At 66.0% G+C, this 56509-nt stretch carries 55 protein-coding genes and 1 tRNA gene (1 of these 56 cut by a window edge); 24 read left to right on the top strand and 32 right to left on the bottom strand.

Annotated features, from left to right (window positions below):
- The 10 genes from JAO75_RS14895 to JAO75_RS14850 form a co-directional block, all read right to left on the bottom strand.
- On the bottom strand, positions 1-152 hold the 5' end (the start) of the coding sequence (locus JAO75_RS14895) for an NADH-quinone oxidoreductase subunit C (protein WP_199049924.1). Its footprint begins 451 nt before the window's first position; the window shows 152 of its 603 coding nt (coding positions 1-152); the start codon lies at positions 150-152; the stop codon falls past the left edge of the window.
- Positions 153-166: 14 nt separating this feature from the next.
- Positions 167-751 (bottom strand): NuoB/complex I 20 kDa subunit family protein, encoded by a 585-nt coding sequence (locus tag JAO75_RS14890; RefSeq protein WP_199049923.1) that lies wholly within the window; start codon positions 749-751, stop codon positions 167-169.
- Positions 742-1107, bottom strand: a complete 366-nt coding sequence (locus tag JAO75_RS14885; RefSeq protein WP_199049922.1) for an NADH-quinone oxidoreductase subunit A — start codon at positions 1105-1107, stop codon at positions 742-744. The genes JAO75_RS14890 and JAO75_RS14885 overlap by 10 nt, the downstream gene beginning before the upstream one ends.
- 580 nt (positions 1108-1687) lie before the next feature.
- Positions 1688-1764: transfer RNA gene (locus JAO75_RS14880), tRNA-Asp, on the bottom strand.
- Between the two features lie 156 nt (positions 1765-1920).
- Positions 1921-2421, bottom strand: a complete 501-nt coding sequence (locus JAO75_RS14875; protein ID WP_199049963.1) for a MerR family transcriptional regulator — start codon at positions 2419-2421, stop codon at positions 1921-1923.
- Between the two features lie 20 nt (positions 2422-2441).
- A complete protein-coding gene (locus tag JAO75_RS14870) occupies positions 2442-2753 on the bottom strand; it encodes an integration host factor subunit alpha (RefSeq protein WP_181052762.1) in 312 nt (103 codons plus the stop codon).
- A 126-nt stretch (positions 2754-2879) separates the two neighbouring features.
- Positions 2880-3857 (bottom strand): beta-ketoacyl-ACP synthase III, encoded by a 978-nt coding sequence (locus tag JAO75_RS14865; RefSeq protein WP_199049921.1) that lies wholly within the window; start codon positions 3855-3857, stop codon positions 2880-2882.
- 92 nt (positions 3858-3949) lie between these two features.
- Positions 3950-4984: a phosphate acyltransferase PlsX gene (gene plsX / locus JAO75_RS14860; RefSeq protein WP_199049920.1), complete on the bottom strand. Its 1035-nt coding sequence runs from the start codon at positions 4982-4984 to the stop codon at positions 3950-3952.
- 140 nt (positions 4985-5124) lie between these two features.
- A complete protein-coding gene (locus JAO75_RS14855; RefSeq protein ID WP_199049919.1) occupies positions 5125-5640 on the bottom strand; it encodes a YceD family protein in 516 nt (171 codons plus the stop codon).
- Positions 5641-5652: 12 nt separating this feature from the next.
- Positions 5653-6183 carry a ubiquinol-cytochrome C chaperone family protein gene (locus JAO75_RS14850; protein WP_199049918.1) on the bottom strand — a complete coding sequence of 177 codons (531 nt, stop codon included), beginning with the start codon at positions 6181-6183 and terminating at the stop codon, positions 5653-5655.
- 102 nt (positions 6184-6285) lie between these two features.
- Between JAO75_RS14850 and JAO75_RS14845 the strand changes: the two genes are divergently transcribed.
- Positions 6286-6741, top strand: coding sequence for an outer membrane protein assembly factor BamE (locus tag JAO75_RS14845; protein WP_199049917.1), 456 nt, complete (start codon positions 6286-6288; stop codon positions 6739-6741).
- Positions 6742-6859: 118 nt separating this feature from the next.
- On the opposite strand, the gene JAO75_RS14840 is transcribed toward JAO75_RS14845, so the two are convergent.
- From JAO75_RS14840 to JAO75_RS14785, 12 genes are all read right to left on the bottom strand, one after another.
- On the bottom strand, positions 6860-8986 hold the full coding sequence (locus JAO75_RS14840) for a sodium-translocating pyrophosphatase (RefSeq protein WP_199049916.1): 2127 nt from the start codon (positions 8984-8986) through the stop codon (positions 6860-6862).
- 156 nt (positions 8987-9142) lie between these two features.
- The gene (locus tag JAO75_RS14835; RefSeq protein ID WP_199049915.1) at positions 9143-10375 is read right to left on the bottom strand and encodes an MFS transporter; all 1233 of its coding nucleotides are present in this window, start codon (positions 10373-10375) and stop codon (positions 9143-9145) included.
- A complete protein-coding gene (gene thiL / locus JAO75_RS14830; protein WP_199049914.1) occupies positions 10350-11339 on the bottom strand; it encodes a thiamine-phosphate kinase in 990 nt (329 codons plus the stop codon). The genes JAO75_RS14835 and thiL overlap by 26 nt, the downstream gene beginning before the upstream one ends.
- Positions 11340-11364: 25 nt before the next feature.
- Positions 11365-11847, bottom strand: a complete 483-nt coding sequence (gene nusB, locus JAO75_RS14825; RefSeq protein ID WP_199049913.1) for a transcription antitermination factor NusB — start codon at positions 11845-11847, stop codon at positions 11365-11367.
- Between the two features lie 4 nt (positions 11848-11851).
- On the bottom strand, positions 11852-12340 hold the full coding sequence (gene ribH, locus JAO75_RS14820) for a 6,7-dimethyl-8-ribityllumazine synthase (RefSeq protein WP_199049912.1): 489 nt from the start codon (positions 12338-12340) through the stop codon (positions 11852-11854).
- A 166-nt stretch (positions 12341-12506) separates the two neighbouring features.
- Positions 12507-13142, bottom strand: a complete 636-nt coding sequence (locus JAO75_RS14815) for a riboflavin synthase (RefSeq protein ID WP_199049911.1) — start codon at positions 13140-13142, stop codon at positions 12507-12509.
- The gene (gene ribD / locus JAO75_RS14810) at positions 13142-14290 is read right to left on the bottom strand and encodes a bifunctional diaminohydroxyphosphoribosylaminopyrimidine deaminase/5-amino-6-(5-phosphoribosylamino)uracil reductase RibD (protein WP_199049910.1); all 1149 of its coding nucleotides are present in this window, start codon (positions 14288-14290) and stop codon (positions 13142-13144) included. Before ribD ends, JAO75_RS14815 begins: the two co-directional genes overlap by 1 nt.
- A complete protein-coding gene (gene nrdR / locus JAO75_RS14805; protein WP_199049909.1) occupies positions 14287-14796 on the bottom strand; it encodes a transcriptional regulator NrdR in 510 nt (169 codons plus the stop codon). Before nrdR ends, ribD begins: the two co-directional genes overlap by 4 nt.
- 15 nt (positions 14797-14811) lie before the next feature.
- Complete coding sequence (gene glyA, locus JAO75_RS14800; protein WP_199049908.1) at positions 14812-16116, bottom strand: serine hydroxymethyltransferase; 1305 nt, start codon at positions 16114-16116, stop codon at positions 14812-14814.
- A gap of 433 nt (positions 16117-16549) precedes the next feature.
- Positions 16550-17821: a L,D-transpeptidase family protein gene (locus JAO75_RS14795; RefSeq protein ID WP_199049907.1), complete on the bottom strand. Its 1272-nt coding sequence runs from the start codon at positions 17819-17821 to the stop codon at positions 16550-16552.
- A gap of 259 nt (positions 17822-18080) precedes the next feature.
- Positions 18081-18539 carry a DUF6163 family protein gene (locus JAO75_RS14790; protein WP_199049906.1) on the bottom strand — a complete coding sequence of 153 codons (459 nt, stop codon included), beginning with the start codon at positions 18537-18539 and terminating at the stop codon, positions 18081-18083.
- Positions 18539-19591: an enoyl-CoA hydratase/isomerase family protein gene (locus JAO75_RS14785; RefSeq protein ID WP_199049905.1), complete on the bottom strand. Its 1053-nt coding sequence runs from the start codon at positions 19589-19591 to the stop codon at positions 18539-18541. Before JAO75_RS14785 ends, JAO75_RS14790 begins: the two co-directional genes overlap by 1 nt.
- A gap of 188 nt (positions 19592-19779) precedes the next feature.
- On the opposite strand from JAO75_RS14785, the gene hemB reads away from it, so the two are divergent.
- The 5 genes from hemB to JAO75_RS14760 all read left to right on the top strand — a co-directional run bounded on the left by hemB (position 19780) and on the right by JAO75_RS14760 (position 24946).
- Positions 19780-20820, top strand: coding sequence for a porphobilinogen synthase (gene hemB / locus JAO75_RS14780; protein ID WP_199049904.1), 1041 nt, complete (start codon positions 19780-19782; stop codon positions 20818-20820).
- Positions 20821-20846: 26 nt separating this feature from the next.
- The gene (locus JAO75_RS14775; RefSeq protein ID WP_199049903.1) at positions 20847-22202 is read left to right on the top strand and encodes a branched-chain amino acid ABC transporter permease; all 1356 of its coding nucleotides are present in this window, start codon (positions 20847-20849) and stop codon (positions 22200-22202) included.
- 29 nt (positions 22203-22231) lie between these two features.
- Positions 22232-23473: a threonine ammonia-lyase gene (locus JAO75_RS14770; RefSeq protein WP_199049902.1), complete on the top strand. Its 1242-nt coding sequence runs from the start codon at positions 22232-22234 to the stop codon at positions 23471-23473.
- Positions 23474-23483: 10 nt separating this feature from the next.
- Positions 23484-23963: an RDD family protein gene (locus JAO75_RS14765; protein WP_199049901.1), complete on the top strand. Its 480-nt coding sequence runs from the start codon at positions 23484-23486 to the stop codon at positions 23961-23963.
- A gap of 236 nt (positions 23964-24199) precedes the next feature.
- The gene (locus tag JAO75_RS14760; RefSeq protein WP_199049900.1) at positions 24200-24946 is read left to right on the top strand and encodes an arginyltransferase; all 747 of its coding nucleotides are present in this window, start codon (positions 24200-24202) and stop codon (positions 24944-24946) included.
- A 275-nt stretch (positions 24947-25221) separates the two neighbouring features.
- On the opposite strand, the gene parC is transcribed toward JAO75_RS14760, so the two are convergent.
- Positions 25222-27468: a DNA topoisomerase IV subunit A gene (gene parC, locus JAO75_RS14755; protein WP_199049899.1), complete on the bottom strand. Its 2247-nt coding sequence runs from the start codon at positions 27466-27468 to the stop codon at positions 25222-25224.
- A gap of 66 nt (positions 27469-27534) precedes the next feature.
- Complete coding sequence (gene recO / locus JAO75_RS14750; protein ID WP_199049898.1) at positions 27535-28266, bottom strand: DNA repair protein RecO; 732 nt, start codon at positions 28264-28266, stop codon at positions 27535-27537.
- 199 nt (positions 28267-28465) lie between these two features.
- On the opposite strand from recO, the gene JAO75_RS24875 reads away from it, so the two are divergent.
- A complete protein-coding gene (locus JAO75_RS24875) occupies positions 28466-30421 on the top strand; it encodes an OmpA family protein (protein WP_246742515.1) in 1956 nt (651 codons plus the stop codon).
- A 50-nt stretch (positions 30422-30471) separates the two neighbouring features.
- On the opposite strand, the gene JAO75_RS14740 is transcribed toward JAO75_RS24875, so the two are convergent.
- Positions 30472-32247: an adenylate/guanylate cyclase domain-containing protein gene (locus tag JAO75_RS14740; RefSeq protein WP_199049897.1), complete on the bottom strand. Its 1776-nt coding sequence runs from the start codon at positions 32245-32247 to the stop codon at positions 30472-30474.
- A 312-nt stretch (positions 32248-32559) separates the two neighbouring features.
- Between JAO75_RS14740 and JAO75_RS14735 the strand changes: the two genes are divergently transcribed.
- Positions 32560-34308 (top strand): methyl-accepting chemotaxis protein, encoded by a 1749-nt coding sequence (locus JAO75_RS14735; protein ID WP_199049896.1) that lies wholly within the window; start codon positions 32560-32562, stop codon positions 34306-34308.
- 102 nt (positions 34309-34410) lie between these two features.
- Here the strand turns inward: JAO75_RS14735 and era are convergent, their stop codons facing one another.
- From era to JAO75_RS14710, 5 genes are all read right to left on the bottom strand, one after another.
- Entirely contained in the window at positions 34411-35328 is a 918-nt protein-coding gene (gene era, locus JAO75_RS14730; RefSeq protein ID WP_199049895.1) for a GTPase Era, read from the bottom strand.
- Complete coding sequence (rnc, locus tag JAO75_RS14725) at positions 35315-36025, bottom strand: ribonuclease III (RefSeq protein WP_199049894.1); 711 nt, start codon at positions 36023-36025, stop codon at positions 35315-35317. Before rnc ends, era begins: the two co-directional genes overlap by 14 nt.
- 3 nt (positions 36026-36028) lie before the next feature.
- Positions 36029-36805: a signal peptidase I gene (gene lepB / locus JAO75_RS14720; RefSeq protein ID WP_425523193.1), complete on the bottom strand. Its 777-nt coding sequence runs from the start codon at positions 36803-36805 to the stop codon at positions 36029-36031.
- Positions 36806-37004: 199 nt separating this feature from the next.
- Complete coding sequence (gene acpS, locus JAO75_RS14715) at positions 37005-37403, bottom strand: holo-ACP synthase (protein ID WP_036353529.1); 399 nt, start codon at positions 37401-37403, stop codon at positions 37005-37007.
- Entirely contained in the window at positions 37400-38158 is a 759-nt protein-coding gene (locus JAO75_RS14710) for a pyridoxine 5'-phosphate synthase (RefSeq protein ID WP_199049893.1), read from the bottom strand. The genes acpS and JAO75_RS14710 overlap by 4 nt, the downstream gene beginning before the upstream one ends.
- Positions 38159-38703: 545 nt before the next feature.
- On the opposite strand from JAO75_RS14710, the gene rpsF reads away from it, so the two are divergent.
- The 12 genes from rpsF (at position 38704) to JAO75_RS14650 (ending at position 51188) form a co-directional block, all read left to right on the top strand.
- Positions 38704-39108, top strand: coding sequence for a 30S ribosomal protein S6 (gene rpsF, locus JAO75_RS14705; RefSeq protein ID WP_199049892.1), 405 nt, complete (start codon positions 38704-38706; stop codon positions 39106-39108).
- A 2-nt stretch (positions 39109-39110) separates the two neighbouring features.
- The gene (rpsR, locus tag JAO75_RS14700; protein ID WP_036353512.1) at positions 39111-39371 is read left to right on the top strand and encodes a 30S ribosomal protein S18; all 261 of its coding nucleotides are present in this window, start codon (positions 39111-39113) and stop codon (positions 39369-39371) included.
- Between the two features lie 125 nt (positions 39372-39496).
- Entirely contained in the window at positions 39497-40456 is a 960-nt protein-coding gene (locus tag JAO75_RS14695; RefSeq protein WP_199049891.1) for a DUF2232 domain-containing protein, read from the top strand.
- A 23-nt stretch (positions 40457-40479) separates the two neighbouring features.
- Entirely contained in the window at positions 40480-41046 is a 567-nt protein-coding gene (gene rplI, locus JAO75_RS14690; protein ID WP_199049890.1) for a 50S ribosomal protein L9, read from the top strand.
- A gap of 257 nt (positions 41047-41303) precedes the next feature.
- A complete protein-coding gene (locus tag JAO75_RS14685) occupies positions 41304-42797 on the top strand; it encodes a replicative DNA helicase (RefSeq protein WP_199049889.1) in 1494 nt (497 codons plus the stop codon).
- On the top strand, positions 42794-43960 hold the full coding sequence (gene alr, locus JAO75_RS14680) for an alanine racemase (RefSeq protein ID WP_199049888.1): 1167 nt from the start codon (positions 42794-42796) through the stop codon (positions 43958-43960). Before JAO75_RS14685 ends, alr begins: the two co-directional genes overlap by 4 nt.
- The gene (gene radA / locus JAO75_RS14675; protein WP_199049887.1) at positions 43960-45372 is read left to right on the top strand and encodes a DNA repair protein RadA; all 1413 of its coding nucleotides are present in this window, start codon (positions 43960-43962) and stop codon (positions 45370-45372) included. Before alr ends, radA begins: the two co-directional genes overlap by 1 nt.
- A 147-nt stretch (positions 45373-45519) precedes the next feature.
- The gene (locus JAO75_RS14670; RefSeq protein ID WP_199049886.1) at positions 45520-46749 is read left to right on the top strand and encodes a hypothetical protein; all 1230 of its coding nucleotides are present in this window, start codon (positions 45520-45522) and stop codon (positions 46747-46749) included.
- A gap of 177 nt (positions 46750-46926) precedes the next feature.
- Positions 46927-47943 (top strand): NADP-dependent oxidoreductase, encoded by a 1017-nt coding sequence (locus JAO75_RS14665; protein ID WP_343234621.1) that lies wholly within the window; start codon positions 46927-46929, stop codon positions 47941-47943.
- Positions 47944-48169: 226 nt separating this feature from the next.
- Positions 48170-48775, top strand: coding sequence for a CvpA family protein (locus tag JAO75_RS14660; RefSeq protein WP_199049884.1), 606 nt, complete (start codon positions 48170-48172; stop codon positions 48773-48775).
- Between the two features lie 175 nt (positions 48776-48950).
- Positions 48951-50438 carry an amidophosphoribosyltransferase gene (gene purF / locus JAO75_RS14655; RefSeq protein WP_199049883.1) on the top strand — a complete coding sequence of 496 codons (1488 nt, stop codon included), beginning with the start codon at positions 48951-48953 and terminating at the stop codon, positions 50436-50438.
- 6 nt (positions 50439-50444) lie between these two features.
- A complete protein-coding gene (locus JAO75_RS14650; RefSeq protein ID WP_199049882.1) occupies positions 50445-51188 on the top strand; it encodes an SDR family NAD(P)-dependent oxidoreductase in 744 nt (247 codons plus the stop codon).
- A gap of 1 nt (position 51189) precedes the next feature.
- Here JAO75_RS14650 and JAO75_RS14645 read toward each other — a convergent pair whose 3' ends face one another.
- Positions 51190-52494, bottom strand: a complete 1305-nt coding sequence (locus tag JAO75_RS14645) for an NAD(P)H-dependent oxidoreductase (protein ID WP_199049881.1) — start codon at positions 52492-52494, stop codon at positions 51190-51192.
- Positions 52495-52681: 187 nt separating this feature from the next.
- Between JAO75_RS14645 and JAO75_RS14640 the strand changes: the two genes are divergently transcribed.
- A complete protein-coding gene (locus JAO75_RS14640) occupies positions 52682-53248 on the top strand; it encodes a calcium-binding protein (RefSeq protein ID WP_210340278.1) in 567 nt (188 codons plus the stop codon).
- Positions 53249-53469: 221 nt separating this feature from the next.
- Here the strand turns inward: JAO75_RS14640 and JAO75_RS14635 are convergent, their stop codons facing one another.
- Positions 53470-53730: a hypothetical protein gene (locus tag JAO75_RS14635; RefSeq protein ID WP_199049880.1), complete on the bottom strand. Its 261-nt coding sequence runs from the start codon at positions 53728-53730 to the stop codon at positions 53470-53472.
- Positions 53731-54051: 321 nt separating this feature from the next.
- Between JAO75_RS14635 and tnpA the strand changes: the two genes are divergently transcribed.
- From tnpA to tnpC, 3 genes are all read left to right on the top strand, one after another.
- Positions 54052-54447 carry an IS66-like element accessory protein TnpA gene (gene tnpA / locus JAO75_RS14630; protein WP_210340277.1) on the top strand — a complete coding sequence of 132 codons (396 nt, stop codon included), beginning with the start codon at positions 54052-54054 and terminating at the stop codon, positions 54445-54447.
- Entirely contained in the window at positions 54444-54800 is a 357-nt protein-coding gene (tnpB, locus tag JAO75_RS14625) for an IS66 family insertion sequence element accessory protein TnpB (RefSeq protein WP_199049878.1), read from the top strand. Before tnpA ends, tnpB begins: the two co-directional genes overlap by 4 nt.
- 113 nt (positions 54801-54913) lie before the next feature.
- Complete coding sequence (gene tnpC, locus JAO75_RS14620) at positions 54914-56392, top strand: IS66 family transposase (protein WP_199049959.1); 1479 nt, start codon at positions 54914-54916, stop codon at positions 56390-56392.
- Positions 56393-56509 lie beyond the last annotated feature (117 nt).

Raw genomic sequence — 56509 nt, 5'->3', positions numbered from 1 at the left:
TGTGAGTCGTCCCGCAGGAATGTCACCACCGGCACGATGTCCTCGCGACGAACTACGATGGTCAACTCGTCGAAGGCGATAGCCCGGTCCACGACCGCCGCGCCGAGGGAGGAGGCGATATGGTCGCTCAGGGCTTGGAGCTCAGCACTCATACAATGACCTTTGCTCAGCGCTCGATAGTACCGGTGCGGCGGATCTTCTTCTGGAGAAGCAGCACCCCGTAAAGAAGCGCCTCAGCCGTGGGCGGGCAGCCCGGAACGTAGATGTCGACCGGCACGATGCGGTCGCAGCCACGAACCACGGAATAGGAGAAATGATAGTAGCCGCCGCCATTGGCGCAGGAACCCATGGAGATGACATAGCGTGGCTCCGGCATCTGGTCATAGACCTTGCGGAGCGCGGGAGCCATCTTGTTGGTGAGCGTGCCGGCTACGATCATCACGTCCGACTGGCGCGGCGAGGCGCGGGGTGCGAACCCGAAGCGTTCGGCGTCGTAGCGCGGCATGGACATCTGCATCATCTCGACGGCGCAGCAGGCCAAGCCGAAGGTCATCCACATGAGCGAGCCTGTGCGCGCCCAGGTAATGAGATCCTCGGTCGAGGTGACGAGAAAGCCCTTGTCGGACAACTCCTCGTTGATGGAAACGAAGTACGGATCCGTCGAACCGACCGGATTGCCGGTATTCGGGTCGATAATGCCACGAGGGGCCGGAGCGACCAGGGTCGACTGGTTGTCGGAGATCAATCCCATTCGAGGGCTCCTTTTTTCCACTCGTAGATGAAGCCGACCGTCAGGACTCCAAGGAAGATCATCATGGAGATGAAGCCGAACCAGCCGAGATTCCCGAACGTAATGGCCCAGGGGAACAGGAACGCCACTTCGAGGTCGAAGATGATGAAAAGAATGGCCACGAGATAGAACCGCACGTCGAACTTCATGCGGGCATCGTCGAACGCATTGAAGCCGCACTCATAGGCGGACAGCTTCTCCTGGTCCGGGCGGCTGTAGGCGACGATGAACGGCGCCACGAGCAGCGCCACCCCGATCAGGAGCGAGACGCCGATAAAGATGACAAGAGGCAGGTAGTCGGCGAGGAGATTCGTCATACGACACCTAGAAGGACAGGAATCCGGCCCGGGGCCGGCAATCTGCAACGCATTTAAGCCTCAGAAAGGCCCAAAACACCCCCCTGCGACATCACGCTGATTGCGCCGGAGCCTTAGCCGAGATCCCCTTCCGTGACAAGTGTTTGCACTGCCGCAAAAAGAACCATTCCAAACTAGGTTGGGGCTTCTTTGCGGCTCTGGCGCCGCTCCCCTTGCCCCCTCCTCGTCCTCGCTCAACCCGAATCCCGTCGAGCGCCTCCCGGGTCATGTGTTCGGTACGCACAATTGGGTTTTGGGCGAAGCCAATCCGGATCGACCCGCCAAGCTTGACTGAATGGCCGTCCGACCCGTTGCCGGACAGACTGGATCGGGAGCGCCCCCAGGAAGGCGGCGGGCGAGTTTTCCTTCTCAATCAGATCCCACGCCGCCAGGACCTCGAGAAGAGAGCCTCTCAGAACCGAACCAGGGGCGGAAGTATGGGGACGTGCCGTTTGGCGACACTTGGATGAGCAGCCCGGTTCGATGGGCTCCCAGCTTGGGGGCCTAATCAATCTGACTCTCAATTTTCCTGTGAGGATAGTGGCGCGGGCGACGGGGCTCGAACCCGCGACCTCCGGCGTGACAGGCCGGCACTCTAACCGACTGAGCTACGCCCGCGCATTGGACCGCCGAGGCGGTGTGGGTGCGGTTTAAGAGCCCCCTATTCCCCTGTCAAGGGTGCAACGCGCTCATTTTGTCTCATCGGGTCAAAAGCTCTGCGACGGGAGAACCTCGGAACAGAAGGCTGGATGACGGCCGTCTTCGCGATGAGGGTTATTCCACAACCGCAACCTCTCCGGAGCTCCTCAGCGAAGCCAGTACCCGGTCGCACTCGTAAAGCTCCTGGAGAACCCCTTGCAGTTCTTGGAGCGCCTCCCGCGACAGCTCGCGGGGTGAGGCAAGGGCGAGACCGCCCTCTTCCGGCGATGAACTCCCGGGGGCCGACCTATCCTCATCGAGATGAACAACATCGCCTTCGGGATGAAGCTCGGCCAAGGTTTGCTCTCCCCGGCCGATCCCCTGGACGAAGCGAACCCCCTCCTCCTTCAGGATCCGCTGAACCCCCTTAATCGTATAGCCTTCTCCATAGAGGAGATGACGGATTCCCTTGAGGAGTTCGACGTCATCCGGCCGGTAGTAGCGGCGCCCGCCCCCGCGCTTGAGGGGCTTGATGTGGTTGAACCGGGTCTCCCAGAAGCGCAGCACATGCTGAGGCACGTCGAGATCGTCGGCGACCTCGCTGATGGTGCGGAATGCGTCGGGGCTCTTGTCCATGACGCCGCTCGTCATGTGGATCAATCCTCGCCTTCGAAGGTCTCACCGTTGATGTGCGCCTTCAAGACATTCGAAGGTTTGAAGACCATCACCCGGCGGGGGTCGATCGGAACCTCGACGCCGGTTTTGGGATTGCGGCCGACGCGCTCGCCCTTGCTGCGCACGATGAACGAGCCGAAGGAGGACAGCTTGACCGTCTCCCCGGAAGCCAGGGAGTCGCAGATCTCGGCCAGGACCCGCTCCACCAGTTCCGCCGATTCCGTCCGCGACAGGCCTACCTTCTGGTAAACCGCCTCGCTCAGATCCGCTCTCGTTATCGTTTTGCCAGCCATTGAGCTCCCCAGCGCACTTGAGTTCGTTGGTCCTGTCGCCGTGTGACGACGCTATGCAGATGGCTCCCTACGGTCAACCGCCAAGGTACGAATGACCGATACCACCAGAGTTCAATTGCCTCGATCCTACCAGCGGATCAAGGCGCTTCCCCAGGTGAAGCCACCGCCGATGGCCTCGATCATCACGAGGTCCCCGTCCTTGATCCGGCCGTCCTTCCGGGCAGCGTCCAGGGCCAGCGGGATGGAGGCGGCCGAGGTGTTCCCGTGCTTGTTCACGGTAATGACCACCTTCTCCTGCGCAATCCCGAGCTTGTCGGCGCCTGCCGTGATGATGCGCCGGTTGGCCTGGTGGGGCACGAACCAGTCCAGTTCGTCCGCGCTCGTGCCGGTCGCCTTGAAGGCGTCCTGCACCACGTCCGCTACCATCCCGACAGCAAATTTGAAGACTTCGCGCCCTTCCATCTTCAGGACGCCGGTCGTCTTCGTGGAGCCCGGGCCGCCATCCACGTAGAGCTTGTCCCGGTAACGCCCGTCGGAACGGAGATGGGACGTGAGTACTCCTCTGTCGGCGGAGGTGCCCTCCGCTTCCTGGGCCTCGAGCACGAGAGCACCCGCGCCGTCGCCGAAGAGCACGCAGGTGGTGCGGTCGTTCCAGTCGAGAATCCGCGAGAAGGTCTCAGCTCCAATCACCAGGGCACGTTTGTGCGAACCCGATTGCAGGAACTTGTCCGCGGTCGAGACGGCATAGACGAAGCCTGTGCACACCGCCTGCAGATCGAAGGCGGCGCCATGGGTCATGCCGATGCCGGTCTGGATCATGGTTGCGGTCGACGGGAAGGTGTAGTCGGGCGTCGAGGTGGCGCAGATGACCAGATCGATGTCGTTGGCCGTCAGCCCGGCATCCGCCAGAGCCGCCTCGGCCGCCTTGATCCCGAGGACCGAGGTGGTCTCGTCGTCTTCGGCGATGTGCCGTGCTTCAATGCCGGTGCGCTGCACGATCCAGTCGTGCGAGGTATCGACCAGCTTCTCGAGATCCTGGTTCGTCAGCTTGCGCCTCGGCAGATAGGAGCCGACGCCGCGTACGATGGAACGGGTGCGTTTCAAGATGCGCCTTCCTACAGCATGATCCGGACAAGTGAGAACCGGTTGCCCGAAAAGACCATGCTATTCCAAAAAGTTATGAGCATTTACATGCTCTAAGCAGTCTGCCCGACCGGATCATGATCGAGCATGCTCCGGATTGTGTTCATCAGTTCGAAGTGCGCCATGTCATAGGCGACATCGATGGCGCTGGCGAAGCCCAGATCGTCGGTTCCGCCGTGGCTTTTCACCACAACCCCTTCGAGACCCAGGAAAACGCCGCCATTGACCTTGCGGGGGTCCATCTTGTCCCGGAGAGCGTTAAAAGCCTGTTTCGCGAAGAGGTAGCCGATCTTGGCCATCAGGGTCCGGCTCATGGCCGAGCGCAGATATTGGCCGATCTGCTTGGCGGTGCCCTCGGCGGTCTTCAGGGCGATGTTGCCCGTGAAGCCCTCCGTCACGACCACATCGACGGTGCCCTTGCCGATGTCGTCCCCTTCGACGAAGCCGCGATAGTCCAGGTTCGGGAGGTTCGTCTCCTTGAGAATCCGACCGGCCTCTTTGACCGCCTCGATTCCCTTGATCTCCTCCGTGCCGACATTGAGAAGTCCGACCGTGGGTCGCTCCAGATCGAAGACGATCCGGGCCATGGCTGCGCCCATGATGGCCATGTCGACCAGATGCCCGGCATCGGCGCCGATGGTCGCGCCGACATCGAGCACGATGCTCTCGCCCCGCATCGTCGGCCACATGGCGGCGATGGCCGGGCGCTCGATATGCGCCATGGTCTTCAGGCAGACCTTGGCGGTGGCCATGAGGGCTCCGGTGTTGCCGGCAGAGACGGCGGCATCCGCCTCCCCATCCCGGACCGCCTGCACGGCGCGCCACATGGAGGACTTGCCGCGCCCCATCCGGATGGCCTGGCTGGGCTTCTCATCCATGGAGATCGCCATTTCGGTATGGCGCAGCTCCGTTGCTGCTTTCAGCTTGGGGTGGGAGTCCAGGAGAGGCGCGATCACCGTCTCGTTGCCGAACATCAGGAAGCGCAGGTCGGGGTGGCGCTCCAAGGCCAAGGCAGCGCCTGGGATCACAACGGATGGACCGTGATCGCCCCCCATCGCATCAAGCGAAATACGCACCGGCTTCGGCATGAACGGTTGTTCTTTCTTGTAAGTCATTCAACAGGGGGCGGAAAATAGCGGTTTGCGGGGGCTCCGCAACTGAATTCTGCGCTCGTTGGGCAGGCCCGAAAAAGCCTGTGAGGAGCCCCGATATGATCGCCGGCGGGCCTCTACTTGCCTTCCTTGAGCTTGTTCAGCGCCGCAAAGGGCGAGTCTTTCGCATCGGAAGGATCCTCGTAGTTGAAATCGACGCCAGGCTTCCTGGGGTAAGGGTCGAGCCCGAGGGCCAGGAACTCGGCCGTGAGGGCACCCAGGTCGATCTGCCCGTTCACGATCTCGTCCGGCGGTTCATACTCATTGATGTCGGTGGGCGGCTCGGCCGGCATACCGGCCGACTCGGCGAAATCCACCTCAACCTCTTCCTCGACCGTGGAATCGAAGGGATCGAGGGTCGAGACGCAGATCTGGGTGATCGACGCCTTCACGACTCCCGTCACGTGAATGCCCTTGGCCGATGCCTTCAAATGATAGTCGCCGCTGAGCGCCTGGATCCCGGGAAGCCCGAAATCCCGGGCCAATGCGGCGCATTCTTCGGCCGTGGCTTCCACATGCACGTCCTGCCCGCGCGGAGGGATCCTCATGACATCGACGAGCCGCGACAATGGCCCCACGGTTTCAGGTGTCATCACATTCCCTCCTTATGCGAAGGCTTCGGGCTTGGGGAAGACCGGTCCCGTCTCCAGGAGCGCCTCGAGGCTGACTGTCTTGAATCCCTGGTCGGCCGCCAGGGCATAACGCGCAAGGGGGTTAGCCGGTGCCTCGCTGCCATAGGCATTACGGCCAAGGGCCAGTGCGAGCCCCGCCTCGTCGGCCTCGTTGAGAGGCCCATCGTAGGCATGGGCACGCCCGTAGAAGGATTCGGCGATCTTCTTCATCCGCTTCGGAACGACGGTGTCGCCGGTGCCCATTTCCCTCAAGGAGGCGTCCATATCCCGGAAGAACGCGTCGGTCAGGTCCTTGGCCACCTCGTCGGCTGGCGGCGGCAACCCGCGCAGGGCGCGGAGCGCCAGGACCATGTGCAGCGACAGGGCCTCGAACCGCCCTTCCAGGGTGTCCGGGATCCCGAGTGACGCATAGAGCCCAGGCTCGCGCGAAGCCGTCGCGACTCTCTTGTAGAGAGCTGCGATGAGCGTGCGCCGGGGATCCTTGCGGAAGAGACTGAAGATCACAGCCGTGGCCTTCCAAGCTTGTCAAAATCGTAACCTCGGGTTACGCCATCAGCGTCCATAGGCGCAAGCTTATCCGCGCCGCATTTCTGGAAGAACCGTACGATGCGTCGATATCATCCTCTTTTGGTGCGCCTGGCTACAGCAACCTTTCTCGCTTCGTCCGTCGCCGCCTGCACAATGGGCGAGGAGTTTCAGCGCGGCTACGTCGTGGACGAGCGTGCCATCTCGCAGGTGAAGAAGGGAATGAGTGCCGAGCAGGTTCTGCAGACCCTTGGAACCCCCTCCACGGTCTCCACCGTCGGCAACCGGAACTGGTACTACATCAGCCAGAAGTCCCGCCGCAATCTTCAGTTCATGGGCGAGCAGGTGGTCGACCAGCAGGTGACGGCGGTCTATTTCGACAACAACCTCCGCGTCGAGCGCATCGCCCTTTACGGCCTGCAGGATGGCCGGGTCTTCGACTTCATCAGCCGCACCACCCCTGCAGGCGGCGAGGAGTCGAGCTTCCTCGGGCAGATCTTCCGCGGCGTGAACAGCTTCAACCCGTTCGGGACCTGAGCCGGAGCCGCTGGAAACCTCAATGGCCGGGCTCGTCCCGGCCATTTTCATATGGATCAGCACATGAAAAAACCCGCGGCTTTCACCGCGGGTTTTTGTGCCCTCAGGCCTCCCGTTCCTACGAATGGGCCAGGATGGCAAGGAGAAGCAAGGCGATGATGTTGGTGATCTTGATCGCCGGGTTCACGGCAGGGCCTGCCGTGTCCTTGTAGGGGTCGCCGACGGTATCGCCGGTCACGGAAGCCTTGTGGGCTTCCGAGCCCTTGTGGTGGGTGGTGCCGGAGGCGTCCGTGAACCCATCCTCGAAGGACTTCTTGGCATTGTCCCAGGCGCCGCCGCCCGAGGTCATCGAGATGGCGACGAACAGGCCCGTCACGATCACGCCCAGCAGCATGGCGCCCACGGCCGAGAAGGCCTCGGACTTGCCCGCCACCCAGTAGACCACGAAGTAGGTCACGATGGGTGCCAGCACCGGCAGGAGCGACGGCACGATCATTTCCTTGATCGCCGCCCTGGTCAGCATGTCGACGGCGCGCCCGTAATCGGGACGGTCCGTGCCGGCCATGATGCCCGGCCGCTCGCGGAACTGGCGCCGTACTTCTTCGACCACGGAACCGGCCGCCCGGCCCACCGCCGTCATGGCGATGCCACCGAAGAGGAACGGGATGAGGCCGCCGAACAGGAGTCCCACCACCACATAGGGGTTGGTGAGGGAGAAGTTCGGCACCACGCCCTGGAAGTACGGGTACTGCGCCGCGTTCTGGGTGAAGTAGTTCAGATCCGAGGTGTAGGCCGCAAAGAGCACCAGGGCGCCCAGGCCCGCGGAGCCAATGGCGTAACCCTTCGTCACCGCCTTCGTGGTGTTGCCGACCGCATCCAGGGCGTCCGTGGACTTGCGGACCTCCTTCGGCAGGCCTGCCATTTCGGCAATGCCGCCTGCGTTGTCCGTCACCGGACCGAAAGCGTCGAGAGCCACGATCATGCCCGCGACGCCCAGCATGGCCGTCACGGCGATGGCAATGCCGAACAGACCCGCCAGCTTGAAGGCCACGACGATGCCCGCGATGATGACGATGGTCGGCAGCGCGGTCGATTCCAGCGAAACCGCGAGGCCCTGGATCACGTTCGTGCCGTGGCCGGTGACCGAGGACTGGGCGATGGACCGCACGGGGCGGAAGCCGACGCCGGTATAGTACTCGGTGATGACCACGATGAGAGCCGTCACGGCAAGACCGATGAGGGCGCACCAGAACAGGTTCAGACCGGTGAACTCCGCTCCCGCGATGAGTTCGAAGCCGATCATCTGCCAGGTCACGAGGCCGATGGCGATGGCGGACAGAACTCCGGTCACGATCAATCCCTTGTAGAGCGCGCCCATGATGGACTCGTTCTGACCGAGCTTGACGAAGAACGTGCCGATGATCGAGGTGACGATGCAGGCCGCGCCAATGGCGAGCGGGTACATCAGCATGGTGTCGAGATTCGCCTGACCGGCAAAGAAGATCGCTGCCAGAACCATGGTAGCCACCACGGTCACCGCATAGGTCTCGAACAGGTCGGCGGCCATGCCCGCGCAGTCGCCGACATTGTCACCCACGTTGTCGGCGATGGTCGCCGGGTTGCGCGGGTCGTCCTCCGGGATGCCGGCTTCGACCTTGCCCACGAGATCGCCGCCCACGTCGGCGCCCTTGGTGAAGATGCCGCCGCCGAGACGGGCGAAGATGGAGATGAGGGACGCACCGAACCCGAGGGCCACGAGGCTGTCGATGACCACACGGTCGGAAGATACGAGACCGTCGATCCGGGTGAGGTAGCCGTAGTAGAGGGCCACACCGAGGAGCGCGAGGCCGGCGACCAGCATGCCCGTGACGGCACCGGCCTTGAAGGCCACATCGAGGCCGCCCCCAAGGGATTGGGTGGCCGCTTGGGCGGTGCGGACGTTAGCCCGGACGGAGACGTTCATGCCGATGAAGCCGGCGACGCCCGAGAGAATGGCCCCGATGGCGAAGCCGATGGCGACCCGGATGCCGAGGAAATAGGCAATCACGGCGAACAGCACGACGCCGACGATGGCGATGGTGACGTATTGCCGGCGGAGATAGGCTTTCGCGCCTTCGGCAATCGCCCCGGCGATTTCCTGCATGCGCTGAGAACCGGCGTCCCGCTTCATCACGTCGCTGATGGCCCAGAAGCCATACACGATCGAGAGAAGCCCGCCCAAGATAATTAGGGTGAGTGCCATCATGCCATCCTTGTTATGGGAAAGCAGAAAGCCGCTCCTCAAGGCTCGTTTTCTGGCCTTGAGCGGCCCCTACCCCCAGCGAACTTTATATTTGGTGGCAAAAAACTAGGCAGTTCGCAACAATCCTGCAGGCAGAACCCACAGGAAGACTTTTATACTTTAAGCGGGTGCGAGCAGCTTGGCCCTCTGCTGCCAGGCCAGGAGAGCTAGGGCGATGACCACGGGCGGGAAGACCAGCCAGTTCACGCTTTCCCAGCCGCCGGCGCTCAGAAGCTTGCCGGAGGAGAACGAGGCTACGGCGACCGAGCCGAAGATCAGGAAGTCGTTGGCGGCCTGCACCTTGGCGCGCTCCTCGGGCCGGTAGCAGTCGGTCACGAGGGCGGTGGCTCCGATGAAGCCGAAGTTCCAGCCGAGGCCGAGCAGAATCAGCGTGATCCAGAAATGGGCGACGGTGATGCCCGACAGCCCGATGACGGCGGAAATCGCGATCAGCACCAGCCCCACGGCCGTGACCGCCCCCTTGCCGTAGCGGGAGATCAGGCGGCCGGTGAAGAAGCTCGGGCCGAACATGGCCAGGATATGCCACTGGATGCCGAGCGCCGCAGCGCCGACCGAGTGGCCGCAGCCGATCATCGCCAGCGGGGCCGCCGTCATCATGAAGGTCATGAGGCTGTACGACACCAGACCAGTGACGGCGGCGACGATGAACCGGGGCTGCCGCACGATTTCAAGCAGCGGCCTGCCACCACCTGCCTTCGTGGAGGCGACGCTCACCGGTGCCGGCCGCATGAACCACACCACGATCATCGAGAGGAAGGCCAGCGCGGCCTGTCCCAGGAAGGCACCGGCGAACGGGGCGGCCTCCACGGCGTCCCGGGTCCAGATGACGGTCTGGGGCCCGACCACGCCGGCCACCAGCCCGCCGGTCATGACCCAGGAGATAGCCCTCGGCTTGAAGGCTTCGGAGGCCGCGTCCGTGGCGGCGAAGCGATAGCTCTGGTTGAAGGAGCCGTAGCTGCCGATGATCAGGGTGCCGAGGCAGAAGAGCAGAAAGCTGTAGGAGGCGATGCCGAAGGCCGCGAGGCAGCCGCCGGCAAGGCCGATCCCCGCGCCGACCACGTAGCCGATGCGGCGGCCGGCCTTGCGCATCAGCATGGCGGCCGGGATGGTGCCGATCGCAAGCCCGAGATTGAGCAGGCTCACGGGAAGGGTCGCCAGTTCCTTGTTGGAGGCGAGAGACTGGCCCACGAGGCCGCCGAGGGAGACCACGATGGCCGGGCTCGACCCGCCCAGCGCCATGGCGACGGCGAGCACGACCGCGTTGTGCTTGGCGATGCCGTCGCTGGAAGGCGCCTGGTAGGAGGTGTCAGAAATGCTGGTAGGAGCCGACATCGTAGCGTCTTTCGAGACCGTTCATCCGAAAGACCGGCCGATCATGCCCTGAGACGACTCGGCCGATGACGGACAGGGGGATGCCCACCCTATCGGCCTCCTGGCGGAATCTGTCGAGGTCCTTTTCCGCCAAGGTGCAGAGAATCTCGTAGTCGTCGCCCCCGGTGAGGACCAGGTCCAGCAGGTCCGGGGACGCCTGGACGGCTTTGGCGGCGGCCGGCGAGAGCGGCACCCGGTCCGTGTCGATCACCGCCGAGACGCCGCTGGCCCGCATCATCTTGGCGAGGTCGCCTGCGAGCCCGTCCGAGACGTCCATGGCGGCGCCTGCGTGTTCGCGCAGGGCGGCGGCGAGCCGGTGGCGGGGCTGGGGGTGGAGATAGCGGTCGGCGAGATGGGCCTTCTCGTCTGGCGAGAGGCCCTGGCTCCAGGCCGGGGCGGCGCGGAGTTTCAGCCCTAGGGCCCCATCGCCGATGGTGCCGGTGACGCAGATGAGATCGCCGGCTTTGGCCGTGGTGCGCCGGACCATGCGGCCGGTCGGCACCTGGCCGACGGCGGTGACGGAGAGGGTCAGGGGTCCCCTCGCCTTCACGGTATCGCCGCCGAGGAGCGGGCAGGAGAAGTCCCGCGAGGCTTCGCCGAGACCGGCGGCAAAATCGGCGAGCCAGGCTTCGGTCCAGCCGTCGGGAAGAGCGAGGCTCAGGAGGAAGCCGGCTGGGTCGGCCCCTTTGGCGGCGAGGTCCGACACGTTCACGGCAAGCGCCTTGCGGGCGATGGAGCCGGGAGCGTCCTCGGGCAGGAAGTGGACCCGCTCCACCAGGGCGTCCGCGGTGAGGACGAGATCGTGGCCGGGCTTCGGCGTCAGAAAAGCCGCGTCATCCTTGAGGCCGAGAGCCCCATCGCCGGCGATGGGAGCGAAGAATCGGGCGATGAGGCTGTCCTCGCCTGGGCGTTCGCTCGCGCTCATGGCCGGCCACCCTCGCCCGTTCGCGTTACCGTCCGCCCTGGCCGGCGGCCTTCTTCTCCAGCTCGCCGGGGCGCACCTCGCGGGCGACCTTGTCGAGCACGGCATTCACCAGACCCGGCTCATCGTCGCCGTAGAAGCCGTGGGTCACGTCCACATATTCGGTGATGACCACGCGGGCCGGCACGTCCTTGCGGAACATCAGCTCGTAGCCGCCGGCGCGCAGGATGGCGCGCAGCACCGCCTCGATGCGCTTGAGGGGCCAGTCGGTGGCGAGAGCGTTGTCGATCCTCACGTCGATGTCGCGCTGGTTCTTGACCACGCCGGAAAGGATGTCGCGGAAGAAGGTGTTGTCCGACGGCTTGAACTCGATGCCTTCGACCTCGCGGCCGATCCAGAAGGCCTCGAACTCGGCGAGCGCGTCGATGACGGTCTTGCCGGAGATGTCCATCTGGTAGAGGGCCTGGACGGCAGCGAGGCGAGCGGCCGAGCGCTCTGCTGGCTTCGTCATGATGTCAGGCCTCCAGTTTCTGTTTGATGCGCAGGACGGCGAGAGCCGCTTCCACCGCGCCCCCACCCTTGTTCAATTCATTCACGCTCGCACGGGTCCAGGCCTGCTGGTCATTTTCGACGGTCAGGATGCCGTTGGAGAGCGGGATGCGGCGCTCGACGGACAGATCCATGAGGGCGCGGGCGCTCTCGCCGGCAACAATGTCATAGTGCCCGGTCTCTCCGCGGATCACGCAGCCCAGGGCCACGACCGCATCGTAGGGCTTTCCCGCCTTCTCGGCGGCATCGAGCGCGATGGCGATGGTGGCCGGGATCTCCAGGGCTCCGTCCAGGGTCAGCACGTCCATACTGGCCTGGGCGGCTTCGACGGCTCCTTGAGCGCCGCGCAGCAGCTCATTGGCGATGTCGTCGTAGAAGCGGGCCTCGACCACGAGGATGCGGGCACCGGGAACCGGCGGACGGGAGCCTTGCGGCTTGGCGGAATGGGCGACCATGCGAGAACCGTTCTGAGTCCAATAATGGCTCTGCCCTCATCCTGAGGAGCCGCTGAAGGCGGCGTCTCGAAGGAGGGTCCAGAGTGCACTGGAGACGCCCCCGTCCTTCGAGACGGCCTGACGGCCTCCTCAGGATGAGGGCTATGTGGAGGAAAGTTGAAAGTCCCTACCCCGCCCGGCGCGCGTCCGCAAGCCGTGCCGCGTAGCGGGCCATGAGATCCACCTCCAGGTTGAGCCTGTCGCCCACCTGCCGGTCGCCCCAGGTTGTGACGGCGAGCGTGTGCGGGATGATGAGCACGGAGAACATGTCGTCGTTGACCGTGTTCACGGTAAGCGACGTGCCGTCGAGGCAGACCGAGCCCTTCTCGGCGATGAAAGGCGCAAGCGCCGGCGGCACCTTCAAGGTGAAGCGGGCGGTCGGTCCCCAGGGGTCGTCGCCCGCCGTGATCGCCTCCTTGGCCACGATGGCGGCGACCCCGTCCACGTGCCCGGTCACGATGTGGCCGCCGAGCTCGTCGCCGATCTTCAGGGAGCGCTCCAGGTTGACCCTGGTGCCTGCCTGCCACTCGCCGACCGTTGTGCGCTCCAGGGTCTCGGCCGCGGCATCCACATCGAACCAGCAGCCGCCCTCCCGCTCGCCGAAGGCCACCACCGTCAGGCACGGCCCGCCGCAGGCGATGGAGGCCCCGAGCACGATGGTGGCGGGGTCATAGGACGAGTGGATGCGCAGGCGCTTGAGGGTGCCTTGAGACCCTTCCACCGCCGCCACTTCACCGACATCGGTGACGATACCCGTAAACATCAGGGTCTCTCCCAGAACATGAAAAGATCGGGGCCGATCTGCTCCTCGGCCCGTAATGCGAGATGGTCCATGCGGTCCTGCAGCCGCAGGCCAAGCGCCGGAACGTCGCCCTGGCCGCGCGCGGAGCGGCCGGTGATCAGGACGAGATCGTCGATGAGATCGGCTCCGGCCAGCGCGTCCGCGAGGTCGGGGCCGCCTTCGCAGAACACCTGCGTCAGCCCGCGCGTGCCGAGAAGCCCCAGGGCCTCGGGCAGGCAGACGCGGCCGGCCTCATCGGCGGACACCCGCAGAACCTCGACACCCTGCGCCGTGAGCGCCCTCTCGGCCGCGACGGGTGCTTCCACCGTGGTCAGAATCCAGGTCGGAATTTCGCCCGCCCCGGTGACGACCCGGGACGTTGCCGGAATCCTCAAATGCGAATCGACGACGATGCGGACCGGCGAACGGCCCTCCAGGCCGCTCAGGCGCACGTTCAGCAGCGGGTCGTCCGCCAGCACGGTCCCGACACCGACCATGATGGCATCCGCGTGGGCGCGCATCAGGTGGACCCTGGCCTGGGCGGCTTCTCCCGTGAGAATCAGGCGCGGACCCTGGCGCGATCCGGCCAAGCCTTCGGTGCTGCGGGCGAGCTTAACGGTCATGGCGGGACGCCCCTTCGTGACGCGCGTGACGTGGCCCCGATGAAGCCTAGCCCCCTCCTCGGCAAGGCAGCCGACGCTCATCGGGATGCCCGCTTGGCCGAAGCGCTCCGGCCCCTGGCCGGCGGCGTGCGGACTTGGATCGACGACGCTCGCCACCAGCCGGCCGATGCCGGCCGCCACGATGAGATCGGTGCAGGAGGGGCCGTGGTCCCGGCTGCTGCGGCTGGCGCAGGGCTCGAGGGTGACGTAGAGCGTCGCTCCGCGCGCGCGCTCCCCTGCTGCCTCCAGGACCATGCGTTCCGCGTGAGGCCGACCGCCCGCCTGGGTGATGCCTTGCGCGACGATCACGGGCACCTCGCCGCTCTCATCGACCAGCACGGCTCCCACGGACGGGTTGGGCCAGGTCAGGCCGAGATGGCGACTTCCGAGCGCAATCGCGAAGCGCATGAAGCGCTCGTCGTAGGCGCTCCGGTCAGGCGGCAGCCCGCTGGCGCCGGGGTTGGTCATGGCTCGCTCGCGGCGCGCTTTTTCTTCGGCGGAGGCGGCAGGTCCTCCTCGGTCTCGCCCTCAGCCAGCTTGCCGAGAATCTCCTCGAAGTCCCTGGCCTCCCGAAAGTTCTTGTAAACCGACGCGAAGCGCACATAGGCCACGTCGTCGAGGCCCTTCAGCCCCTCCATGACGAGTTCGCCCACCTGCTCGCTCGACACCTCGCCGTCGCTCATGCTCTCGAGCTGGCGCACGATGCCGTTGATCATGCGCTCGACGCGCTCCGGCTCCACCGGCCGCTTGCGCAGGGCCACGTCCACCGATTGCTGGAGCTTGTCCCGGTCGAAGGGCACGCGCCGGCCGGAGCGCTTCACCACCGTGAGCTCGCGCAGCTGCACGCGCTCGAAGGTCGTAAACCGACCGCCGCAATCCGGGCAGATGCGGCGGCGGCGAATGGACGAGGAATCGTCCGTGGGGCGGGAATCCTTCACCTGGGTGTCCAGGCCCCCGCAATAAGGGCAACGCATGGATCAGCTTTACCCTCAGGCGTAGATCGGGAAGCGACGGGTCAGCTCGTGAACGCGAGCCTTCACCGATTCCTCGACGGAGGCATTGGCCTCGTCGCCGTTCTTCGCCAGGCCGTCCAAGGTCTCGACGATCAGCTCGCCGACCTTCTTGAACTCGGCGACGCCGAAGCCGCGGGAGGTGGCGGCGGGGGTGCCGAGCCGGACGCCCGAGGTCACCATCGGCTTCTCGGGATCGAACGGCACGCCGTTCTTGTTGCAGGTGATGTGGGCACGGCCCATGGCTGCTTCCGCCGCCTTGCCGGTGAGCTTCTTCGGGCGAAGATCCACCAGCATCAGGTGATTGTCCGTACCGCCGGCCACGATGGCATAGCCGCCTGCCAGCATGGTATCGGCCAGCACCTTGGCGTTCTCGACTACGGAGCGGGCATAGAGCTTGAACTCGGGGCGCAGCGCCTCGCCGAAAGCGACCGCCTTTGCGGCGATCACGTGCATGAGCGGACCGCCCTGGAGGCCGGGGAAGATCGCCGAGTTGATCTTCTTCGCGAGGTCTTCCTCATTGGTGAGGATCATGCCACCGCGCGGGCCGCGCAGGGTCTTGTGGGTCGTCGTGGTGACCACATGGGCATGCGGGAACGGAGACGGATGGGCGCCGCCGGCCACGAGGCCGGCGAAATGCGCGATGTCCACCATGAAGAAGGCGCCGACCTCGTCAGCGATCTCGCGGAAGCGGGCGAAGTCCCAGAAGCGGGAATAGGCCGAGCCGCCGGCGACGATCACCTTCGGCTTGTGCTCGCGGGCAAGCTGGGCGACCTCGTCCATGTCGATGATCTGGTCGCTTTCGCGCACCTTGTAGCTCACCACGTTGAACCACTTGCCGGACATGTTCACCGGCGAGCCGTGGGTCAGGTGGCCGCCGCAGGCGAGGTCCAGGCCCATGAAGGTGTCGCCCGGCTTCATGAGGGCCATGAACACGGCTTGGTTGGCCTGCGAGCCGGAATTCGGCTGGACGTTGGCGAACTTGCAGTCGAACAGGCGCTTGGCGCGCTCGATGGCGAGCTCCTCGGCGATGTCGACGAACTGGCAGCCGCCATAGTAGCGGCGGCCCGGATAGCCTTCCGCATACTTGTTGGTCATCACCGACCCTTGCGCCTCCAGGACGGCGCGGGACACGATGTTCTCGGAGGCGATCAGCTCGATCTCGTCGCGCTGGCGGCCGAGCTCCAGCCCGATGGCGCGGGCGATCTCGGGATCGCTGTCGGCGAGGCTCGCCGAAAAGAAGCTGTTGGAGAGATGGCTGTGTGCCGCTTCACTCGCGCTCATGGATACCCTCGCCTTGGTGTGAGCCCGGCCGGACGGGCCGCTCGATCCTGGTTGCCCTGGGCTTTATCATGGCTGGCTTCGCCGCGCCAACCCGGGCTTTACATAGGCATCCCTCCCCCTTGCGGGGAGGGTGGCCGCGGCAGCGTTCGGGTGGGGGTCGAACAGTCAGAGCGAGGCGCTTCCCAGAGGCAATGCAACGCCGCTACAGCCTCCCCTCTCCCGGGCGGGAGAGGGGCAGGGGTGAGGGCATGCGGCTTCACCAGCAAAGTGCCGTCGTCTCCGATGCAGCACGTTACACGCGGCACTTTATTCGGCACGGGCCTTCCCTCACCCCAACCCTCTCCCACACGGGAGAGGGAGACCCGCGCCTCTCCAAACGAAATCACCGGCACAAGGCCGGTGATGACGTAGCGATAGAGGTGAGCTCCGCAGGTCAGTTCTGCAGGAACATCTCCTGGTCCGGCTCGGTGGGCACCCGGCTCGCGACCGGGATGGCGGTGCCGAGGCCGTCCTTGTTGTAGATGTCGTCGCGGAACTGCACGAGGCCGTCCGGGGTCGCCCAGGCGGTGACGTAGATCCAGTGGATCGGAACCGGCTGCGCCAGGCGGGCGTCGATGCGCTCGCCGGACCGGAAGGTGGCGTCGATCTGCTCGCGGGTCCAGCCGGGGGTGTCCTTCAGGAGCCACTCGATGTAGTCGCGCACGTTCTGGATGCGGATGCAGCCCGAGGAGACGAAGCGGAAGTCGTCGCCGAAGATGCCCTTGGAGGGCGTGTCGTGCATGTACACGCCATGCTGGTTCGGGATGTTGATGCGCACGAACCCCATGGAGTTCAGGTCGCCGCCCGGATCCTGGCGGAAGCGGTAGCGGGTCGCCTCGTCCGAGAACCAGTTGATCTGGCTCGAGGGAACCTCCTGGCCGGCCGCATTGAAGATGCGGATCTTGTTCTCGGTCAGGTAGTTCGGCTCCTTCTGCATCTTCGGGATGAGGTCCTTCTTCACCACGGAGGCGGGAGCCGTCCAGAACGGGTTGAAGTTGACCTCGACCACCTTCGAGTTCAGCAGGGGCGACTGGCGGTCGATCTTGCCGACGCCGGCCGCATGGCGGGTGTGGACGACACCGCCCTCCACCGCCTCGACGAGAGCGGCGGGGATGTTGGCGACCGCGTACCGGGCGGGAAGCCCGGAGCCCACGAGGCTGCGCAGGCGGGCGACGTTGATCTCGAGCTGGCGGATGCGCAGGTCGACCGGCACGTTCATGGCGACCACGGTCGGGCCGGTCATGGTGCCCGTCGAGCTGATGCCGTGGCGGGCCTGGAAGCGACGCACGGCCGCCTCGACGTAGGAATCGTAGATCGGCGATTCGCCGGCGGCCGGATCGAGATCGCCGGAGGTGATGAGGCGCTGGCGCAGGGCCATGACGGCCGGGCTCTTGGAGCCGACGCGCAGGCCCTGGACGCCCTGCACGGGCTGCCAGCCGCCGCGGGCCGCGATGTTGCGGTAGTACTCGATCATCTGCTCGGTGGCGGCGAGCGACTCGGCCGAGAGCATCGGGGTCGAGGTCCGCTGCACGCGGGAGCGGGAGACCGCCTCGTAATTCTGCGACCACTCGGCCTGGTTCTGGGCGAACTGCTGCGCCATGGCACCGGTGGCCGGCGTGAAGATCAGGGCGAGCGATCCAGTCAGTAGGGTACGGCGAGACAACATGAGCGCAGGCTCTTCCCGGTTAGAAGTGGTCACGGCAGGAGCGGCGGGCGGATGCCCGGCTCCCATCCTCTCCTGGCGATAAGTGCCGGGATTGGATTAAGGAACGGTATCGAAAACGAGGAACATCGGGGCCGTTTTATGGCAAAGCGGCCAATGGGCCGCCCCTCGCACCCCGGAACCGCTCCCGAGCACGATGTAACCTTCGACTGTTGTCTTGAGGATACACTTCTGCGTGAGGAGCTTGGCCGTAGAAGCCGGTTCAGTGCGCCTCTCGGGCCGCCAGCCAGGAGACGGCCAGGTAGACGGCCATGAGGGTGAGGAAGAACGCCACCGTCGTGACGCCGCCCGAAACGATTCCCGGGAAGAAACCTGCCAGGATCAGGTGGCTCATGATGGCGAGAAGCCACATGATTCCCCCCCAGGTGCTCGCCATCCACAGGCCCACGGCGGCGATCAGGTCGATCAGGGCGAAATAGATGATGGTGGCCTGATACCCCGTGGACCGGGCCTCGAAATGGCCGATGGGCGTCCAGATGCCGAGGATCACCGCCCAGGCGCTCAGGCCCTTCATGATCCAGAGAATCGCCAGGATGCGCATGAAGCAGGTGAGCACGAAGCTCCAGCGCATGAAGCCCTGGGGCGCCGGACGCTCCTCGATCCGGTCCGAAAGGTACTCCCGCGCCGCGTGGCCGGAGGACTGGCTGCCTCTGTGGGGCATCAGGCGATCTCCAGCTCGTGCGGCCCGAGGCTCGCGAAGTGATGCTCGATGGCCGCCCCGTCCACCTGATCGATGGAGTCCGGCTGCCAGCGGGGCTGGTTGTCCTTGTCGATAATGACCGCCCTGACGCCCTCGTAGAAGTCGTGCCCGTCCCCGATGCGGGAGACGATGCGGAACTCGACCTTCATGGCCTCCTCGAAATCGAGGGACGCGCCCCGGCGCACCTGCTCGAAGGCGAGGTTCATGCTGATCGGCGACTTGGTGCGCATGCCCGCGGCGGTCTTGGCCGCGAAGTCCGAGCCCTTGGCGGCGGCCTCGTCGAGGCGCTGCAGGATCGCGGCGACGCTGTCGGCCGAGAAGCAGGAATCGATCACCGCCCGGTGGGCTTCCAGGGGCGCGGGGCCGGGATCGGCGGCGGCTTGGCTAAGGGCCTCGTCCACCGGCGCGCCGGCGATCAGCGCCTCGCGCAGAGCGGGAATGGCATCGCTGGCTACGGCGTGCGTGGCGAGGCCCAGCATGACGGCGTCGGCTCGCTTCACCCGCTCTCCCGTGAGCGCGAGGTACATGCCGGTCTGGCCCGGCAGGCGCGGCAGGGCGTAGGTGGCGCCCACATCGGGGAAGAAGCCGATGCCCACCTCCGGCATGGCGAAGAGGTAGCGCTCGCCGGCCACCCGGTGCGAGCCGTGCAGGGACACGCCGACCCCGCCGCCCATGACGATGCCTTCGATGAGGGCGATGTAGGGCTTGGGGTAGCGCTTGATGCGGATGTTGAGCTGGTATTCCTCGCGCCAGAAGGCGAGCGCCTCCTCGCGCCTGCCGGCCTTCAGATCCTCGGTGAGCTGCCGGATGTCGCCGCCGGCGCAGAAGGCCTTCTCGCCAGCTCCCTGCACCATGACCCGCGTCACGGCGGGATCCCGCTCCCAGGCGTCGAGCGCCCGGCGCATCTCGCACACCATGGCGAGGTTGAGGGCATTGAGCGCCTTGGGACGGTTGAGCGTGATGAGCCCGGCCTCCCCCTGCTTTTCGCAGACGACTTCGACGCTCTCGTCCATGGACCACTCCTTCGTTTCAAAGCGGCTTAGAACAAGGCCGAGGCCGGCCGTCAATCCATGGCTGGGTTCAGGCCAATCTTCCACGGATCCTGCGGAACTGCGACCTCGCACCCTTTTTTAGAAGGATTTAAATGTGCTAACCCTCTGGGCAGCCGCCGGCGCAGCGAAGCCGGGGCTGGATGAGGATCATGTCGAAGCTGTCTCCGTTCCGCCGCCCTGCTTCAGAGGAAGCCCTGTCGTCCTCCCTGAACCTGTCCCACCGCCCGCGCCGCAACCGCAAGGCCGAGTGGGCGCGCAGGCTGGTGCGCGAGAACGTGCTGACGGCCAACGACCTGATCTGGCCGGTCTTCATCGTCGAGGGCGCGAGCGGCCGCACCCCGGTCGCCTCCATGCCGGGCGTCGAGCGCCTCACCATCGCGGAAGCCGTGCGCGAGGCCGAGCGGGCCGCGTCCCTCGGCATCCCGGCCATCGCGCTGTTTCCCTATACCGACCCGAGCTTGCGCGATCCGACGGGATCCGAGTCGCTCAACAGCCGTAACCTCGTCTGCCGGGCCGTGCGCGAGATCAAGAAGGCGGTGCCGAATATCGGCATCATCTGCGACGTCGCTCTCGATCCCTATACCAGCCATGGCCATGACGGCGTGCTGGAGGGCGAGCGGATCCTCAACGACGAGACGGTTGCCCTGCTGGTGCGCCAAGCGATCCTTCAGGCCGAGGCCGGGGCCGACATCATCGCACCGTCCGACATGATGGACGGGCGCGTCGCGGCGATCCGCGAAGGCCTCGACGAGGCCGGGTTCCAGGACGTGCAGATCATGGCCTATGCGGCGAAATACGCCTCCGCCTTCTACGGCCCGTTCCGCGATGCCATCGGGACCAGCGCCTGCCTGGTCGGCGACAAGCGCACCTACCAGATGGACCCGGCCAATTCCGACGAGGCCCTGCGCGAGATCGCCCTCGACCTCGACGAGGGCGCGGACATGATCATGGTGAAGCCCGGCATGCCCTATCTCGACATCGTGCGCCGGGCCAAGGACACCTTCGCGGTCCCGACCTTCGCCTACCAGGTCTCCGGCGAGTACGCGATGATCCAGGCCGCGGCCATGAACGGCTGGATCGACGGGGAGCGGGCGATGATGGAAAGCCTCCTGGCCTTCAAGCGGGCCGGCGCGGACGGCATCCTCACCTACTTCGCCCCCCGGGTCGCGGAGAAGCTGAAGCAGGGCTGATTGCCGTCAATCATTCAGGCTCGCACATGTTAGGCTCAGGACTCGTCAGGTTGTGGCGGCTTGCCATCCTCCTGTGGGGTCTGAGTATCATATCTGCCTGCGGCCTTTCCATCGACGCTGAGCAGGCGCGGGTCTGCCGGTCGGCACTGCCCGCGCTCAACCCAGACGCGGTGATCACCGTCGAGCGGGTGCGGGAGGGGCCGGTCGCGCGCAGCCTGCGGGTCGACTACATCGCCCAGCGTCCGGACCGCCCGGTGCTGGAGCGGTTCGCCATCTGCCAGTTCGCCGCGGCGGGGCTGTCGCCCAACAAGGCGGAGCTGACGGGCCTCGGCACCGAGGAAGGGCCGCTTTCCGGCGCCAGCCTCTACATGCTCAAGCGCTACTATCTCGAAACGCCCGAGGGCGTGGCCGGCGATCCCGGCAGCCGGCCCGACGCGGACGTAACCGAGATCCCGATGGCCGCCGCCTACTGGCTGCAGCAGATCCTGGTGAGCCTGCCGCGCACCGCCATCTACGCGCTGCTGTCGGTGGCCTTTGCCCTGGTGTTCGGCCTGAGCGGGCGGATCAACCTCGCCTTCGGCGAGCTCGCGGCCGTGGGATCGGCGGCCACCATTGCCGGGGCCGCGGTGGTGCTGGCCTCCGGCGCCAGTGCGCCGGTGCTCGGGCTCGCGGCAGGTCTCGCGGCTGCGCTCTTCGCAGGCGCCATCCACAGCGCGGTCGGGGGTCACTTCACCATCGGACGGATCAGGGCCGAGAGCCCGCAGCCGAGCCTCATCGCGACCGTCGGGCTTTCCCTGTTCCTGATGGAATACCTGCGGCTCGTGCAGAGCCCCGTGACCGTGTGGCTGCCGCCGATCTGGTCGGAGGCCTGGCCGCTCGCCCGTGCACAGGATTTTCTCGTGAGCCTGACGCCGATCACGGCCATCACCAGCGGCACCGGCCTGATCGCGGCCCTGAGCCTTCTCTGGCTCGTGAAGGCCACCGGCTTCGGACGGGCCTGGCGGGCCTATGCGGATGACCCCAAGGCGGCGGCGCTCATGGGAGTCGACGGCCCTCGCCTGCTCACCCGGACCTTAGGCCTCGCGGGCGCCATGGCGGGGCTCTCGGGCATGCTGATCGTCGCCCAATATGGCGGCCTCGGGTTCGCCGGCGGCTTCCAGTACGGGCTCAAGGCGCTGATCGCCGCCATCATCGGCGGGATTGGCTCCATCCCGGGGGCGATGTTAGGAGGTTTCGCGGTGGGCTTGTTCGAGACCCTGTGGTCGGCGTATCTGCCCATCGAGGCTCGCGACATGGCGCTTTACGCAGCGCTCGTCGTGTTCCTGATCTTCCGGCCCGGCGGCCTGCTGGGCTTCCAAGATCCAACGCCAAGACCCGTTTAAGGGCGTATAGTGAGAGTCCGGAGGACACAGTGGCCGATTACGCCATCACCATCGACGACGTGAAACGCGCGGCGCAGACCATCCAGGGGCAGGTCCTGCGAACGCCGCTCGTTCCGGCACCGCGCCTGTCGCAGCTCACCGGCGCCAAGGTCTGCGTGAAGCACGAGAACATGCAGCCGACCGGCTCCTTCAAGGAGCGCGGCGCGGTGACGAAGCTGGAAAGCCTGAAGGCCGACGAGCGCACCCGCGGGGTCATCGCCATGTCGGCGGGCAACCATGCCCAGGCGGTAGCCTACCACGCGCGGCGTCTCGGCATCCCGGCCACCATCGTCATGCCCGAGGGCACGCCCCTGGTGAAGGCGCAGAACACCCGCTCCTACGGGGCCAAGGTGATCCTCTTCGGCGAAACGCTCTACGAGGCCGCGGCCCGCGCCCGCGAGATCGCCGAGGCCGAGGGCCTCGTCTTCGTGCATCCCTACGACGACCCGAAGGTCATGGCCGGCCAGGGCACCATCGGCCTCGAGATGCTCGCCGACGCGCCCGATCTCGACCAGATCATCGTGCCTATCGGCGGCGGCGGATTGATTTCAGGCATCACGGTCGCCGTGAAGGCGCACAAGCCCGATATCGAGGTCATCGGCGTGGAGGCTGCCCTCTACCCCTCCTTCCGCAATGCAATCCTGGGTCAGAACCAGCCGATCGGCGGCGCGACGCTGGCCGAGGGCATCGCGGTCAAGACCGTGGGGCAGCTGCCGCTCCCCATTGTGCGCGACCTCGTGTCCGACATCATCGCCGTGGACGAGCCCGTGATCGAGCGCGCGGTGAACGCCTATGCCACCCTGCAGCGGACCATGGCGGAAGGCGCGGGCGCGGCGGGCCTCGCGGCCATGATGGCGCAGCCGGAGCGGTTCGAGGGCAAGCGCGTGGGCCTCGTGCTCTGCGGCGGCAACATCGACGCCCGCATCCTCGCCTCGGTGATGGTGCGCGAACTGGAGCGCGACGACCGCATCACCTCCTTCCGCATCACCTCCAACGACCGGCCGGGCCTGTTGGGCCGCGTGGCGAGCCTTCTCGGCCAGCTCGGGGCCAACATCCTGGAGGTGTCGCACGGGCGCCTGTTCCTCGACGTGCCGGCCAAGGGCGTTTCCATCGACATCACTATCGAAACGCGCGACAGACAACATACATTGGAGGTGTTCGAGGCGCTTTCGGCCGAGGGACTCGCTCCGCAGCGGATCGTGTCCCGCAGCCTGCCCGAGACCACCTTCTGAGGAGAGACCCATGGTCAACCGCCCCTACCCGCCGACCCTGAACTATCCGTCCTACGAGGTCGACCGGGTGACGGAGGGCGTCATCGCCCGCCGCTTCTGGGCCTACCTGATCGACCTGGTGGTGATCGCCCTCTGGGTGGTGCTGATCTCCATCGGCATCTTCTTCCTCGGCATCATCACGCTCGGCCTCGGCTGGGGGCTGTTCTTCGCGCTTCCGCTCACGGCGCTGATCTTCATCGTCTACAACGCGGTGACCATCGGCGGCTCGTCCCAGGCGACGGTGGGCATGCGCTACATGGGCCTGCGGGTGATCGACCCGCGCACCGGCCAGGGCGCCTCCCCGCTCTCGGCCGCCGTGCACGCGCTGTTCTTCTACGTGGCGGTCTCCACCTTCCTGCTCTGGGCCTGCGACGTGCTCGTCGGCTTCGTCCGCGACGACCGGCGCTTTATCCGCGACCTACTCACGGGGATGATGGTCATCAGGGCTTGAGCTGTCGCGGGTGTCATTCCCGGCCGGAGCGCAGCGGAGGGGAAGGGAATCCATAGCGCTGTACGTGCGAGTGGATCCCCTTCCCTCGCTCCGCTCGCCGGGGATGACAACGGGGTGCGAGTGATCTGAAAACACATCCCTGCGACATCCGCCCACTTTTCCTGGACGGCCGGGACACCAATGTTATCCTTGAGCGTTGAATCAGTGCTCAAGGTTACTCCACAAGGCTTTCCCGATTGACGAGCCAGCCCCGCGACGCACCGCAGTTCTACCTCACCTCCCCGTCCGCATGCCCCTACCTGCCGGGCAAGGAGGAGCGCAAAGTCTTCACGCATATCGTGGGCCGGCGCGGGCGGGAGCTGAACGAGATCCTCACGCAGGGCGGCTTCCGCCGGTCGCAGACCATCGCCTACCGGCCCGCCTGCGACACCTGCCGGGCCTGCGTGTCGGTGCGGGTGCTGGTGGATGAATTCGAGCCTTCGGGCAATCTCAGGCGCGTGCTGAAGGACAATGCCGATCTCATCGGCCATGCCCTGCCCAACCGTCCCACCTCCGAGCAGTACTCCCTGTTCCGCCGCTACGTGGACATGCGCCACGCGGATGGCGGCATGGCCGACATGACCGTGCTCGACTATTCCATGATGGTCGAGGACAGCCATGTGGACACCAAGCTCATCGAGTACCGCCGGCGCGGGATCGACAGCGGCATCACCGGCAGGGGATCGGGCGACCTGATCGCCGTGTGCCTCACCGACGAGATGAGCGACGGCCTCTCCATGGTCTACTCGTTCTACGGCCCCGAGATGCAGCACCGCAGCCTCGGCACCTTCATGATCCTCGACCACATCCGGCGCGCGAAAGCCATGGGCCTGCCCTATCTCTATCTCGGCTACTGGGTCGAGGGCTCCAAGAAGATGGGCTACAAGGCCCGCTTCAAGCCGCAGGAGCGGCTTCTGGCGCAAGGCTGGGCGCGGGTGGAGTGACTTTCTTACACCCGTCATGCCCGGCCTTGTGCCGGGCATCCACGTCTTTCCTTTCTCAACCCTCATCCTGAGGAGGTCGCGGAGCGACCGTCTCGAAGGAGGCTCCAGTGCTCTCTGGAAGCTCCTTCGAGACGCAGACTGCGTCTGCTCCTCAGGATGAGGTGGGTGTTTCCTAAAAACGTGGATGGCCGGGACAAGCCCGGCCATGACGTGGAAACTTCTGACAGCGCGATCCCGGATCGGCTCGCGCCGTCCGGGATGACGTTTTCTGATGCTTACTCCCCGAAACTGTTCGATTTCGGGAAGCCCTTCGGCGGCAGGCGGCCGGCTTCGGTGCGGTCGCCCATCCAGTCACGCAGGTCCTCCTTGGCCACCGTCCAGGTGCGGCCGGAGGTGTCCTTCCAGGTCAGGCCCTCCTTCAGCGTGAAGACCTTGGCGTCGGAGACGCCGCCGTCCTTGTAGCGCTGGAGGCGCACGCCCTTGCCGCGGGTCATCTCGGGCACCTGCTTCATCGGGAAGATCAGCAGCTTGCGGTTCTGGCCGATGATCGCGACATGGTCGCCCTCGGCTTCAGCGCAGACCACCATCTTCGACGGCGCGTCGAGGTTGAGGATCTGCTTGCCCTTGCGGGTGTTCGCCGTCACCTCGTCGGTGGGCACCACGAAGCCGCGTCCGTCCGTACCAACGACCAGCAGCTTCGAGCCGGCCCTGTATGGGAACGCAGCGATGAAGTCGGCGCCCTCCTCCAGGTCGACCATGAGGCGGATCGGATCGCCGAAGCCGCGGCCGCCGGGGAGCTTGGAGGCCTCCAGGGTGAAGAACCGGCCATTGTCCGCCACCACCACGATCTTGGACGTGGTCTCGGCGAAGAAGGCCGTTTTGAGCGCATCGTCGCCCTTGAACTGCACGGCCGACAGATCGGCCTGGTGGCCCTTCATGGCGCGGATCCAGCCCTTCTGCGAGACGATGACCGTAACCGGCTCGCGCTCGATCATGGCCTCGGCGAAGTCGATGTCGGAGGTGTCCGGCGCCTGATCGAAGGTGGTGCGGCGGCGGCCCAGCGGGGTGTCGGGACCGAAGGTCTTGCGGACCTCCTTGATCTCGGCCGAGATCGTCTTCCACTGCACCTTCTCGGAGCCGAGCAGCTCCTCGATCGTCGACTTCTCGTCCTGCAGGCTCTTCTGCTCGCGCTTGAGCTCCATCTCCTCGAGCTTGCGCAAGCTGCGCAGGCGCGTGTCGAGGATGGCGTTGGCCTGCACTTCGGTGAGCTGGAAGACGCGCATCAGCTCCACCTTCGGCTCGTCCTCCTCGCGGATGATTTTGATCACCCGGTCGAGGTCGAGATAGACGATGAGCAGGCCGCCCAAAATCTCCAGGCGCCGGTCGATGGCGGCGAGCCGGAACCGGGAGCGGCGGATCAGCACCTCGCGGCGATGGTCGAGCCATTCGCGCAGGCACTCGGCGAGGCTCAGGACCTTCGGCACCTTGCCGCCGGCGAGCACGTTCACGTTCATCGGAACGCGGCTCTCGAGCTCGGTGAGCTTGAACAGCGATTCCATCAGGATGATCGGATCGACGGTCTTGGCGCGGGGCTCCAGCACCACGCGGATGTCCTCGGCCGATTCATCGCGCACGTCCGCCAGCAGCGGCAGCTTCTTTTCCTGCAGGAGCTCGGCGATCTTCTCGATCAGGCGCGACTTCGGCACCGCGTAAGGAATCTCGGTGACGACGATCTGCCAGTTGCCGCGGCCGAGGTCCTCCTTGGCCCAGCGGGCGCGCACGCGGAACGAGCCGCGGCCGGTGCTGTAGGTCTCGGCCATGGCGGCCGGCGTGTCGACGATGATGCCGCCGGTCGGCAGGTCGGGCCCCTGCACATACTGCATCAGCTGCTCGGTACCGGCATTGGGCTTGGCGATCAGGTGCAGGGCCGCGTCGCACAGCTCGGCGGCGTTGTGCGGCGGGATCGAGGTCGCCATGCCGACCGCGATGCCCTGCGAGCCGTTGGCCAGCAGGTTCGGGAAGGCGGCCGGCAGCACCACCGGCTCCTCGTTGGCCTGGTCGTAGGTCTCGCGGAAATCGACCGAGTCCTCGTCGATGCCCTCCAGCAGCAGGCGCGCCACTTCCGTCATGCGCGCTTCGGTGTAGCGCATGGCGGCGGCGCCATCGCCGTCGATGTTGCCGAAGTTGCCCTGCCCGTCCGCCAGCGGATAGCGCTGAGCGAAATCCTGCGCCATGCGCACCAGCGCCTCGTAGATCGACTGATCGCCGTGCGGGTGGAACTGGCCCATCACGTCGCCGACGATGCGGGCGCATTTCTTCGGCGCTGACTTCGGGTCGAGCCGCAGGAGCCGCATGGCATGCAGGATGCGGCGGTGGACGGGCTTGAGCCCGTCGCGGGCATCCGGCAGCGCGCGGTGCATGATGGTCGAGAGCGCGTAGGCGAGATAGCGCTCCTCAAGGGCGTCCTTGAGATTGATGTTCTCGATCTCGCCCCCTGACGGCGGATTGACCGGCTTACCCATAACTCGAAATCCTCAACTGCGAATCGCTTCTTATCATCTGAAAAGAGAACATAACAGAAACAAACATCATTCATCCCCAGCCGTGGCCAGTGCGACGAAACGCGCCCGCTCGTCCGGCGCCCGCTGCCCCTGCGGGCCGAAGACGTTCTGATGCAGGAAGAAGTCGGTGAGCGCAAATCCCTCCCGGATGTCCTCCTCCCGCGGCCGGTTGGCCCTGGTCTGGCCGATCAAGAAGCCCGGCAGCTTGAGCAGCCGGTCCTTGTAGGGCTCCCCGGCCTCGGCCGACACCGCCCGCCCGCTGCGGGGCGACACATAGGTGAGGTCCCGCTCGGTGCCGGTCGCGGCGCAGCTGGTGAGATCGAGCCCGAAGCCGAGCTCCGTGAGCATGGCGAGCTCGAAACGCACGAACAGCGCCGGGGCGAGATCCGGATCGTCCAGGTGGTCGACAAGGACGGTGAGCGTCTCGAACAGGGCGAAATGCGGGTCGCGCTCCGGGAAGTAGCGCAGGAGGTGGGCGAGGGTCGCCAGGCCGTAGAGCGCCATGGACGAGCCCATGAGGCGCGCGGCGCGCAGGTTCAGCCCCTCGACCTGATAGGTGCCCAGGTGCTCGTCGAGCCGCGCCCGCCAGGTCGCCTGCACGGTGTTGCCGGGCTGGAGCACCGCCTGAAGGGTCTTGGAGCGCCCGCCATGGACCAGCCCCAGATGCCGGCCGTGCTCGCGCGTCATCAGCTCGAGGATGATGCTCGATTCCCCGTGCTTGCGAACGCCGAGAACGACGCCTTCGTCAGTCCAGTGCATCGGTGGCGGTGGCCTTCGGAAAAGAGATCTGCCGGAATCCTGATGTAAGCATTCAGGGGGCATTCATCCATGTTTTTCAACGATATCCGGCAACTTCTAAAATTGTGTTGCAGAAGCCTCGAGACGCCGCCGGGGGGAACCAAACCGCCCCCTTCACATTGTCGAACACCTTAGTGTGCATAGTGATGAATTGAGGATCATGAAACTCTCCAGCCTGTTTCTTGCGAGCACCGCCCTTCCCCTGATGCTGCTGCCGGCAAACGTGTCGGCGCTCCAGCCGGAAGCCGTGACGCCTCTCGTCCTGGCCCAGGCCGGACCGAGTGCCGACGAGGATGATCAACCCGGCGTCCGCCGCAGACCGCGCCAGGACGCGGATTCGCCGCGCGGTGGCGGCCAGGGCCAGGAACGCCGACAGGACGCGCAGGAGCGCAGGCAAGAGCGGCAGGAGCGCAGGCAGGGCGGCCAGGACGCCGGCGGCCCCGGAGCCTCCGAGGAGCGCGGCCAGCGCCCGCCGCGCGGTGCAGGCCCGGCAGAGCGTGGCGGTCCCGATGGACCGCGCGGCCAACGCGCCACGGAATCCGAGGATGCCCCGTCGCCGCGTCGCGGCTCGGCGCAGCCCGGCGAGCGGCCCACCCCGCCCTCCGGCACCACACCGGCCACGCCGGCCCGTCCTGCCCAGGGGGAGCCTGCGGAGCGCGCCCGGCCGTCCGCCGAGACACCGGACCGCCCGAACCGTCCGGCTGCCCAGGAGCGTGAACGTAATCGGGATCGTCCCGCCGGCGAGCGCGAGCGTCCCCGCCAGCCCTCGCCTGCGGCCGAAACTCCGCCGAGCACCCCGGCTCCGGCGGCCCAGCCGGCCAAGCCTCCGGCACCGGCCCAGCAGCGGCCTGCCGCAGACGCTCCACGTCCCGCCGATGCGGAGCGGCCGAGGCGGCAAGGCGACACCGAGCGACCCGACCGCGACCGACCCGACCGGGATCGTCAGCGCGCCCGCGACCAGCGTCCGGGTCAGGACGCTCCGACCACGACCACAGCTCCGACGGCTCCGGCGACGCCTGCACCTTCGGCCCCGACGGCAGCTCCCGCGGCTCCGACCCCTGCGCCTGCAGCCCCGACGACCGCAGCGCCTGCCGCTCCGACCGGCCGAACCCTTCCGACGGTTCCAGCCGCACCGGTCCAGAGCGCGCCTCAACAGGCCGGTCCTGCCGCGGCCCAGCCGCTGGATCCGGCGCGCGTCCGCATCGACGATCTGCGCCGGGAGCGGCGCGAGCGTCGTGAAGGCGGCCGCCTGATCATCGAAGAGCCCGGCAACCGGACGATCATCCGCCAGGGCGACGAGGTCATCATCCGCCACGACGAGACCCAGCGCTTCCGCCGGGCGTATCGCGATGCGGACGTTCGCGTCGAACGGCGCAGTGGGAACGAAGAGGTCACCATCGTGCGCCGCCCTGACGGCACCGAGATCGTCACCGTGCGCGACGAGTACGGCAACCTGATCCGCCGTATCCGGCGCGAGCCCGCCGGGCAGGAGGTCGTGCTGATCGAGAACCGCCGCCGCGGCGTCGAGCGCCGTCCCGGCTACGGCTACATGGAGGAGGAGGTCATCCGCCTGCCGCCTCCCACGGTGCGCATCCCGCGCGAGGAATACATCGTCGAGACGGAGCGGGCTTCCCGGGCTGACATCGTCGAGGCCTTCACGGCGCCGCCGGTGGAGCGCGTCGAACGGGCCTACACCCTCGACGAGGTTCGCCGCAGTCAGCCCTTGCGTGAGCGCATGCGGCGGGTGGATCTCAATGCAGTCACCTTCGAGTTCGGCTCCTGGGAACTGCCGTCGGATCAGATCGATGCTCTGAGCACGATTGCAGCGGGCCTGCGGGAGGCGATCTCCCGCAACCCGAACGAGATCTTCCTGGTCGAAGGTCACACGGATGCAGTCGGCTCCGACGAGGACAACCTGACCCTCTCCGACCGTCGCGCCGAGACCATCGCGACGATTCTGACGGAGCGGTTCCAGATCCCCGCCGAGAACCTGACGACGCAGGGCTACGGCGAGCAGTACCTGAAGGTGGCAACCGAAGCCCCCGAGCGGGAGAACCGCCGCGTGACCCTGCGCCGGATCACCCCGCTGCTGCAGGGCCAGAACCAGCAGCAGTAACCTCACAGACCGGGAGGGCCATTACCCTCCCGGTTTTCATTTGCAGAGGCTCATTCCGGAAGGCCTGCCTGCCGCAGCCCCTCGGCGAAGCGGCTCATCACCTCCTTGCTGAAGGCCATGGCCTGGAGGATGTCGGCGATCCGGATTCCGGGATAGCCCTTCACCAGTTCCCCGACGCTCTCCCGCGCCTTGTCGGCCTCACCCGCCAAGGAATAGGCCGGCGCGAGCGTGCGATGGATCCAGGCGGTCCTCGGCTTGCTCATGAGCGCTTTTTCCTGCCATTGCGCGGCAAGGTCGTAGCGCTTGGCGATGAAGTGGGCACAGCCGATTCCCATCTCGCAGTTGAAGGCCATCGGGTCGAACGGGCTCAGGCGTAGGGATCGCTCGAAATGCTGGATCGCGATCTCCGGATCGTCCTGGTAGTTGTGCAGCCAGCCGCTCCGGTTCCAGGCCCAAGCCGAGTTGGGGTCGAGCGACAGCGCCCGCTCCAGCATGGACGTGGCGCGCTGGTACTCGCGCGTGATCGTCAGGGCCGCGCCGAGCACCGTCAGGATGAACGGGTCGTCATGGGCCAGCGCCGCCGCGGCCTGAGCCTGGCGCAGGGTCTCGCGCTTGTCTTCCTGCAGGTTCTTCGACCAGTTGTAGACGATGCGCTGGCCGCGGCACCAGGCTGCGAGCGCTATAGCGAGCGGATAGCCCGGATCGAGGAGAAGCGCCTTGTCGAGAAGCCGCGCCGCCTCCTTGTTGGCCTCGTATTCCAGAGCCCAGACATAAGGAAGCGCCCGCATCACGAGATCGTAGGCATCGAGGTTCTCGGGGCGCTTGCGCCTGGCGCGCTCGATCTCGGCCGTTCTGATCGACGGCTGGATCGATCCGACGACGCTGGCGGTGATCCGGTCCTGAAGGTCGAACACATCCTCGACCACGCCGTCGTAATGCTCGGCCCAGAGATGGATCCCGGTATTCGCATCGACGAGCTGCGCGGTGATCCGGATTCGCGGCCCCGAGCGCCTGACGCTGCCTTCCAGCACATAGCGCACGCCGAGCTCCCGGCCAATCTGCTGGACGGCGACGGTGCGCCCTTTGTAGGCGAAGGTCGAATTCCGGGCGATGACGAAGAAGGACCTGAAGCGCGACAGGGCCGCGATGATGTCCTCGACGATTCCGTCGGCGAAGTATTCCTGCTCGGGATCCTTGCTGATGTTGACGAAGGGCAGCACCGCGATGGACGGCCCCTCCGGGTGAGACCGGGCGGAGCGCCGCTCGCCGGATGCCTGTCTCGTGTCCATCCCTTCCAGCAGGCAGAAGACCCGGATCGCCTGCCCGATGTTCTTGAACTGGTGCTCACCCCGGTCCTCGAACTCGTAGGCAAGCTTGCCCCTCACCTCGTCGTAGACCTTGCCCGAGAGGCAGATACCGCCGGGCAGCGCCATCTTCTGCAGGCGGGAGGCGACATTCACGCCGTCGCCGAAGATGTCGCCGTCCTCCTCGACCACGATATCGCCGAGATTGATGCCGACGCGTAGCTGAAGCGGCTTGGCATCGGCCTTCCCGGGGCGGGCGGCCACAGCCTCTTGAAGTTCGACCGCGCAGCGCACCGCATCGACGGGGCTCGCGAACTCGATCAGGAACCCGTCCCCGATCGTCTTCACAAGCCGTCCGTGATGAGACTGGATTCGCGGCTCGATGACCTGGCGCCGGAGATCCCGGAGGCGGTTGAGCGTCCCTTCCTCGTCCCGGGACATGAGATCGGAATAGCCCACCACGTCAGCGGCAAGGACAGCGGCGAGACGCCTTTGCGCCGTGTGATCAGAAGGGCTGCTCATGGCCACTCCGGGACGTCGACGCGAAACGGCTTGAACGCAACGCCAGGAAGGCTGTGTCCGGAGAGGAGACGGCTTTCCATCACCTTCCATGATAAAGCCCTGCGGCTCATCTGGTTGCGTCGGAAAAGACTGCGAATCCCTGCAATTCAACGGAATTTCTGCATCGGCGGGCTGTTTTCGGGCCAGGCGCCGGCTCCGCATGAGCGAACGGGCGCGCGACGACGATCCGGGGAGAAATATCGTTCGGCATTGTCCCTTCCTTAACGTTTTCAGGTGACGCTGGGTTAAGCATGAAAAGAATGGAAGCCGGCGATGTTTGGTATTCTGCGGCGCGCTCCACAATCAGATGCCCTGGATGACGCGGTTCAGGTCGCATCGGAGGAAGAAACGCTCCCCGCCGCACGCGAGAGCCGCCTCGACACCGAGGTGGTGGACTCGCTGGAAGCCGATGTGCTGAAAGCCATCGAGGGCGTCACGCGGGCGATTGCAGTCGCAGCATCGGACGTGGCGGCGGTGGAGAAGGATCTTGCCGAGATCCGCGGCTATGCCGGAGAGCTTGCCTCCTCGGGCAAGACCGCATCGGCCGAGAGCCTTTCCCTTGCCTCCTCGACCGAAGAACTCGCCGTCACGTCGGCCGAGATCGGCCGCTCGATGGAGCATGCGAGCACGCGCATCGACAACGCGATCGAAGCCGCCCGGAAAGCCAGCGACCTGATCCTGCAACTGTCCGCCGCGACGACGGAAATCGTCGGCATCGTGGACACGATCTCGGCGGTGGCGCGCCAGACCAACCTGCTGGCGCTGAACGCCACCATCGAGGCGGCCCGGGCCGGCGAGGCCGGAAAGGGCTTCGCGGTGGTGGCCAACGAGGTGAAGGCCCTGTCCACCCAGACCGGCAAGGCCGCCGACGATATCCGCCAGCGCATCGACCGCCTGCGCGATACCGCCCAGGCCTCGACGGGCGCCGTGACGGAGGTGGTGGAGGCGGTGCAAGGCGTCCGCCCCGTCTTCGACACGGTGCGCGGCGCCGTCGGCGAGCAGAACGCCGCGATCAGCGAGGCCTCCCGCCTCGCCGGGGAGACCTCCTCCAGCGTCGCCCGGGTGAGCGACCGCGCGGGCGACGTGGATTCCATCTCGCTCAACGCGAGCGGCCGCGCCCATGAGGCCGATCAGGCCACCCGGAAGGCCGACGGGTTGGCAAAAGCCCTCGGGCAGCGTTTCGTCACCGTCATCCGCCAGAGCGAGATCGGCGACAGGCGCCGGGCGGACCGGTTCCCCGTCGAGCGCCCGGCGACGCTGTGGATCGCCCAGCGGAGCGCTTCCTCACGGCTGATCGACGTCAGCTCCGGCGGGCTGCTCATGGCCGCCGCTCCCGGCTTCGATGCAAGGCCCGGCGCGCCTGTCGAGATCGACATCCAGCATCTGGGCCGCGTCAGCGCCCGGGTCGTCGCTCTCAGCCCCATGGGCATCCATTGCTGCTTCGACAGGCTCAACGACGAGGCGCGCGCCCGCATCGACGATTTCGTGGCGCAGGTGGAGACGAGCTACCGGCCGCGCATCCTCCTCGCCAAGGAAACCGCCCGCCAAGTGGAGATGCTGATCGAGCAGGCCGTCGCCGGTGGCCAAGTCTCGCGGGATGCCGTGTTCGACACCGACTACCGGCTGATTCCCGGAACGGATCCGGTCCAGTACGGCACGGCCTATCTTCCGGTCTTCGAGACGCTGCTGCCGCCGATCCTCGAGAAGGTCCTGGCCACGGATTCCGCCATGGCCTTCTGCCTCGCCATCGACCGCAACGGCTACATCCCGGTCCACAACAGGATCTATTCCCAAGCCCAGCGGGCTGGCGATCCGGTGTGGAACGCCGCGAACGCGCGCAACAAGCGGATCTTCGACGACCGCGCCGGCATCACGGCGGCACGCTCCACCCGGCCCTTTATCGTGCAGGCCTATGCCCGCGATATGGGCGGCGGCAAGATCGTGATGATGCAGGAGGTGGACGCCCCCATCCGGGTTCTCGGCCGCCACTGGGGCGGCTTGCGAACGGCGTACCGGGCTTAAAGCATCGGACCCAAAAGTGGATTTGCACTTTTGGGATCATCCGATGCTTACGCTTTATGTTGGCGCATCGTGTGGACCGGACCCAGGGGTCCGCACGATGCGCTAGTCTCCGCGCGGGAATTCCAGGCCCATCTCGCGGTAGCGCTCGGGATCGTCGCTCCAGTTCTCGCGCACCTTCACGAAGATGAAGAGGTGAACGGGCGACTCGGCGATCTCGGCGATCTCCTTGCGGGCCGACTGGCCGATGGCCTTGATGGTCTGCCCGCCTTTGCCGAGCACGATCTTGCGCTGGCTGTCGCGCTCCACGAACACGGTCTGCTCGATGCGCACCGAACCGTCGGGCCGCACCTGCCACTGATCGGTCTCGACCGTGGACTGGTAGGGCAGCTCCTCGTGCAGGCGCTCGTAGATCTTCTCGCGGGTGATCTCGGCGGCCAGCATGCGCAGGGGAGCGTCAGAAATCTGGTCTTCCGGATAGAGCCAGGGTCCTTCCGGCATCATCTGCGCGAGCTGGCGCTTCATGGTCTCGATGCCGTCGCCCTTGAGCGCCGAGATCATGAACGTGTGGGCGAACGGGACCTGCTCGTTGAGCTTGGAGGCCATCTCCAGAAGCCTGGAGCGCTCGATCAGATCGATCTTGTTGAGGATCAGGACCTTCGGACGCTTCAGCTCCGGCAGCTTGGCGAGGATCGCCTCGGCCTCCTCGTCGATGCCCTTGCGCACGTCGAGCAGCAGGGCGATCACGTCCGCGTCGCCCGCTCCGCCCCAGGCCGAGGTGACCATGGCCCGGTCGAGGCGGCGCTTCGGCTTGAAGATGCCCGGCGTGTCGACGAAGATGAGCTGCGCCTCGCCCTCGATGGCAATGCCGCGCACCAGCGCACGGGTGGTCTGCACCTTGCGCGACACGATGGAGACCTTGGAGCCGACGAGCGAGTTCAGCAGCGTCGACTTGCCTGCGTTCGGGGCGCCGATGAGAGCGACGAAACCGGCCTTCGTGGTGGTCTGTTCAGGCTGTTCCATGCTCTTCCTCCGTCCAGACGCCCTCTCTCAAGAGAAGGCTTCGCGCCGCCGCCTGTTCCGCGATGCGCTTCGATGTGCCGAGGCCGAACTCGTTCTCGGTTCCCTTGACCCTCACCACGACCCGGAACTTGGGCGCGTGGTCGGGGCCGGTCTGCTCGACGATGGCGTAGGTCGGAGGCGGCAGGCCGCGCCCTTGCGCCCATTCCTGCAAGGCGCTCTTGGGATCGCGCAGCGGTCTGCGGGGCGCCTCCAGCAGGGGCTTGAACGCGCCCTCGACCAAGTTGCGGGCGGCCTCGTAGCCGCGATCCAGGAACACGGCGCCGATGATCGCCTCGGCCACATCCGCCAGGATGGTCTGGTTGCGCCGCTCGCCCGAATGCGCCTCGCCGGCGCCGAGCTTGAGATGAGGACCCACATCCCACGCGATGGCGATCTCGGCGCAGCTTTCACGGCGCACCAGCTCCGCCAGGCGCCGGGAGAGCTCGCCCTCGGGGGCGCCAGGGAAGGTGCGATAGAGCAGGTCGGCGATGGCGAGGCCGAGCACCCGGTCGCCCAGGAATTCCAGGCGCTGATAGCTTTGCCCATCCGCCTTGGGGGCGCTGACATGGGTCAGCGCTTCGTCCAGGAGTGCAGGGTTTTCAAAACGGTAGCCGAGCTTGTCCAGAAGCTCGTCGAGGTTCGGCTTGCGGCGTGCCACGGGTCAGCGGATCCCCTCGAAGAGACGGTTCCAGCGGATCTTCTGCGGCCATTCCCACGGACGCCACAGGGACGCGGTCTCGTCGATCGAGAAGAAGATGATCTCGGCGCGGCCCACGAGATTCTCGAACGGCACCTGCCCGACGCTCGCGTCGTCGCGGGAATCGGTGGAGTTGTCGCGGTTGTCGCCCATCATGAAGAAGTGGCCGGGCTGCACCGTGTAGACATTGGTGTTGTCCCAGTAGCCGCGGTCGCCGTCGCGCTCGATGACGTTGTAGGTGACGCCGCCGGGCAGCGTCTCGCGGAACTGGGGAACGCTGACGGTGCGGCCGTAAAGGTCGGTCGTCTTGTAGTCCTCGATGCGCTCGCGCTGGACCGGCTGGCCGTTGATGTGCAGCACGCCGCTGACCACCTGGATCTTGTCTCCCGGCAGACCGACCACGCGTTTGATGTAGTCGGTCGAGTTGTCCTTCGGCAGCTTGAACACAGCGATCTCGCCGCGCTTGGGCTCCGAGCCGAAGATCCGGCCGGAGAAGATGCCCGGGCTGAAGGGGATGGAGTGCTTGGAATAGCCGTAGGAATACTTCGACACGAACAGGTAGTCGCCGATCAGCAGGGTCGGGATAAGGGAGCCCGAGGGGATGTTGAAGGGCTGGAACAGCACCGTGCGGACGACAACCGCGATCAGAAGGGCCTGGATGATGACCTTGATCGTTTCCCAGAGGCCGCCTTCTTCGTTCTTCACGGTGCTACCTACGTATTTGCCGGTTTTTTCGCTCACGTCGCTCGACCTATGCTCTTCGGACAGGGCAGCTTCTGCCGCCCTCCTGTGCTGTGACAGTCGAGAGGGGTTTGCACTCAGCCCCGGGTGCAAGCCTCTCTCGATATCGTCGTTGCGGCAACTGAATGCGACCGGGAAGGCCGCTTTGCCGCGCCATGCTCTAACCTAAGCCGCGGCCTGCCGCAACGCAGCCCCTGTTTCAGGCCGGCAGCGCCTCGATGATCACGAAGGCTTGAGCCATGGGCGGGTCGTCCGTCAGGGACACATGGACGACGGCCTTGTGCCCTGCCGGCGTCATGGCCTGCAGGCGCTCCAGGGCGCCGCCCGTCAGGCGCATGGTCGGGCGCCCGCCGGGGAGGTTGACCACCTCCATGTCGCGCCAGAAGACGCCGTGGCTCAGGCCCGTGCCTAAGGCCTTGGCGCAGGCCTCCTTGGCGGCGAAGCGGCGGGCATAAGAAGGAGCCCGGGCGGCCCGGCGGTCGCTCCTGGCCCGCTCGCCCTCCGTGTAGATGCGATGGGTGAAGCGGTCACCGAAGCGCTCGATGGATTTCTCGATCCGTCGGATGTCGCAGAGGTCGGATCCGATGCCGAGGATCATGCCGGCACCTGCGCCCGGCCCTCGTCCATGGCGGCGCGCATGGCCCGCACGGCCTCGTCGAGGCCGAGGAAAATGGCCTCGCCGATGAGGAAGTGGCCGATATTCAGCTCCACGATCTGCGGAATGGCCGCCACGGCCCGGACCGAGTTGAGGTCGAGCCCATGGCCGGCGTGGATCTCGAGGCCGATGCCGGCTCCGTGCTCGGCGGCCCGGCGCAGGCGCGCCAGCTCATGGGCGATTCTCGCCTCGTCGCCCTCGAGCACGGCCTCGCAATAGGTGCCCGTATGAAGCTCCACCACGGGAGCTCCCAGGTCGCAGGCGGCGTCCATGACCTCCACCTCCGGCTCGACGAACAGGGACACGCGGATGCCCTCGCCCTTCAGCTCCTGGATCGCCGGACGGAGACTGGCATGGGCGCCGATGATGTCGAGCCCCCCTTCCGTGGTGCGCTCCTCGCGCTTTTCCGGCACGAGGCAGGCGGCATGGGGGCGCAGCTGTGCGGCAAGGCCGATCATCTCCGAGGTCGCGGCCATCTCAAAATTGAGCGGCACGAAGAGCTGGCGCTTGAGCCGCTCCATGTCCTGATCGCGGATATGGCGGCGATCCTCCCGCAGATGGGCCGTGATCCCGTCGGCCCCGGCGAGAACGGCCAGGTGGGCGGCCCGGATCGGGTCGGGATGGGTGCCGCCGCGGGCGTTCCGGACGGTGGCGACGTGGTCGATGTTGACGCCGAGGCGTAGGGGAAGAGTGTTCATAAGGATGTTTGTAGCCTAGTCTGAGCCGCTGACCAGGGTTCCGTTCGGGCCCGGCCGTACTATCAACGGCAAATCGTCGCCAGGCGTCATTCCGGGGCGGCCTATGGCCGAGCCCGGAATCCATAAACGCTGACGACTCAGAAAGAGGTGTGACTCTGACCGTTTTTCGTGAAACGTCGTGGTTATGGATTCCGGGCTCTCGCTACGCTCGCCCCGGAATGACAGCGCGCGGCACACTCTCCAAAACGAAATCACCGGCACGAGGCCGGTGATGACGTGGGAAACGGCAAGCTCCCTCGCTCTTGCCTTCCCGGCCCAAATCGCCTATAGCCCCCGCTTCGCGTTCGCTCCGGCCGGGGGCTGAACGGACGGCATGGCTTGGCCATGCAGGGTTTTCACGAACCCGTCGTCCCGTGTCTCCGCCTTCGACAATCGCTCGGGCCTTGCAGGCTCGAAGGGCTTGGCGCCGATCGGATGCGCGAAACGGCCGAGACACTCCTCAAAACAGTGCAAGGCTTGTCCTCAAACCCTGAGAAAGGCCCATTATGCCTCTCTATGAGCATATCTTCATGGCTCGCCAGGATGTCACCCCGCAGCAGGTCGAGGCTATGGTCGACCAGTACAAGGGCGTCATCGAGCAGAATGGCGGCAGCGTCGACAAGACCGAGATGTGGGGCGTGAAGTCCCTCGCCTACCGGATCAAGAAGAACCGCAAGGCGCATTTCACGATGTTCAACCTCAACGCTCCGGCCCCGGCCGTGGCCGAGATGGAGCGTCAGATGCGCATCAACGAAGACATCCTTCGCTTCATGACCATCAAGGTCGAAGAGCTCGAGACCGAGCCGTCCGTGATGATGCAGAAGCGCGACCGCGATGAGCGCAAGGACCGCGAGCGCCGTGAGCGCGACGGCGGTGGCTTCGAGGCCGCCGGCGAAGGCGAGGAGGCTTAATCATGGCATTTGGTGCAACCGGTGGCGCCGCTGGCGGCGGCCGTCGTCCCTTCTTCCGCCGTCGCAAGACCTGCCCGTTCTCGGGCCCGAACGCGCCGAAGATCGACTACAAGGACACGAAGCTCCTGTCCCGCTACATTTCCGAGCGCGGCAAGATCGTTCCGTCCCGCATCACGGCCGTGTCGGCCAAGAAGCAGCGTGAGCTCGCCCAGGCGATCAAGCGCGCCCGCTTCCTGGGCCTGCTGCCCTACGTGATCCGCTAAAACTCTTTGGCTGCCCGATCCGTCGGGCAGCCATTCTCCTACCAGATCGCCCAGCGGTGAGAATCCGCCGGGTCAGTTGAGGCGGATGCCTCTAACCCTGCCTTGAGCAGCGGGACAGCGAGACGATGAATTTTGTAGCAACAGGCATAGGCGCAGGGCTCGTATCGGCCCTCCTGACCGCGGTGATCGTGAAAGCGACCCCGCTGGCGGCCATGCTGTATCTGCTCGCCCCCATTCCCGTCCTGATCGTATCCCTCGGCTGGGACCACCGCTCCGGCCTCGTGGCGGCCCTCGTGGGCGGCCTTGCCATCGCGTTCATCCTGTCCCCGCTGAGCGGCATCGGCTTTGCGCTGATCACCGCCCTGCCCGCCTGGTGGCTGTCCTATCTCGCCCTGCTCGGACGCCCCGGGCCGGACGGAACCATGGAGTGGTACCCGGTCGGGCGGCTGCTGGCCTGGGCGGCCGCGACCGCAGCACTGACCATCATCGCCGCCGGGCTGATCTCGACGGGCGGCGACTACGCCGCCTTCGCCCAGAACACCCGTGACGTGGCCGAGGCCTTCGTGAACGCTCAGTTCGCCACCGGCGAAGGGGCTGTGGATGCCGAGACCCGGGAGCAGCTGGTTGCGCTCTTCGCCCGTCTGACGCCCTTCCTGTCGGCCCAGGGCTTCGTGACCATTCTGGCGCTCTACCTGTGGGCTGCCGCCCGGATCGTGCAGGCGTCCAAGCGCCTGCCGCGTCCCTGGGCTCCCGTGCCGGAACTGGTGATGCCCCGCGCTGCCGGGCTGATCCTGGTCGGTGCGCTCATCGCGGCGAATGTCGACGGCTTCATCGGCGCTCTCGGCATGGCCCTGTCGGGCGCCTTCCTGATGGCCTTCGCCCTGCAGGGCCTCGCCGCCATCCACGACCGCACCCGGGGCCGGTCGGGCCGGGGGTTCCTCCTGAGCGCCCTCTACGTGCTCATCTTCATTACCCAGGGCATCCTGATGGTTGCCCTCGCCCTGTTCGGCATCGCCGATTCCACCTTCGGCCTGCGCCGCCGCTTCGGCTCGCGGCCGACCCCGCCTCCAACCCCTTCCACCTGATCACGAACCTAAAGGAGACAACCATGGAAGTGATCCTTCTCGAGCGCGTCGCAAAGCTCGGCCAGATGGGCGAGACCGTGAAGGTCCGCTCGGGCTACGCCCGCAACTTCCTCCTGCCGCGCGGCAAGGCTCTGCGCGCCACCGAGGGCAACAAGAAGCACTTCGAGGCCCAGCGCGCCCAGCTCGAGGCCCGCAACCTCGAGCGCCGCAAGGAAGCCGAAGTCGTCGGCGAGAAGCTGAACGGCCAGAGCTTCATCATCCTGCGCCAGTCCGGCGAGACCGGCGTGCTCTACGGTTCGGTCTCGACCCGCGACCTCGCCGAGATCATGACCCAGAACGGCTTCACGGTCGATCGCAACCAGATCGCCATCAACCAGCCGATCAAGACCATCGGCCTGCACCCCGTGCCGGTCGTCCTCCATCCGGAGGTCGAGGTTCAGGTGACCATCAACGTCGCCCGCAGCCCTGAGGAAGCCGAGCGTCAGGCCCGTGGCGAGTCGGTGACGACCCGCGAGGAGATGGACCTCGACGATCTCGGTCTCGAGGTCGGCGCTGCCCTGGCCGAGGCCGGCGGCGACGACGAGGCGTAAGCTGGAGCGATTGCTCTAGTTCTTGCTTTGTTCTAGAATGGCGCTCTTCGTCGATTCGACGGAGAGCGTTTTTTCTTTGGGGTTTCAGGCTTTGGCAGAGTCAAGCCGGGACGCCCGCGAAAAGATGAACGGTGTGGGAATCGAGGACAGCGAGGACAGTTCGAACGGAGTCGGACTTCGTGGCAGCCCGGCAACCTTTCGAACACGAATTGCGGTCTAAAGAGACTCACGACCCTTCCCCGTTTCCGGAGCGCCAGATGGCCACCGCCAACGCCCTGATCGCCCGTCTCGAAACCGCCGAACCGCAGTTTCGGACCCCTCCCAGCAACATCGAGGCCGAGCAGGCCCTGCTGGGCGCGATCCTGGTCAACAACGACGCCTATTACCGGGTCTCCGACTTCCTCGAAGCCGGCCACTTCATCGAGGACCTGCACCGGCGGATCTACGAGGTCGCCACGAGCCTGATCAAGGCCGGCAAGGTTGCGACGCCGATCACCATGAAGACCTTCCTGGGCGACCAGGACCTCGGCGGCATCACGGTCTCGCAATACCTCGCGCGTCTCGCGGCCGAGGCCACGACCGTCATCAACGCGGAGGATTACGGCCGCACGATCTACGACCTCGCGATTCGCCGGAACCTGATCAATATCGGTGAGGACATGGTGAACGTCGCTTTCGATGCGCCTGTGGATTCCTCACCTCGCGAACAGATCGAGGAGGCGGAGCGGCGGCTCTATGCGATTGCCGAAACCGGCCGTTACGACGGCGGTTTCCAGCGCTTCTCCGATGCGCTCACCGCCGCCATTGACATGGCTGCTGCCGCGTACAAGCGCGAGGGCGCCCTGTCGGGCATCTCCACGGGCCTGAAGGACCTCGACAAGGCGCTGGGCGGTCTGCAACCCTCCGACCTGGTGATCCTCGCCGGACGTCCGGCTATGGGTAAGACCTCGCTGGTGACGAACATCGCGTTCAACATCGCCAAGGCCTACCGGGCCGAGAAGCAGCAGGACGGCAACCTGAAGACCGTCAACGGCGGCATCGTGGGCTTCTTCTCGCTGGAAATGTCGGCGGAGCAGCTCGCGACCCGTATCATCGCCGAGCAGTCGGGGGTGCCCTCCTACAAGATCCGCCGCGGCGACATGCGCGAGGACGACTTCTACAAGATCACGGAAGCCGCCCGCGAGATGCAGTCGATCCCCTTCTACATCGACCAGACCGGCGGCATCTCCATCGCCCAGCTCGCCGCCCGCGCCCGGCGCCTCAAGCGCCAGCGTGGCCTCGACATTCTCATCGTCGACTACCTGCAGCTCCTTTCAGGCTCGTCCAAGAAGGGCGAGAACCGCGTGCAGGAGCTCACCGAGATCACCACCGGTCTCAAGGCGCTCGCCAAGGAACTGTCCGTCCCCCTGGTCGCCCTGTCCCAGCTCTCCCGTCAGGTCGAGTCCCGCGACGACAAGCGGCCGCAGCTCTCCGACCTTCGTGAATCGGGCTCGATCGAGCAGGACGCCGACGTGGTCATGTTCGTCTACCGCGACGAGTACTATCTGAAGAACAAGGAGCCGAAACCCGGCACCGAAGAACACTTCAAGTGGCAGACGGAAATGGATCAGGTTCTTGGCAAGGCCGAGGTCATCATCGGCAAGCAGCGTCACGGACCGACCGGCACCGTGCAGCTGGCCTTCGAGGCCAATATCACCCGCTTCACCGACCTTGCGGATGAAGACAAACTTCCCGAACGGATTGGCGATTGACCAAGCTTCACCTCCCGACCCCCGCATCCGGCGGCATTCCCGAACAGGCCGCCGGCGGTGTACTCCATATCGACCTCGACGCTCTGGCCTCGAACTGGCGCACCCTGCGCGATCATGCGGGCGGCGCCGAGACGGCGGCCGTTGTCAAGGCGAACGCCTACGGCACCGGCATCGAGAAGGCCGTGCCTGCCCTCAGCAAAGCCGGCTGCCGCACCTTCTTCGTGGCGCACCTGAGCGAGGCGATCCGTGCCCGCACTGTGGCGCCCGATGCCACCGTCTACGTGCTCAACGGGCTCTTCTCGGGCACCGGCCCGACCTATGCGCAGTTCGACCTCAGGCCCGTGCTCGGCTCCATCGAGGAGATTGAGGAATGGGCCGGGTTCTGCCGCGCGCAAGGCGAGAAGCTGAACGCCGCCATTCATGTCGACACCGGCATGAACCGGCTTGGCCTCACCGTGGCGCAGGGCCTGACGCTGAAGGATCGCGGGGAACTGAAGGATTTCGAGACCGCCCTGCTCATGAGCCATTTCGTAAGCGCCGAGGAGAGCGACAATCCGCTCAACCGGCAGCAGATCGAAGCCTTCGAGGCGATCAGGGCGTCCCTGCCCGGCATTCCCGCATCGCTGCCCAACTCGTCCGGCATCTTCCTGCGCGACAAGCCTCAATACGCCCTGGTGCGTCCGGGCTATGCCCTCTACGGCGGCAACCCGACGCCGGATCAAGATAACCCGATGCGCCCGGTGGTCGGCCTCGAGGCCCGCATCGTGCAGCTGCGCTGGGTCGAGGCGGACGACACCGTGGGCTATAACGGGCGCTGGCTGGCGTCGGCGAAGCGCCGCATCGCGACGATCTCGGTGGGCTATGCGGACGGCTATCCGCGCGCGGCGAGCGCACGGGGCAGGAGCGGCGACGACCTGCTCGCCGGCACTGCCCTGGTGGCGGGGCAACGCTGCTCCTTCGCCGGCAATGTCTCCATGGACCTGATCACCATCGACGTGACCGATGTGCCGGAGGGCCGGGTGAAGCGCGGCGATACGGTCACGCTGATCGGCGGCGAGCTGACGGTCGACGAGGTCGGTCGCCGCGCCGGCACCATCGGCTACGAAATTCTCACCGGTCTGGGCTCCCGCTACGCCCGCACCTACAGCGGAGGGCAATGCTGATGGCCAAGCAGCGTCACCCCGCTTTCGTGTGCCAGGAATGCGGCGCGGTCTACAACCGCTGGAAAGGCAAGTGCGAGGCCTGCGGCGGCTGGAACACCATCACCGAGGAGGCCGGCTCTGCCAGCCCCATGGCAGGACCCGTGGCGACCCGCCCCTCCCGCGCCAAGGGCCGGATCTTCCCGCTGGAAGGGCTTCAGGGTGAGACCAAGGAAGCGCCGCGCACGCCCTCCGGCATCGCCGAGCTCGACCGGGTCACCGGCGGCGGCTTCGTGCACGGCTCGATCATCCTGCTCGGCGGCGATCCCGGCATCGGCAAGTCCACGCTTCTGATGCAGGCCTCCGCAGCGCTCGCCATGCGCGGCGAGCGCGTCGCCTACATCTCGGGCGAGGAGGCAGTGGCCCAGGTGCGCCTGCGGGCCGAGCGCCTCGGCCTCGGTCAAGCACCCGTCGAGCTCGCCTCCGAGACCAATGTCGAGGACATCATCGCGACCCTGAGCCAGGGCCGCCCGCCGGCGCTGGCCATCATCGACTCGATCCAGACCATGTGGACCGAGACGGTGGAATCCGCGCCCGGCACCGTCACCCAGGTGCGCGGCTCGGCCCAGGCGCTGATCCGCTTTGCCAAGACCACGGGCACCGCCGTCATTCTGGTGGGCCACGTCACCAAGGACGGCCAGATCGCCGGCCCGCGCGTGGTCGAGCACATGGTGGACGCGGTCGTGTCCTTCGAGGGCGACACCGGCCATCACTTCCGCATCCTGCGCGCCGTGAAGAACCGCTTCGGCCCCACCGACGAGATCGGCGTGTTCGAGATGTCCGATCAGGGCCTGCGGGAAGTGCCCAACCCCTCCGAGCTGTTCCTCGCCGGCCGCGATATGGCGACCGCCGGCACGGCGGTGTTCGCCGGCATGGAGGGCACGCGCCCGCTCCTCGTCGAGATCCAGGCGCTGGTCGCCCCCTCGTCCCTCGGCACGCCCCGCCGGGCCGTGGTGGGGTGGGACCAGAGTCGCCTGTCCATGGTGCTGGCCGTGCTGGAGGCCCATGGCGGGCTCAAGCTCGCGATGCACGACGTCTACCTGAATGTCGCCGGCGGCCTGCGCATCACCGAGCCGGCTGCGGACCTTGCGGCCGCCGCAGCCCTGGTCTCCTCCCTGTCTGGCAATCCGCTGCCGCCCGATACGGTCTATTTCGGCGAAATGGGTCTCTCCGGCGCCATCCGCCCCGTCGCCCAGGAGCAGGCGCGGCTGAAGGAAGCAGCCAAGCTCGGCTTCTCGAGCGCGGTCTCGCCCCAGCCGAGACTGGAAAAATCCAAGAATTCCAAGGGCGAAAGGCTCCCTCTTGCCACATCGGCCATTGGCCACATTACCGACCTGGTTGCCAATGTCGCGGCCCGGCGACGCAAGGCATCGTAGCCCGGCCCATGTGCGCCGAACTAACTAGGCTATTCGACTGAGTTGACACTTTAGAACGCTTCAATAAAGGTTCTTTCATGCCGACTGCTCGGCGGAATTACCTCCAAAGGGGTAACGAGCAGTCTCAAGAGTGTTCAAGGGGCATCCATGGCTACGATTGTTGTTTCACCCGTCATCAGCATTGCAGAGAACCCGGTAGCCGGCGACGTCGTCGCCACCCTCTCCGTCACCGGCGGAGCACCGGACGAAACCTTCGAGTTCTCACTCGTCGATTATTTCGACGACCGTTTCGAGATCGTCGGCAATGAGATCCGCGTGAAGACGGCGACCCTCTTCGACTTCGAATCTGCTCTGACGTCCTTCGACCTTGACATTAAGGCGACGAGCACGGCCGAGACAGATCCGAGCACGGTTGACGACGCATCGACCCTGGTAAACGTCACCAATGTGAATGAAGCCCCGACGGACATCCTCGTCACGGGCGGCACGATCGCTGAAGACGCACAGATCGGCGCTCCAGTTGCAACCCTGACAGCTACTGATCAGGATCTGAGCGACATCCTCACCTACAGCCTGGTCGATGCCAATGGTGCGGAATACACCGACGCACATTTCACAATCGACGGCAATGTTATCGAGCTAAAGGCCGGGCTCACTGGCGCACAGGTTGGCACGCACACCCTACGCGTCAAAGTGACGGATCTCGACGGTCTCTCCTACATTGAGGAGGTAACGGTTACCGTCACCATCTCCGGTGATGTCGTCACAGGTACGAACGGGAGCAACAACAAGCTCGTAGGCACCGCTGACAATGATATCATCAATGGCCTCGGCGGCAACGATAAGATCTATGGCCTTGCCGGCAACGACACCATCAACGGCGGCGCAGGCAAGGACAAGCTCTACGGAGGTGCCGGCCAGGATACCTTCGTGTTCGACGCGGCCGTCAAGAAGGGCCATTTCGACCAGATCATGGATTTCAAGCCGTCCGACGACACGATCCAGATCAGCCTCGCGGCCCTGAAGGCCTTCAAGGTCAAAGGCCCGAAGAAGAGCGACGTGCTGTCCAAGAAGGGCGCCGACGACAAGGGCGGCAAGCCCGACGACAAGGGCGGCAAGCCGGACAAGGGCGGCAGCAAGAAAACCGTCGGCTTCGACAAGATCTTCACGAAGGGCGAGAAGCTCCAGAAGAAGTTCTTCAACGTCGGCACCAAGCTCAACGACACCCCGGACGGATCGAACGACTACGTCTTCTACAACAAGAAGAACGGCTTCGTTTACCTGGACGTGGACGGCTCGGGCAAAGGCAAGGGCATCGAGATCTGCAAGGTGAAGCCCGGCACCGTGCTCACCGCCGACGACTTCCTGTTCATCTAAGCTCGTCTGCCTGAACAATCCGAAGGCTCCGGCGGCAACGCCGGAGCCTTTTTCTGTATGGCCCATTTCAGCGACATCCTGAGACTTGACGGGGCACGACGACACATCGACCGTGCCGAGGCGGCAGGAGCACGCCCGCGGCAGACCGGCGTGCAAGCCCCATCTCAGGAGCCATCGGTGTCAGAACAGAACCTCCAGATCGTCCTCGCCTCCCGCCCCACCGGCCGCCCCTCCCCGGACAATTTCAGGATCGTGCGCACGCCCGTTCCCGCTCCCGGCGAGGGTCAGGTGCTGCTCAAGATCCGCTACCTCTCGCTCGATCCCTACATGCGGGGGCGGATGAGCGCCGCGAAATCCTACGCGGCGGCGGTGGAGATCGGCCAGGTCATGGAGGCCGGCACGGTGGCCGAGGTGCTGGAGAGCCGCCATCCCGACTACAAGCCCGGCGACATCGTTCTCTCATACTCCGGCTGGCAGTCCCATGCCGTTGCGGATGCCAAGACCCTGCGCAGGCTCGACCCCAACCAGGCGCCCGTCTCGACGGCGCTCGGCGTTCTCGGCATGCCGGGCTTCACCGCCTATGCGGGGCTCCTCACCCTCGGACAACCCAAGGCGGGCGAGACCGTGGTCGTGGCCGCAGCGAGCGGACCTGTGGGCTCGGCCGTCGGGCAGATCGCTAAGATCAGGGGCGCCCGGGCCATCGGCATTGCCGGCGGGCCTGAGAAATGCGCCCTGGTGCGGGACGAGTTCGGTTTCGACGCGGCCATCGATCACCGCTCGCCGACCTTCGCCGAAGAGCTTCGGGCGGCCTGCCCGGATGGGATCGACGTCTATTTCGAGAATGTCGGCGGCAAGGTCTGGGACGCGGTCTTTCCCCTGCTCAACACTTTCGCGCGCATCCCGGTCTGCGGCCTCATCGCGCAGTACAACGCCACGGGCCCCTTCGAAGGGCCGGACCGCCTGCCTGTGCTCATGCGCGACGTGCTCACCAAGAGCCTGACCATCCGCGGCTTCATCCAGCGCGAGTTCGTCGACCAGTATCCCGCCTTCCTGCGGGACATGGGCGGGTGGATCGCGGACGGGCGGGTGAAGTACAAGGAGGACATCGTCCAGGGGCTCGAGAGCGCACCGGAAGCCTTCATCGGTCTGCTGGAGGGCCAAAACTTCGGCAAGCTGATCATCGAGGTTGCCTGATTGACTCAGGTGTCATCCGGCGATCCGTCAGGACCGGGAAGGGGATCCACTCACAGACGCAGCGCTATGGATTCCCTTCCCCTCCGCTGCGCTGCGGCCGGGAATGACACCTGAGCATGCCTGCCGAGCTTGCCGGGGTGACGAAAGCCTTTCTTAACGCTATAGAGCCAGGCTTCGAACCCGCAAAGGCGGCTCCACCCCCTGTTCTTCTGCGTAGGCCCGGCCCATGCCCTTTTCCGTTCTGGACCTCGTCGTCATCGGGATCGTCCTGATCTCGGCTCTTCTTGCTGCCGTGCGCGGCTTCACCCGCGAGGTGCTCGCCATCGTGGCCTGGGTGCTTGCCGCCGCAGCCGCCTGGTATCTGCACCCGACCGCCCTGCCCATTGCCCAGCAATACATCAGCAGCGACACGGTCGCGCTCGTGGCCTCCATCGGCGCCATCTTCATCATCACCCTGATCATCGTGTCGATCATCACGGTGCAGATCTCCGACCTGATCCTCGATTCCCGCATCGGCGCCCTCGACCGGAGCCTGGGCCTCGTCTTCGGCGCCGCCCGCGGCTTCCTGATCTGCGTGATCGGCTGGGCCTTCCTGAGCTGGCTGCTCCAGGGCAAGGAGCCCGAATGGGCGACCGCCTCCAAGACCCGCCCGGCCATGGAGGACACCCGCGACAACATCATCGCCATGCTGCCGGAGAACGCCGAGGCCCTGATCCAGCGCCTGCGCAACAAGGATGCCGCACCGACGGACGCGGAGCCGGCCGAGCCCGATCCGCAGCGCCCGGCCACGCCCGCTCCGGCTGCGCCCGCAGCACCCCAGCGGCGCAGCTAAAGCGTCGATCCCAAAAGTGGAGTCCACTTTTGGGATCCACTCCGATGCTTTCTTCTTGAATGAGAGCATACGGCATCACATTTCCCGCAGCGTCAGAATAGCCGTTGGCGTTTGACGCGAGGATGACTACATAGGGGCGGCGCCGGTGGGGGCGCGAATCCCAAAGGTACGATCGATGGCTGCTTTGTCCGAGACGTGGCAGGTCACCCCGAAACAGGTGGACCTCGACCTCGAAGGCGATACCCTGCGCGAAGAGTGCGGCGTCTTCGGCATCTACGGCCACCCGGATGCGGCCGCCATCACTGCGCTGGGGCTCCACGCCCTGCAGCACCGGGGCCAGGAAGCGGCGGGCATCGTCACCTTCAACGGGTCGGTCTTCAACTCCGAGCGCCGGCTCGGCCTCGTGGGAGACAACTTCTCCGACCGAGCGACCATCGAGCGGTTGGAAGGCCTCTCGGCCATCGGCCATACCCGCTACTCGACCACCGGCGAGACGGTGCTGCGCAACGTGCAGCCGCTCTTCGCCGAGCTTGACGGCGGCGGCTTCGCGGTGGCTCACAACGGCAACCTGACCAACGGCCTGACGCTGCGCCGCAACCTGATCCGCGACGGCGCCATCTGTCAGTCCACCACCGACACTGAGGTGATCGTCCATCTCGTCGCCCGCAGCCGTAAGGACCGGGTCATCGACCGTTTCGTCGAGGCGATCCAGAAGATCGAGGGCGCCTTCGCCCTGGTGGCGCTCACCAACAAGAAGCTGATCGGCGCCCGCGACCCGCTGGGCATCCGCCCGCTGGTGCTTGGCGAGCTCGACGGCCGCTACATTCTCGCCTCCGAGACCTGCGCCCTCGACATCATCGGCGCCCGCTTCGTCCGCGACATCGAGAACGGCGAATGTGTGGTGATCTCGGACGAGGGCATCGAGTCCTTCCGCTACGCGCCGGAGGTGGCGCCCCGCCCCGACATCTTCGAGTACATCTACTTCGCCCGCCCCGATTCCGTCGTGAACGGCCGCAGCGTCTATGAGATCCGCAAGGGCATGGGCCGGGAGCTGGCCCTCGAATCCCCGGCCGATGCGGACGTGGTGATCCCGGTGCCGGATTCCGGCGTGCCGGCCGCGCTCGGCTATGCGCAGACCTGCGGGCTTCCCTACGAGCTCGGCATCATCCGCAACCATTATGTCGGCCGCACCTTCATTCAGCCGACCCAGTCGGTGCGCGAGCTCGGCGTGCGCATGAAGCACTCGGCCAACCGTGCGGCCATTGCCGGCAAGCGCATCGTGCTCGTGGACGACAGCCTCGTGCGCGGCACCACCTCGGTGAAGATCGTCCGCATGATGCGCGAGGCCGGCGCCAAGGAGGTGCATTTCCGCATCTCCAGCCCGCCGATCACACACCCGGATTTCTACGGCATCGACACGCCGGAGAAGGAGAAGCTGCTCGCCGCCACCCACGACCTGGAGCAGATGCGCCAGTACATCGGAGCGGACTCGCTGGCGTTCCTGTCCATCGAAGGCGTCTATCGCGCCATGGGCGAGACGGGCCGCAACTCTGCGCAGCCGCAATTCACCGACCATTGCTTCACGGGCGACTACCCGACGCCGCTGACGGACCTCACCGTCGCCACCCCGCGCCGTCTCGCGGTTCTCGCCGAAGCCGACTGAGGAACCATGGACAAGCCCCTTCAGAACCGCGTTGCGGTCGTCACCGGCGCGTCTCGCGGCATCGGCCGCGCGGCGGCGCTCGCCCTGGCCGAAGCCGGCGCGCATGTGATCGCGCTGGCCCGCACGCAGGGCGCGCTCGAATCCCTCGACGACGAGATCCGCGCCAAGGGCGGCTCGGCCACCCTGGTGCCGGTGAACCTGAAGGACTTCGAGGCGCTCGACCGCCTGGGCGCTGCGATCTACGAGCGCTGGGGCAAGCTCGACATCCTCCTCGGCAATGCGGGCCAGCTCGGCGAGCTTGCGCCGATCGGTCATGTGGACCAGCCGGTCTGGGACGAGGTGATGGCGGTGAACGTCACGGCCAATTACCGCCTGATCCGCTCCCTCGACCCGCTGCTGCGCGCCTCCGATGCGGGACGGGCCATCTTCATCACGTCGGGCGCCGCCCACAAGCACAAGGCCTATTGGGGCGTATACGCAGTCTCGAAGGCCGCCCTCGAGGCCCTGGCGCGCACCTATGCGGCCGAGACGGTGACGACGCCGGTCCGGGTCATGCTGCTCAACCCCGGCCCGCTTCGCACCAACATGCGCCGCACCGCCATGCCCGGCGAGGATCCGATGACCCTCAAGACGCCGGAGGACCTCGCCCCCCATATCGTGAAGCTCGCCCTGCCGGCCTGGACCGAGACCGGCAAGATCTACGACTTCACTCAAGGTGGCGAAGTCATCGAGCCGCAGCCGCCGGCTTAAGTCAGCCAAAGCGCTCCACCATCTCCCGGCGCACCCGGACGGCGAGCCGCTCGGCATCCAAGCTGACGTCGTCCTCCGTCACCACGGCGCCCGCGGCGACATCGCGGGTCAGGCGAACCCCATGGGCGAGGCCGATGGGCAGCATGCGCCCGGCCTTGCTCCGCGCCGCCGGCGCGAGGCGGCCATAGACCGTGTAGCCGCCCTCCCCGTCCAGCGTCTCGCCCGCTTTGAGATCGCGCTTGGTCACCGCCACCGCATCGCCGCGCCAGGCGCGGGTCGAGCCCGTCGGCTCCCCGCGCAGGGCCGCGCTCAGCACCGAGATCGACAGCTCCAGGCCGATCAGGTGGAACGGCTTGTACATGGCCGCATAACGGCCGGTGGAGTCCGTCGGCAGGCCGTACTGCCTGAAGCAGGCGGCGGCATAATCGTTGGGGGCTTTGAGCACCACATAGACGCCCCAGCGCAGGTCGCGGAACACGGGCCGCCCGTCCCGCTCCAGGGACGACACCACCTCGACCATGCCTTCACGGTCGAGTTGCCCGCCGACGCTCCTGGGGCGCAGCACATGGGCGAGATCGTCGACCCCGCAGGGCGGGAAGCTTAAGCCCTCCTCCGGCACGTCGAGATCGCAGGCATTGGCGATGGCCGCCATCTCGATGGCCGATTTGGTGCCGTCGAGGAACGAGTTGAACATCTGCGGATTCATGCCCCCGGCCTTCGCCTGTTCGGACGTGAGGCCGTAATGGCTCCAGACGTCGTCCGGCGTGACCCTGTGATAGGCCGGCAGGTACTTGGTGCCCTTGCCGGCGGCCGCCACGGTGAAGCCCGCGGCGCGGGCCCAGTCGACCATCTCGGCCACGAGCGCCGGCTGGTCGCCATAGGCCATGGAATAGACCACGCCCCGCTCCCGCGCCTTCTCGGCGAGCAGCGCGCCTGCCAGCACGTCCGCCTCCACGTTGACCATGACGATGTGCCGGCCCGCCTCGATGGCACCGAGCGCATGGCGGATGCCCGCCTCCGGGTGGCCGGTCGCCTCGATCACCACCTCCACGTCATCGGCCCGGCAGGCGTCGAGTCCGTCCGCGACGAAGCGGGTGCCGGCAATCCGCGCCTCGTCCCAGCCCACATGGCGGCAGGCCTCCCTGGCCCGGTCGGGGTCGAGATCCGCGATTGCCGCGACTTCGAGGCCGGGAATGGTCGGCACCTGGGCCAGGAACATGGAGCCGAACTTGCCGGCGCCGATCAGTGCCACGCGGACAGGGCGGCCGGTGTCGGAACGCTGGCGAAGCAGGGCGGTCAGGTTCATGGGAGGCGCCTCTCGTCTTGGGGTTTCCTCAACGGCAAGGCTCGAAGCTGGGGCCTCCTCTGTCAATGGCCTCCTCTGTGCGGTCGGACACATATCTTTCGTTAGGTAATAGCATTGTGTTAATCAGCGTCTGTTTTCATTCGAACCGATTCGACATCGGGGCAGACCATATTGCGAGGATTATGAGATGAGCACGAAGACCACTTCCACGACGGGCTGGACCATGCCCGGCATCGGCCTGGGGCAGGATGCCCTCTGGGGCGCGGGGGCCTTGAAGCTTCCCCCCATCGGCACGTCCAAGAACGACGTGCTGAAGGGCGACAACGGCATCAACGGCTTCTACGGCCTGGGCGGCAACGACACGATCTACGGCTATGGCGGCTACGACGCCCTTGCGGGCGGCGCCGGCAACGACAAGCTCTACGGCGGCCGGGGCAACGACAACTTCATCTTCGACACCAAGCTGAATGCGAAGACCAATGTCGATAAGATCATGGACTTCAAGTCCTCCGAGGACGACATGATCAGCCTCTCCCGCAAGATCTTCAAGAAGGTGGGGCCTGCCGGCGGGCTGAAGGAGGAGGCGTTCCACGTGGGCAAGAAGGCCCATGATGCCGATGACCGGATCGTCTACGACAAGGCCACCGGCTCGCTCTATTACGATCCGGACGGCACCGGCAGGGCGGTCAAGATCAAGTTCGCGACCCTGGTCAACAAGGCGACGCTCACGCACGACGACTTCGCCATCGGCTAAAGCCTCGGACCCGAAAGTGGACTTGCACTTTTGGGATTAAATCCGATGCCTTCTCCTTGGGTGAGAGCATCGTGTGGACCGGACCCAGCGGGCCGCACGGTGCTCTAAGGATCCTTTGCGGATTGTCGAAAGCCCCTCCGGCCACGGAGGGGCTTTTTTGTTGGCGCAGGCCATGGCGGCCGCGGCCCGTACTCTTCTGCGGCCATGAGGACAGCGCCACCCTACCGGCGCAGCAGGGCCTCGAAGCTGGTGCGCTGGGCGATCCAGAACTCCCGGTGCTGGTGCATGTCCTCCAGCACCGCATCGGCGAAGCGCTTGCGGCCCTCGAAATAGCACGGCGGGCCATAGCCGCCCTGGCAGCGCCCCTGATTGCGGCACCGGCGCCGGCGACAGGTGGACGGCACCTGGATTACGTCGGCAAGGCGCCTCAGCGTATCGTCGGCATCGGGCGTGCGGGCGAGGATGGTGCGAACGCGGCTCATGATGAAACCTCATGCGGTCAAAGGCTGAAATGAAATTTTTGGGGAATGAAGGCATGGCCTTGCGGGCTCAGGAGCCGTTTGAAGCTCCGAGCCTTCTAAGGCAATCGAGGGTGGCGCGAATGGCAGCCCGGCTCGATGTGTGATGGTGAATGGAAGAGCCGGAATGCCTCTTCGCGCACGGCTTCTTTAGGCGTTCAGGCGGTGCCAGCCCGGTGACCGCTCAAGGCGTGATCCGTCGTAAGCGGTGTTCTAGCCGCACCTTACATTTGCATGTCTGTGCAGCGAGACTGACGGTCTCTGGTTGGAGATCGTTTTGTGTCGATGGTTGACCATATGCTTGAGCCGCCGCGGCCCGTGCGGCGCCTGGAAGTGATCACCGGAGCCGGCGGGCGCCGGCGCTGGTCAGCCGATGAGAAGGCGCGGATCCTGGAGGAAGCGACCGCGCCGGGTGCGGTGGTGTCCGAAGTGGCCCGCCGCAACGGGATGTCGCCCCAGCACCTGTTCACCTGGCTGCGCCAAGCCAGGCGAGAGGCTGACAATCATCCGCTGGCCTTCACCCCAGTTGTTGTCAGCCCTGACACACCGCAGCCCACCTCGGCAGTCTACCGTGAGGCGATCATCGAGATTGTCGTGGAGGGTGTCGTCATTCGCGTCCCGCCTGGTGTTGATGAAGCGACACTGGCCCTCGTGCTGCACGGGCTCAAGAGCCTGCGATGATCGGACCGAGCGGAACTGTCCGCGTCCTGGTGGCGACCAAGCCCGTGGACTTCCGCAAAGGGGCAGACGGCCTCGCAGCGCTCGTGCGCGACACCCTGGGAGCGGATCCGTTCTCCGGGGCTGTTTATGTCTTCCGCGCCAAACGCGCGGATCGTGTCAAGCTGGTGTTCTGGGACGGCACGGGCGTGGTTCTCGTCGCCAAGCGATTGGAGGATGGCGAGTTCCGCTGGCCCAAGATCCAGGATGGGGCTCTCCATCTCTCGGCCGCCGAGCTCTCCGCGTTGCTCGAAGGTTTGGACTGGCGCCGCGTTCATGCGCCACGACTGACCTCCGCGCCTGTGGAGCCCAGCTGAGCGGACGCTCCCATCCATAAGAGTCATCGCGGCTCCTGTCGAAGCATGATTCACTTCGTCTTGTGACCAGCGCGACGCAAATCCTCCCCGATGATCCTGACCTGCTCAAGGCCATGCTCCTGGCCGAGCGGGCGCGCGCCGAGCGCCTGGAGCAGATCATCAAGGCGATGCAGCGTCATCGCTTCGGCCGCAGGGCCGAGAGCCTGCCTGAGGATCAGCTGCTGCTCGGGCTGGAAGAAGCCGAACAGACTGAGGCCGCCGAGGACGCCCGCCACGAGCAAGCGGATCCGGCCGAGCGTAAAAGCCGGGCGGCTCAGCGACGTCGGAACCGGGGAGCGTTACCGGCCCATCTGCCGCGGATCGAAACCCTCATCGACATCGAGGATACGGCCTGTCCCTGCTGCCGCAACCTTCTGCACCGCATCGGCGAGGATGTCTCCGAGCGGCTCGACATCGTGCCGGCGCAACTGCGTGTGCTGGTAGTCCGTCGACCCAAATACGCCTGCCGCGCCTGCGAGGCCGTGGTGCAAGCCCCGGCTCCGGCGCGTGTGATCGAAGGTGGGCTGCCCACCGATGCGCTGGTCGCGCAGGTGCTGGTGTCCAAATACGCCGATCATCTGCCGCTCTACCGGCAGGCGCAGATCTATGCCCGGCAGGGCATCAACTTGGATCGCTCGACCCTGGCCGACTGGGTGGGGCGGGCCGCCTGGCATCTGCGGCCGGTGCAGGAACGCCTGCTGGCGCAGCTGAAGACCTCACCCCGGCTGTTTGCCGATGAGACCACCGCACCCGTGCTCGATCCCGGCCGCGGCCAGACCAAGACCGGGCAGCTCTTCGCCTATGCCCGCGATGATCGCCCGTGGGGCGGCACGGATCCGCCCGGAGTGGCGTACGTCTATGCGCCGGATCGCAAGGCGGCGCGGCCGATCGCGCATCTGTCCGGTTTTGCCGGCGTGCTGCAGGTGGATGGCTACAGCGGCTATCGGGCTCTGGCGGCAGGCAACCAGGTCATCCTCGCGTTCTGCTGGGCGCACGTGCGGCGGCGCTTTTACGAGCTGGCCGTGGCCGGCGCGGCGCCGATTGCCAGCGAAGCCCTCACGCGCATCGCGGAGCTGTATCGGATTGAGAGCGACATTCGTGGCATGAGTGCGGCGGAGCGGGCCCGGATTCGGCAGGCCAAGAGCCGTCCGGTGCTGGACGCTCTCGAGCCGTGGTTGCGCGCCAAGCTCGGTCTGATCAGCCAGAAGAGCAAGCTGGCCGAGGCGATCCGCTATGCGCTGTCACGCTGGGAGGGGCTGACCCGCTTCGTGGACGACGGGCGCATTGAGATCGACTCCAATGTGGTCGAGCGGGCAATCCGGCCCTTGGCCCTGACGCGCAAGAATGCGCTGTTTGCCGGCTCGGATCGCGGCGGCGAGCACTGGGCGATCATCGCCTCATTGGTCGAGACCTGCAAATTGTGCGGAGTGGATCCGCAGGCTTATCTCACGGACGTGCTGAGCCGCATCGCCACCGGCCATCTCAACACCCACGTCGATGATCTGCTGCCTTGGGCCTATGCCGCCACACCAGACCTCAAAGCCGTGGCTTGAGACACCGCTAACGATCCGTCTGCTCGACGGGGGCCTTGAACCGATTCCGACCACCGGCACGCAGCCTGGGCCTCCCGTCGATGCCGCTTGCGAGGCCGCACCACGGGACCGTGCCTG

Origin of the sequence: Microvirga splendida, assembly GCF_016427565.1 — a bacterium.
In the GTDB taxonomy this organism is placed as follows: domain Bacteria; phylum Pseudomonadota; class Alphaproteobacteria; order Rhizobiales; family Beijerinckiaceae; genus Microvirga; species Microvirga splendida.
Note: the sequence above shows the minus strand (reverse complement) of the source record. Positions and strands in the feature narration are given on the sequence as shown.

Bases quoted from the DNA above. Each gene is read 5' to 3' on its own strand.
- thiL (WP_199049914.1), bottom strand. From the start codon at position 11,339: ATGAGCGCGAGCGAACGCCCAGGCGAGGACAGCCTCATCGCCCGATTC.
- rplI (WP_199049890.1), top strand. From the start codon at position 40,480: ATGGAAGTGATCCTTCTCGAGCGCGTCGCAAAGCTCGGCCAGATGGGC.
- JAO75_RS14855 (WP_199049919.1), bottom strand. From the start codon at position 5,640: ATGACACCTGAAACCGTGGGGCCATTGTCGCGGCTCGTCGATGTCATG.
- JAO75_RS14670 (WP_199049886.1), top strand. From the start codon at position 45,520: ATGGCTACGATTGTTGTTTCACCCGTCATCAGCATTGCAGAGAACCCG.
- glyA (WP_199049908.1), bottom strand. From the start codon at position 16,116: ATGAGCGCGAGTGAAGCGGCACACAGCCATCTCTCCAACAGCTTCTTT.
- rpsR (WP_036353512.1), top strand. From the start codon at position 39,111: ATGGCATTTGGTGCAACCGGTGGCGCCGCTGGCGGCGGCCGTCGTCCC.
- JAO75_RS14775 (WP_199049903.1), top strand. From the start codon at position 20,847: ATGTTAGGCTCAGGACTCGTCAGGTTGTGGCGGCTTGCCATCCTCCTG.
- JAO75_RS14795 (WP_199049907.1), bottom strand. From the start codon at position 17,821: ATGTTGTCTCGCCGTACCCTACTGACTGGATCGCTCGCCCTGATCTTC.
- era (WP_199049895.1), bottom strand. From the start codon at position 35,328: ATGGAACAGCCTGAACAGACCACCACGAAGGCCGGTTTCGTCGCTCTC.
- tnpA (WP_210340277.1), top strand. From the start codon at position 54,052: ATGGTTGACCATATGCTTGAGCCGCCGCGGCCCGTGCGGCGCCTGGAA.
- JAO75_RS14645 (WP_199049881.1), bottom strand. From the start codon at position 52,494: ATGAACCTGACCGCCCTGCTTCGCCAGCGTTCCGACACCGGCCGCCCT.
- nrdR (WP_199049909.1), bottom strand. From the start codon at position 14,796: ATGCGTTGCCCTTATTGCGGGGGCCTGGACACCCAGGTGAAGGATTCC.
- hemB (WP_199049904.1), top strand. From the start codon at position 19,780: ATGTCGAAGCTGTCTCCGTTCCGCCGCCCTGCTTCAGAGGAAGCCCTG.
- JAO75_RS14885 (WP_199049922.1), bottom strand. From the start codon at position 1,107: ATGACGAATCTCCTCGCCGACTACCTGCCTCTTGTCATCTTTATCGGC.
- JAO75_RS14840 (WP_199049916.1), bottom strand. From the start codon at position 8,986: ATGATGGCACTCACCCTAATTATCTTGGGCGGGCTTCTCTCGATCGTG.
- parC (WP_199049899.1), bottom strand. From the start codon at position 27,468: ATGGGTAAGCCGGTCAATCCGCCGTCAGGGGGCGAGATCGAGAACATC.
- JAO75_RS14765 (WP_199049901.1), top strand. From the start codon at position 23,484: ATGGTCAACCGCCCCTACCCGCCGACCCTGAACTATCCGTCCTACGAG.
- JAO75_RS14695 (WP_199049891.1), top strand. From the start codon at position 39,497: ATGAATTTTGTAGCAACAGGCATAGGCGCAGGGCTCGTATCGGCCCTC.
- JAO75_RS14845 (WP_199049917.1), top strand. From the start codon at position 6,286: ATGCGTCGATATCATCCTCTTTTGGTGCGCCTGGCTACAGCAACCTTT.
- JAO75_RS14870 (WP_181052762.1), bottom strand. From the start codon at position 2,753: ATGGCTGGCAAAACGATAACGAGAGCGGATCTGAGCGAGGCGGTTTAC.
- purF (WP_199049883.1), top strand. From the start codon at position 48,951: ATGGCTGCTTTGTCCGAGACGTGGCAGGTCACCCCGAAACAGGTGGAC.
- radA (WP_199049887.1), top strand. From the start codon at position 43,960: ATGGCCAAGCAGCGTCACCCCGCTTTCGTGTGCCAGGAATGCGGCGCG.
- JAO75_RS14735 (WP_199049896.1), top strand. From the start codon at position 32,560: ATGTTTGGTATTCTGCGGCGCGCTCCACAATCAGATGCCCTGGATGAC.
- recO (WP_199049898.1), bottom strand. From the start codon at position 28,266: ATGCACTGGACTGACGAAGGCGTCGTTCTCGGCGTTCGCAAGCACGGG.
- ribD (WP_199049910.1), bottom strand. From the start codon at position 14,290: ATGACCAACCCCGGCGCCAGCGGGCTGCCGCCTGACCGGAGCGCCTAC.
- acpS (WP_036353529.1), bottom strand. From the start codon at position 37,403: ATGATCCTCGGCATCGGATCCGACCTCTGCGACATCCGACGGATCGAG.
- JAO75_RS14685 (WP_199049889.1), top strand. From the start codon at position 41,304: ATGGCCACCGCCAACGCCCTGATCGCCCGTCTCGAAACCGCCGAACCG.
- tnpB (WP_199049878.1), top strand. From the start codon at position 54,444: ATGATCGGACCGAGCGGAACTGTCCGCGTCCTGGTGGCGACCAAGCCC.
- JAO75_RS14815 (WP_199049911.1), bottom strand. From the start codon at position 13,142: ATGTTTACGGGTATCGTCACCGATGTCGGTGAAGTGGCGGCGGTGGAA.
- ribH (WP_199049912.1), bottom strand. From the start codon at position 12,340: ATGGTCGCCCATTCCGCCAAGCCGCAAGGCTCCCGTCCGCCGGTTCCC.
- JAO75_RS14890 (WP_199049923.1), bottom strand. From the start codon at position 751: ATGGGATTGATCTCCGACAACCAGTCGACCCTGGTCGCTCCGGCCCCT.
- plsX (WP_199049920.1), bottom strand. From the start codon at position 4,984: ATGCCGAAGCCGGTGCGTATTTCGCTTGATGCGATGGGGGGCGATCAC.
- JAO75_RS14640 (WP_210340278.1), top strand. From the start codon at position 52,682: ATGAGCACGAAGACCACTTCCACGACGGGCTGGACCATGCCCGGCATC.
- rpsF (WP_199049892.1), top strand. From the start codon at position 38,704: ATGCCTCTCTATGAGCATATCTTCATGGCTCGCCAGGATGTCACCCCG.
- JAO75_RS14785 (WP_199049905.1), bottom strand. From the start codon at position 19,591: ATGGACGAGAGCGTCGAAGTCGTCTGCGAAAAGCAGGGGGAGGCCGGG.
- tnpC (WP_199049959.1), top strand. From the start codon at position 54,914: ATGCTCCTGGCCGAGCGGGCGCGCGCCGAGCGCCTGGAGCAGATCATC.
- JAO75_RS14660 (WP_199049884.1), top strand. From the start codon at position 48,170: ATGCCCTTTTCCGTTCTGGACCTCGTCGTCATCGGGATCGTCCTGATC.
- JAO75_RS14835 (WP_199049915.1), bottom strand. From the start codon at position 10,375: ATGTCGGCTCCTACCAGCATTTCTGACACCTCCTACCAGGCGCCTTCC.
- JAO75_RS14635 (WP_199049880.1), bottom strand. From the start codon at position 53,730: ATGAGCCGCGTTCGCACCATCCTCGCCCGCACGCCCGATGCCGACGAT.
- nusB (WP_199049913.1), bottom strand. From the start codon at position 11,847: ATGACGAAGCCAGCAGAGCGCTCGGCCGCTCGCCTCGCTGCCGTCCAG.
- JAO75_RS14790 (WP_199049906.1), bottom strand. From the start codon at position 18,539: ATGCCCCACAGAGGCAGCCAGTCCTCCGGCCACGCGGCGCGGGAGTAC.
- JAO75_RS14650 (WP_199049882.1), top strand. From the start codon at position 50,445: ATGGACAAGCCCCTTCAGAACCGCGTTGCGGTCGTCACCGGCGCGTCT.
- JAO75_RS14875 (WP_199049963.1), bottom strand. From the start codon at position 2,421: ATGGACAAGAGCCCCGACGCATTCCGCACCATCAGCGAGGTCGCCGAC.
- JAO75_RS14710 (WP_199049893.1), bottom strand. From the start codon at position 38,158: ATGAACACTCTTCCCCTACGCCTCGGCGTCAACATCGACCACGTCGCC.
- JAO75_RS24875 (WP_246742515.1), top strand. From the start codon at position 28,466: ATGAAACTCTCCAGCCTGTTTCTTGCGAGCACCGCCCTTCCCCTGATG.
- JAO75_RS14740 (WP_199049897.1), bottom strand. From the start codon at position 32,247: ATGAGCAGCCCTTCTGATCACACGGCGCAAAGGCGTCTCGCCGCTGTC.